This window comes from Dorea sp. AM13-35 (assembly GCF_003473885.1).
Taxonomy (GTDB): Bacteria; Bacillota; Clostridia; order Lachnospirales; family Lachnospiraceae; genus Dorea_D; species Dorea_D hominis.
Genome location: NZ_QUCZ01000012.1, coordinates 1 through 57,671 on the forward strand (window position 1 = coordinate 1; position 57,671 = coordinate 57,671).

Below are 57,671 nucleotides of genomic sequence, written 5' to 3' on the forward strand. Positions count from 1 at the left end.
CAGGTGGCTCTCAAAGTCCGGACAGGTGGCTCAGAGAGCCCCGGAATAATCATATTTAGCATAATACTAAAACTCAGTTATAATTCTCATATCTATATATATCCGATTTACTCACTGGTTAATGTACAGTATCCTTTTGTATGATATTTAAAAGAGGGATACTGATGAATAAAATAGATAAGACTGATTCGTTATGCTTTGCAATGTAAATCAACTTACTTATATAACTTCCATCACACAGGTTACACTCTAAGCATCAGTATTATCACTAATAATTTGTTCATTATTTATATAAAAAAATCACCCTACACTTTCTCAAGTGTAAGGCGATCTCATTTTTCACTATTTTGTTTTTACAGTCTTGGATTTACTCCATGCAGAATAATAATTCTTTCCGGATACTTTTTTATATGTACGAATTCTGACATAATATTTCTTCTTTCCTGCATGTTTTGTTATAGACTTTGATGTTAAAGTATTACTTGCTTCCCTCTGTTGTACAAGTTGGCTCTACAATTCGTACACCATTTCATTTTACTTTGTCTCCTTTTCTATCTTTGTTCCACAGGAGGTACAAAATGACTCATTCTCCAAAACTTTCTTTCCGCAATTAGGGCATACATTAGTGTCTATAATTACAGCCGTACCATTTGTAGATACCCCTATTATATTATTTGAAAAAGTAGTAATATCAAAATCAATTCCAATTATAGCATTTGCTCCCAACATCAATGCGTTAATAATCATTTTTTCTTGTGCGTCTTCTTTTGCCTTGGAAATCTTTTTTCCAAATTCCTCTGATGAAGTTCCAAATATATCAGCTATAGATGCTGATGCTTCACTAAACATTCCTGTGCCTAATACATTTTCTCCGTGAACTAAATTCAAGTATTTTTTTATAGTATATCCTTCAAAGTTGTATCCAGTTGTTACCATAAACTCATTTCTTTTTCTTATAGATTGTTCTTTACGTTGTTTTTCTAATTCTTTTTTCTTTTCTGCTTCATATTTTACACGTTTTATATTTTCTATTTCATTTTCAACAAGATTTCTCACCTCTTGCGATGCATTGTTTTCATCTAATCTACCCAACAATTCTTTTTCATATTTATCTATAATTTTTTTATCATCAAACTCTTTCAATTTGCGAAATATTTGTGCACAACTATAACATGCTATGTATTCCTCTGCTAGTTTGTATCTTTCTTCTCCAAATATTCCTAATTTTCGTCCACATATACAACAACATTTTGCCATTTTTTCAATACCTCACTCATATTTATTTAACTAGTCTTTTATGAAGCTCTGAACCTATTGAAAATACTGAATTATTTGATTTTGATAAATCACTATCTTTCTCAAAAAGATCAGTTAAATACACTCTTCAATACCAATAGAAATGTGAATAACTTCTTTTGATCGAGTAGCTTTTAATAACCATTCTTATTTCGTTCCTTACAAAGCCTATAACTTCGTTGAAAACATTAAAGTTATCCACATCAACTGTATTTTAATTTTCGCAATTACCTAGTACCGTTTAGATACTATTTTCTTCCATAATTTTGACAAGCTATTTCTTTTGAATATTCCTAGTAAATTCCATAATATAATTATCTTTCATCTTTTCATAAGTTAGCATTAAAAATTAAAACTACTAAGCTAATCTTCTTTCCATAAACTTCTCTTTAATCACCGTATTCTTCTTCATAATCATCTATATAATCATATATATTTTCATCATTTTCAAAACACCAATAGGCATCATCAGTTGCTCTATTAAGTTGTGCTGAAGCAATATCTCTTATAGATTTTGTTCCTTTAACAATTTTCCATCCTTTTTTTGTTTTTTTCATTTTGAATTTCACAGTTCTGGTTACGGTATCCATTCCGTGAGCCTTCACAGATTTTTTTATATACTTACGATATTTTTTCCCAGCTGTTTTCGTAGCTGGATATTTATCATGTATATCATAATAATCACTAAACCAGCAAAGATAATTATCCGTTCCTAATAGAAAGGCAACATAATAATCTGGTTGTGTCACTTTAACTTTTATAATACCCTTTTTGTTTTTTATTGCCACAGACTTTATTTTATATGTAAGATACTTTTTATTTTTCCCTCTAAATAATTTTACAAAATATTTTGCATATGCATATTTAGGCTTTTTAATAAAGTATTTTTTCATTTTATCTGGGTTATAAACTTTCGCATTATGCATATATGCTGTAACTACTTTTTTTGCCTTTTTTTCTTCCTTATTATTAGCTGCTGCTTCTACATCAAACGAACCTATATTAACAAAACTTATTCCTAATACAAGAATAAATACAAGTATTTTTGTAATATATCTTCTTTTCTTCATGCTTCTCCTTCTCTCTCTTTGTTTTGATAACGATAAAAATGCAAAAAGCTCTGACAACCAATATTATCAACTAGTCATCAGAGCTTTTAGTCATACTAAATTCAATTTAGAATTTCATATTTAATTTATCTCAAAAACAGTATCCTACTTTTGATTAATTGCTGCCTGTGCTGCTGCAAGACGAGCGATCGGTACACGGAATGGTGAGCAAGATACATAGTCAAGACCAATCTTGTTGCAGAATTCAACTGAAGATGGATCTCCACCGTGCTCTCCACAGATACCAACGTGAAGGTTCGGATTAACCGGCTTACCTAATTCGATAGCCATGTTCATCAGTTTACCAACACCTGTCTGGTCAAGCTTAGCAAATGGATCATTCTCGAAGATCTTAGCATCATAGTAAGCATCTAAGAACTTACCAGCGTCATCACGAGAGAATCCGTATGTCATCTGTGTTAAGTCGTTAGTACCGAAGCAGAAGAAGTCAGCTTCTTTAGCGATATCATCAGCTGTAAGAGCAGCTCTTGGGATCTCGATCATTGTACCAACTTCGTACTCAAGGTCGCTTCCTGCTGCTGCGATCTCAGCGTCTGCTGTCTCAACTACGAATTTCTTAACGTATTTCAGCTCTTTGATATCTCCAACAAGCGGGATCATGATCTCCGGTTTAACATTCCAATCCGGATGAGCTTTCTTAACATTGATTGCTGCACGGATAACAGCGCTTGTCTGCATCTTAGCAATCTCTGGATATGTAACTGCAAGACGGCATCCACGATGTCCCATCATTGGGTTGAACTCGTGAAGTCCATCGATGATAGCTTTGATCTGCTCAACAGTCTTGCCCTGAGCATCAGCTAATTTCTTAATGTCCTCTTCCTCTGTAGGAACGAACTCATGAAGCGGTGGATCAAGGAAACGGATAGTAACCGGGTTACCTTCCAGTGCCTCATATAATTTTTCGAAGTCTCCCTGCTGTTCCGGAAGGATCTTAGCAAGTGCTGCTTCTCTTTCTTCTACTGTCTCAGAACAGATCATCTCACGGAATGCATCGATTCTGTTGCCTTCGAAGAACATATGCTCTGTACGGCAAAGTCCGATACCTTCTGCACCAAGCTCACGAGCTTTCTTAGCATCAGCCGGTGTATCAGCATTAGTACGAACTTTCATAGTTCTGTACTTATCAGCCCATCCCATGATTCTTCCGAACTCACCTGCGATTGTAGCGTCTACAGTCGGGATGATTCCGTCATAAATGTTACCAGTAGAACCATCAAGAGAGATGCAATCTCCTTCATGATATTCTTTACCGGCAAGTGTAAATTTCTTGTTTGCTTCGTCCATTGTGATGTCTCCACAACCAGATACACAGCAAGTACCCATTCCACGAGCAACTACGGCTGCGTGAGATGTCATACCACCACGAACTGTCAGGATACCCTGAGCAGATTTCATACCTGTAATATCTTCCGGTGAAGTCTCAAGACGTACAAGAACAACTTTCTCTCCTCTTGCAGCCCATTCTACAGCATCATCAGCTGTGAATACGATCTTACCACAAGCAGCTCCCGGAGATGCTCCAAGTGCTTTAGCCATCGGTGTTGCAGCTTTCAGTGCAGCAGCATCGAACTGTGGGTGAAGCAGAGAGTCAAGGTTACGAGGATCGATCATTGCAACAGCCTCTTCCTCTGTTCTCATTCCTTCATCAACAAGATCACAAGCAATTTTCAGAGCAGCTTTCGCTGTTCTCTTACCATTACGTGTCTGCAGCATGTATAATTTACCGTGCTCTACAGTAAACTCCATGTCCTGCATATCTCTATAGTGTTTTTCCAGTGTCTCACATACCTGTTTGAACTGTACGAATGCCTCTGGGAATTTTTCTTCCATCTCAGAAATGTGCATTGGTGTACGAACTCCGGCAACAACGTCCTCGCCCTGAGCGTTTGTCAGGAACTCACCGAACAGACCATTCTCTCCTGTAGCAGGGTCACGAGTAAATGCAACACCTGTTCCACAGTCATCTCCCATGTTACCAAATGCCATCATCTGTACGTTAACAGCTGTTCCCCATGAATACGGGATATCATTGTCACGACGGTATACGTTAGCTCTTGGGTTATCCCATGAACGGAATACAGCTTTCACTGCTTCCATTAACTGTTCCTTCGGATCAGACGGGAAGTCTGCACCGATCTTCTCTTTGTATTCTGCTTTGAACTGGTTAGCAAGTTCTTTTAAATCTTCTGCTGTCAGTTCAACGTCCTGTTTAACACCTCTGTCAGCTTTCATCTTGTCGATCAGCTCTTCGAAGTATTTCTTACCAACTTCCATAACTACGTCAGAGAACATCTGAATGAATCTTCTGTAGCAGTCCCAAGCCCAACGTGGATTTCCAGAAGCTTTTGAAAGTGTCTCTACAACTTCTTCGTTCAATCCAAGGTTCAGGATTGTATCCATCATACCAGGCATAGAAGCTCTTGCTCCGGAACGAACAGATACAAGTAACGGATTCTCTTTGTCTCCGAATTTCTTACCTGTGATTCCTTCCATCTTGTCGATTGCTTCCATAATCTGGCCCATGATCTCATCGTTGATCTGTCTGCCATCTTCGTAGTACTGTGTACAAGCTTCTGTTGTTACTGTGAAGCCCTGTGGTACCGGAAGACCTAAGTTTGTCATTTCAGCAAGGTTCGCACCTTTTCCACCAAGAAGGTTTCTCATGGTTGCGTTACCTTCTGTAAACATATAAACCCATTTTGCCATTTTGTCATGACCTCCTAAAACTAATTTTTTCTAAGTCGCACATCTATTTTACTGGTTTTGCTATTATTCGTCAAGTGTCAGCATTAACTTTCACGACACAAAACTACATTTTTATAAGAAAGCTTTTATATCCTCTGTATGCTTCGTACACATCTGCCTTGCTTGTCACTTCCCATGGCGCATGCATACTGAGTACCGCAACACCACTGTCGATAACCTGCATTCCGTAGTTTGCCATAATGTATGCAATTGTTCCGCCGCCACCTTCATCTACTTTTCCAAGTTCAGCAAACTGGTATGCAACTTCTCCCGCATCCATTACCTGACGGATCTTTGCAAGATATTCTGCATTGGCATCATTGGATCCACTCTTTCCTCTTGCACCGGTAAATTTATTAAATACAAGCCCTTTTGCGAAAAATGCCGAACTTCTTTTTTCAAAGGCTTCTGCATACATCGGATCATATGCCGCACTTACATCAGAAGATAACATGCAGGAATTCTGCAGCGCTCTTCTCACTTTCAGATCGGATTCGCTACTTTCCAGTGTAACCAGCTCAGCAATTACATTTTCAAAAAATCTGGAATGCATACCTGTTGCACCCACACTTCCGATTTCTTCTTTATCTACCAGGATACAGCATGCCGTACGCTCTGTCTCTTCTACATCCAGCATTGCAAATAATGAAGTAAATGCACACACACGGTCATCCTGCCCATAAGAAAGGATCATACTTCTGTCAATTCCACAGTCTCTTGCTTTCCCAGCCGGTACGATTTCCAGCTCTGCGGATACAAAATCCTCTTCTTCTACGTCATAATATTCTTTTAAAAGCTGAAGTACATTTTCTTTTACTGCTTCTTTTTCTTCTGTGTCCAGATCCGGGGTTTCTTCTACCGGACAGCTTCCGAACAGCAAATCCAGTTTTTCACCTTCTACAACAGCGCTCGCTTTTTTCTCCATCTGTTTTCCCGCCAGATGGATCAGAAGATCTGTCACTACAAATACGGGATCGTCTTCCTTTTCACCAAGGCTGATTTCTACAACTGTTCCATCTTTTTTTGCTACAACACCGTGTAATGCCAGCGGAAGGGTTACCCACTGATATTTCTTAATTCCGCCATAATAATGGGTATCCAGATAAGCCAGCTCTTCATTTTCATACAGCGGATTCTGTTTTACATCAATACGCGGTGAATCTATATGTGCACCGAGAATGTTCATTCCGTTTTCCAGCGGCTCTTTTCCAATCTGGAATGCTGCAATACTTTTTCCCATACATACTGCATAAATCTTATCACCGGTTTTCAGTTTATTATTTGCTGTCTTATATGTTTCCAGCGACTGATAGCCTTTTTCTTCAAGCATTTTTACTGCAAGTTTCACACATTCGCGCTCTGTTTTTCCGGCATTCAGACATGCTTTATATTTTTCATTGATCGTGTTTAATTCTTGTTTTTGGCTATCTGTATAAGATTTCCATGCATTTTTTCGTATCATAATTTTAAGCTCCTTCCACAAGTTGTTATTCTTCCTCTTCGAATTTCTGCACACCCTCACGGAGTGTATAATAGACAGGGAATCCTTCCCTGTTCTGTTCAGGGCTCGCTCTAGAGTCCTGGTGCGAAATTCGAGTCTGTCTTGCAGACATTTTCCTCTTCGAATTTCTGCACACCTTCACGGAGTGTATAATAGACAGGGAATCCTTCCCTGTCTATTATACACAAAAACCGGGCAGAGCAAACGTTAATTTTGCTCTGCCCGGTCTGATATATCGGATTATACCATATTATTTGTTCAATCCCATCTCTTCTCTTACTTCTTTGAAGCATTTTACGATGAAATCAATATCTTCTTTTGTATGGCTTGCGCATACCTGTGTACGGATTCTTGCTTTTCCCTTCGGAACAACCGGATAAGAGAATGCAACAACATAAACACCTTTTTCCATCATATGCTGTGCAAATTCTGCTGCAGTCTTCTCGTCGTATAACATAACCGGTACACATGGATGAGTTCCCGGAATAATATCAAAGCCATTATCTACAAGTTCTTTTCTGTAGTAAGCTGTAACTTCTTCCAGGTGATCTCTAAGCTCTGTACTCTCATCTAACATATCAAAAAGTTCAATACTTGCGCCTGCGATAGCCGGTGCAAGAGAGTTGGAGAACAGGTACGGACGGCTTCTCTGACGAAGCAGGTCAATGATCTCTTTACGTCCTGATGTATATCCGCCGGATGCTCCACCAAGTGCTTTTCCAAGAGTACCTGTGATAATATCTACACGTCCTTCCACTCCACAATGTTCAGCAGTTCCACGTCCTGTCTTTCCTACAAATCCTACAGCATGGCTGTCATCTACCATAACAAGTGCATTGTACTTGTCAGCCAGATCACATACACCTTTCAGGTTACAGATAATTCCGTCCATTGAGAATACACCGTCTGTTGCGATCAGTTTGATTCTTGCTCCGGCTTCATCTGCCTCTTTTAACTTAGATTCCAGATCTTCCATGTTATTATTCTTATAGCGGAAACGTTTTGCTTTGCAAAGACGTACACCGTCAATGATAGATGCATGGTTCAGCTCATCACTGATAACTGCATCGTCTGCTGTCAGGATTGTCTCAAATAATCCACCATTTGCATCGAAACATGAAGAATATAAAATTGTATCATCTGTTCCTAAAAAATCAGAAATCTTCTTCTCCAGCTTTTTATGGATATCCTGTGTACCACAGATGAAACGAACAGATGCAACTCCGTATCCTTTCTCATCATAAGTACGCTTTGCAGCTTCGATCAGTCTTGGATTGTCTCCAAGTCCCAGATAGTTGTTCGCACACATACACAGAAGTTCTCTTCCATCTTCCATCGTCACACGTGCACCCTGCGGAGAAACAAACGGAGCTTCTCCTTTAAACAGTCCTGCCTCTTTGATGCCTTCTACTTCTTTTGTATAAATATTTAAAATATCATCTTTACGTGCCATCTTTCTTCTCTACCTCTCTTCTTAGTCATTCACATGTGCCCAGTCAAGAACTACTTTACCAGACTGTCCTGAAATCATTGCCTCAAAACCTTTTTCGTAGTCTTTGATATCAAAACGATGTGTGATAATTTCGGAAATGTCCAGACCTGCCTGTAACATCGTAGACATCTTATACCATGTATCCCATACTTTTCTTCCGTAGATTCCACGAATATTCAGTCCGTTGAAGATTACTGTCTCAAGGTCTACTGTTGCATCTGTTCTCTGTAATCCAAGCAGTGCTATGTTACCACCGTGCTTCATATTATGGATCATGTCATGAAGACCTGCCTGTGATCCGGACATCTCAAGTCCCACATCAAATCCTTCTGTCATGCCGATTTCTTTTAAAACATCGGATAATTTTTCTTCTTTTAAGTTTACTGTTCTGGTAGCACCCAGTTTCTTAGCCAGATCCAGACGATACTGGTTCATATCTGTTACAACAACATGTCTTGCACCTGCAAATTTGGCAATTGCTGCTGCCATGATACCAATTGGTCCTGCACCTGCAACCAGTACATCTTCACCAAGCATATCATAAGACAGCGCTGTATGTGTTGCATTACCAAACGGATCAAAAATTGCATACATCTCTTCCGGTATATTCGGATTGCACGGCCATACATTAGATGCAGGGATTACGAGATATTCTGCAAATGCTCCGTTTCTGTTCACGCCGACACCTTTGGCATCCTTGCAGTTCTCTTTGTGTCCTTCCAGACAGTTACGACATTTACCACATGTAATATGTCCTTCTCCGGATACCAGGTCACCGATCTTGAATCCTTTCACACCCGGTCCTACTTCTACAACTTCACCTACATATTCATGACCTGCAGTAAGTCCGACCGGAATTGTATGCTGTGCCCAGTCATTCCACTGATAAATATGTACGTCTGTTCCACAGATTGCTGTCTTGTGGATCTTAATCTTCACATCATTCGGTCCCACTTCCGGAATCGGAACTCTCTTCATCCATAATCCAACTTCTGGTTTTTCTTTTACAAGTGCCCACATCATTCCATCATTTTGTACGCTCACAGTATTAAACCTCCCGTTTTCTATTGTCCCCCCGACAATTTTTATTTTGCTGTCTCATTATAACACCTCTTCTCTCTATATACAACTTTTTTCTTGCTTTTTTTGTGCACATTGACATTTTTTTCACATTTTATGTGTTTTTTTTGTCTTTTTCAACAGTTTTTTCTGTGAAATCTATTTACAAACCATAGTCTATTCTTTATAATAAAACCCGTTACAGCAGGTTGAGCATGGAAAAGCACTACGGAAGAACCGCCTACTTCTCCATGCTCGATGTATCTATCGGGGAACATATTACAAAAGAAAGAGAGGATGCAGGTTTTTACCTGCAAAAGGAAGGGATCTATGAAAAACTTAATTCAGAAATGGAACAGCATAAGCCTTGTATTAAGAATCCTGTGCGGTCTGATCGTTGGTATCATTCTTGGGCTTTGCATTCCAAAAGTAACTGTTATTGCAATTCTTGGAGATTTATTTGTCGGAGCTTTAAAAGCGATTGCTCCGCTTCTTGTCTTCTTTCTTGTTATGAGCGCACTTGCTCACATGGGCGAGGGGCAGAAGACAAACATGGGCTTTATCGTAGCTCTTTATATGCTTGGTAACCTTTTCTCAGCACTTGTTGCAGTTATAGCCTGCCGTCTTTTCCCAGTTACTTTAACTCTTGGAAAAGCAGCCACAGAAGATGTTACTCCTCCGAGCGGAGTAGGCGAAGTATTAAAGAATCTTTTGCTCAATGTTGTGTCCAATCCGATTGCTTCTATCGTAAATGCGAATTATATCGGTATTCTTGCATGGGCATGTATCTTTGGTATCGCACTCAAAGCTGCATCTCCTGCAACAAAGAATCTGTTAGATGATTTTTCCAATGCTCTGTCAACCGCAGTAAAATGGGTAATCAGCTGTGCTCCGTTCGGAATCATGGGACTGATTTTCAATGTTATTTCCGAATCCGGACTCAAGGCATTATTATCTTACGGAAGACTGATTCTTGTACTTGTTGGAAGTATGGCATTTGTAGCACTGATTATGAATCCACTGATCGTATTCTTCTGCTCACGCAAGAATCCATATCCGCTTGTATTCAAATGTCTGGTAAGAAGCTTTATCACTGCATTCTTCACCAGAAGTTCTGCAGCCAATATTCCAGTTAACATGGAGCTTTGTGAAGAGATGGAACTGGATGAGAATACATACTCCGTATCCATTCCTCTTGGTGCAACAATCAACATGGCTGGAGCTGCTATTACAATCTCTGTTATGGCATTATCCGCAGCCAATACAGTTGGTGTATCTGTAGACTTTGGAACTGCACTGATCATGTGTGTTCTTGCCGCACTCAGCGCTGCCGGAGCTTCCGGAGTTGCCGGTGGTTCTCTGCTTCTGATTCCTATGGCATGCAGCCTGTTTGGTATCTCTTCTGATATTGCAATGCAGGTTGTTGGTGTCGGCTTCATTGTTGGTGTAATCCAGGATTCTTGTGAGACAGGTCTGAACTCCTCTACAGACGTTCTGTTTACAGCCGCTGCTGAGCTCCGTGACAGAAGACTTCATCCAGAACGTTATAGTAAAGAAGCAAACATCTAAAACAATTACTTAGGTTTGATTATCAGTCGGGAAGGACTTGCACAGGCAAGTGCCTTCCCTTTATCATTAACAGTGCCAGAAAGGCTGTGGCATCTTATCAGATGCCGCAGCCTTTCTATTAACGATTTTCTATGAAACCACGCATTCTCTTATTAAATCTTACCACTCAAACTTCTCTGCGAAATAAGCTTCCAGATCTTCGATCTTAATTCTCTCCTGTTCCATCGTATCACGATCACGAACAGTAACTGCTCCGTCTTCCTCAGAATCAAAATCGTAAGTTACACAGAATGGTGTTCCAATCTCATCCTGACGACGGTAGCGTTTACCGATATTTCCACGGTCATCATATTCGCAGTTATATTTCTTTCTTAAAATCTCATATACTTTCTCTGCGCCTTCATTCAGTTTCTTGGACAACGGAAGGATACCAATCTTAATCGGTGCAAGTGCCGGATGGAAATGAAGTACTGTACGGACATCCGGCTTCTCTTCTGTTCCGATATTCTCCTCATCATAAGCACTGCAAAGGAATGCAAGTACCATACGGTCTGCTCCAAGTGACGGTTCGATAACATATGGAATATATTTGATTTTTTTCTCATCATCAAAATAAGTCATATCCTGTTTAGATACATTCTGATGCTGTGTCAGGTCGAAATCTGTACGGTCTGCGATACCCCATAACTCTCCCCATCCGAACGGGAACAGGAATTCAATATCTGTTGTCGCTTTACTGTAATGGCTCAGCTCTTCCGGATCGTGATCACGATAACGGACTTCTTCTTCTTTTAAGCCAAGCTGCTCTAACCAGTCAAGACAGAACTTCTTCCAATATGCATGCCATTCAAGGTCTGTATCCGGCTCACAGAAGAATTCCATCTCCATCTGCTCAAACTCCCTTGTACGGAAAGTAAAGTTACCAGGTGTAATTTCATTACGGAATGACTTACCAATCTGGCAGATACCAAATGGAAGTTTCTTTCTGGATGTACGCTGTACATTCTTAAAGTTTACAAAAATTCCCTGTGCTGTCTCAGGTCTTAAATAAACAACATTTTTTGCATCTTCTGTTACGCCCTGGAATGTCTTAAACATCAGGTTGAACTCACGGATCTCTGTAAAATTATGCTTTCCACAGGTCGGACATGGAATGTTATGGTCTGCAATGTAGCCTTCCATCTGCTCATGACTCCATCCGTCAATGCTGTCCGGAATATCCAGCCCGTTCTTATGTGCATAGTCCTCAATAATCTTATCTGCACGGAAACGCTCATGACACTCTTTACAATCCATAAGAGGATCACTGAATCCTCCAAGATGTCCACTTGCTACCCATGTCTGTGGGTTCATCAGAATTGCACAGTCCACACCAACATTGTATGGAGACTCCTGTACAAACTTCTGCCACCATGCTTTCTTTACATTGTTCTTAAGTTCTACTCCAAGATTACCATAGTCCCATGTATTCGCAAGCCCGCCGTAAATCTCTGATCCCGGATATACAAATCCTCTTGATTTTGCCAGTGCTACGATTTTGTCCATAGTTTTCTCTACCATATCCCTTATCCTCGCCTTCTATAATATAGTAATTGTACCTTATTATACATTTTTACTATTTGCTTTTCAAGTATTTTCCCGGAAACGGTCGTTCTGCATTTCTTCTCGGACACCGTTCTGCACATTTTCCACATGCAAAACATTCGCCGGACAGCAGAACATGCTGAAAACAGTTGCCGGTTTCTGTAACCTTTGCGACCTTTTTCGCCTTGCCTTTTCCCCCGAAAGATGCAGGCGCCTGTTTCGTTGTCGATTTTGTTCCATACAACGCATTTTTCACTGCACCGATAATTCCTTTGGAACTGTAGGTTGCTCCTGATACTGCATCTACATCAGTACTCTGCTGCCGGAGCATCAGATCTGTCAGCGTTTTTGCACGATTGAAGAAAGAAGTCGTTTCTCCCGGCGAGCTGTCAATGTGTATCTTCACAATCTTTTTATTCTTGATCGTTACGGTCACCGTGATCTTTCCACCATATCCATTTGCAGAGCCTGTGTATTTTCCATCTTTTAGATCAAAACCTTTACCTTTTTCCCGGCTTTCACTGTCTGGGACTCTGTCGTTTGCTTTCCTGCTGCCAGAATCTTATGCACCCAACTTCCTCCATCGGAATCTGTTCCTGCATCCGGTCTGTATCCGGTGACAGCCACTATAACGAAAATTCCAAGTAACATTGCCGGAAGTACCGGTTTTATCATCTGTAATTTTTTCAGAATTTTCATACTCTACCCTATCCTTTTCTTTATTTGTGAATAACTTTGAATCCACTGTCACCGGAAAACACATCTGCAATTCCTTCCGTCACCCAGATTGTTCCGTCATCTTCCACCATAACAGTATCAAATGCCTGTGTATGTTTCTTCCAGTAAGTTGTTGCTTTCTTTCTGCCCATAATAAAGAGCGAGGTTGACAGTCCATCTGCAAGCGTTCCATCTTTTGAAACGATCGTAACCGAAGACAATCCATTTTCTGACGGATATCCGGTCTTCGGATCAATGATATGATGATATTTCTTTCCATTCTTTTCAAAATAACGTTCATAGCCACCCGATGTAATCGCCGCCTGATTTCGAAGAGACAATACTCCAATATAACTGGATTTGTCTTGTGGATCTTCCACGGCAATCTGCCATGCGGAACCATCCGGCTTGCTGTTCAGCGTCTGTACATTGCCGCCAAGGCTGATTACGGCATTTTTCACGCCATATTTTTTCATGATCTCCATAACGCGGCCGGAAGTATATCCTTTGGCAATTCCTCCAAGATCAATCTTCATTCCTTTTTGATCCAGTTTTACAGTACCTTTCTTCTCATCACAGATAATTTTATCTGCATCCATATTGGCAAGAAGTTTCTGAAGTTCTGTTTTGCCCGGTATCCGGTATTTTTCTGTCGTAAATCCCCATGCTTCCATCACCGGATACACAGTGATATCAAATGCGCCGTCTGTATCTTCATATAACTCTCTTGATCTTAAGATCAATTTCATCGTATCTTCAGAAACTTTTCCTGAACCATTCTGATTGATCCTGGCAATCTCACTCGTCTTCTTCCCGGTAGATACCAGATTTTCAATCCGTTCAATCTCTTTCACAGAAGCATCCAGCGCTTTTCCGGCATTTTTGCCATATGCTTTGAGTGTCATATAAGTGTCCATCGCAAATACTTCTCTTGTCTGTTCTTTTAAAAGAGATGCCTGACTGCCTTTTGATTTGCCATTTGTACTACAGCCGGTCGCAAGTCCCGTCACCATACATCCGATTACGAATACCGCCGCTGCCCGTTTCACATATTTTTGCATACATCTGTATATATATTCCTGTTTTTTCATATTTATATAATCCTCTTTATTTTTATCATTCAACGAATTCCTTCTGTTATCCGCGGTCTTATCTGTTCAACTCTCTTATTGTATATTTTTTTTTCCTATCTGCCAAGGCTAAGTTGTATTTTGATAACATCTCTCATTTTCTCTGTATTTTATTGCGACTTTTCTCAATAGCTGTTATTCTTTTTGTTAGCGTAAGCTAACTACTATTTTTTCAAGAAGGATTTAAGTGCTTATGATAATCTGAAAGCCAATGTAACAGAGAACACAAACGGTCTGAAAACAGCTGCTTACAATGCTTCTACCGATTCTTTTACCTTTAGTGCACGCCAGACTGGAACAGATTCCGGAATCGCAGATACTGCACAGTTGACAGCATCTGATATCGAAACGACTGTAAAACCGGCAGATGGTGCTTACAGTGAATTCTTAAGAGTTGACTTTAACGGAAATGGTTATGGAGCTCTTGGTTCCAGAATAAATATTTCCCCTGTCGCCAAAATCGCCCGGATCCTTTTCAGATCCAGGCGATTTTCAATTTACATAATCAACGTCTCCAGAATCTCCAGTGACTTAAATGATTTTCCAAGATACTCTGCCATATACGCTGTCACAACGTCTCCCAGCTCTTTCAGCACATCTTCCTTCACAAGAAACGTATAAAGCTTCTCCACAGGTGAGGCTATGATATACTGCATTGCATACAGCGTAGAAGCACTCAGTTTTCTTCCGTCCGTCACATGAGCGGCACACTGTCGGCATAAAAGACCACCACGGCGGATACTGAATACTTTCTCCTGTTCTCTGTCCCCGCAACCGATACATTCAAACACCTGCGGCCCTTCTCCATTAATACTGATGACCTTTAATTCATAAATATAACGGATCAGCTGATTCGGGATTCTGGTATTCACAAGTGCACGAAATGTCTGATATAAAAGCTTCAGTAACAAAGTCTCATCACTGGCTTCTCTCGCATAATAATTTGCTAAATCCATAAAATAAAAGCCATAATAAGCGCCCTCTACATCCGTGCGCAGTTCTTCAAAATAATTGGAAATGGACGCCGACACCAGCGTATACGATGTACGCCCTTCATATACAGTAAACTGTCCAAAAGAGAAAGGGCTTGTCACACCGACCAGTGCGCTGTTTGGTCTTCTCGCGCCTCTGGCAAATGCTGCGATCTTGCCCCTTTCTTTACTCAGAATTACTACACGTCTGTCATATTCTCCTATCGACGTCTGAGCAAGCACCATGCCTGTCACCGTAATCTGATTCATATTCTTTCTCACCTTTCCGGTTCTGTTCTTTCTCTGCACATGCACAGATTTGCATGCCCCGGTAATATAAATAATCGGTTATCTTCCCCGTCTTCCGGAAACGGTCCCAGTACATTTCTTCCATCTTCTCACCTCATCTGGTATTTACAGATTAGGTTCTCCAGAAGATACCCTTTCCTATTCTTCTTCCCGGTATCCAAAATTTTTCATCAAAAACTCACTGTCTCTCCAGTCCTTCTTTACTTTTACCCAAAGCTTGAGATTTACCTGGCAATCCAGCATTTTTTCAATCTCATAACGGGCAGTACTTCCGATTTTTTTCAACATATTTCCTTGTTTTCCAATAATTATCCCCTTGTGCGAATCTCTCTCACAGATAATCGTTGCGTCAATATGCATAACTTTTCCGCGTTTTTTCATCTGATCAATCGCAACTGCGATTCCATGTGGAATCTCTTCATTCAGACTGTGCAGTGCTTTCTCACGGATCAGTTCAGCTACGATCTGACGCTCCGGCTGGTCTGTAATCGTATCTTCATCATAGAACTGTGGTCCGTAAGGAAGATATTTCATCACTACTTTCAACAACTCTTCCGTGTTATCTCCGCTCCTTGCTGACACCGGCACGATGTCAGCGAAATCATACACATCTTTATATGCTGCAATTGCAGGTAAGATATCTTCTTTCTTTACACTGTCTGTTTTATTGATAACAAGTACAACCGGCGTCTTTACCTTCTTAAGCTGGCTGGCAATATGCTGCTCTCCTGCTCCGATAAATGTTGTCGGTTCTACAAGCCATAGAACAACGTCTACTTCATTTAACGTCCGTTCTGCAACATTTACCATATATTCTCCAAGTTTATTTTTTGCTTTGTGGATTCCTGGTGTATCGACGAAAATAATCTGTCCATCTTCTCTTGTAAGTACAGTCTGAATCCGGTTTCTTGTCGTCTGCGGTTTCTTGGATGTGATCGCGATCTTCTGGCCGATCAGATAATTCATTAGTGTGGACTTTCCAACATTCGGACGTCCGATCAGAGTTACAAATCCTGATTTATATTTATTATTCATCTTCCTTTTCCCCTTCATTCTGGAAACTTGTCACTGTCTGGAACAGGTCTTTTGCTTCTTCAATCTTTTCTTCACTTCCAATAACACAGATCTGCTCTGCCGAAAGGATTGCTTCCAGTACCGGTGCCAGCCTGCGGATATCCTCCTGCGTTGCATCCAGTACTTCTTCTCTTGTTTTCCGAACCATGTCTTCGTTTACTTTATTCATATAAAGATTCATGGAACGTTCACCTTTTGCAGAAGGCGTCATCGGCTGATCCAGATTGCTCATCGTTCCGATAATGTATTTCGTCATATCACGGTCAGAAACTGTAAAATTCTTCACATAATCTACAACACCTTCATACACATCCAGTGTCCGCTTCAGATTCGGATCACGGTAAGAGACAAAATAACCTTCACCGATACGGTTAAAGTTGCTCATACAGCCATATGCACCACCTTTTACACGGATATTCTGCCACAGATATTCATAACTTAAGATTACTTTTAATATCTGTAATGCTCCTGTATATTCTTCTCCCCGTTCAATAAAATTACCGGTTTTTGCCACATACTGTACTTTGGAAGCAGTACGGAATCCTTCGTTCTTCTTCTCACAGTGAATAATGCACGGTGTCTCTTCCACCGGCTCTGTATACAATCTGTCTTTCAGAGACTGTACCATTTTTTCAAAGCCCTTCAAACCTTCGCCTGCGGCTGTGTAACTAAGCATCATACGATCTGCCCGGAACAGCTTCACTGACAGTTCTTTTAATTTTTCCGATAAATGTTCTTTCTCTTCTTCAAAATGTGTATCCAGCCAGTCTACCTTGCGGAAGAAATCTACGCCATTTGTCATATCTTTAAGTTTCGCTGACGGAGATGCATAAGACAATGCACGAAGTGCTGCCGTTGTATGCCCGGAAGACTGGAACTTCATCAGAAGTCTGGATTTTAACATGGCAAGGATTTCTTTCATACGCTTTGTATCATCCAGGCAGGACTCTGTCAGGATCTCACTCATCATATCAAATGCAAACGGGAGCTTGTCATATAAGGCTTTCGTTTTGATCTCAAATGTAGCTTTAAATTCCTTTTCCTTTACTTTTGTAACATCATTGTATAATTCCAATGATGTTGCAATACCACCAGTATGCATGTTAATCTCATTAAAAAGTTCTCCATATCCATGTTTCTTCGTATCGATCACGCCAAGCGCTGACTGTAAAATACCAACATACGGAAGGTCTTCCTCCTGCACATCCGACATATCAAAGAGAATATCTGCATATCCAATTCCGTTCGTTTCAATTTCATGGAAAATAACCGGCACATCCGCAAGCCTCATCTCTTCATTAATAATCGGCTGGATTTTTCTGGAAATATCTTCTCTTTTTAAAACCGGTATCTTCTCCAGATCTTCCGGCGAATCTTCTTCTGACTGGTAAGTTTCCAGTGCCTTCGTATTTACAACCAGCTGTTCCTGCTCCTCTTCACTTAAACTCTGCTTATATGATTCCAGTTTATCTTCTAATTCTTTCTCCAGTTTTGCTGTGCGTCCCTTCTCCGGTTTTACAACTACGACCGCACCATGCGTATTATCAAGGATGTATTTTTGGATCAGTTCTTCATAATACCTGGTCCCGATCTGTTCTTTCAGAAATTCAAATGTATCCAGTGCTTCAATATGCATGAACGGTTCATTGTCATCATACAGCCAGCTGTCCATCATCTGTAAGCCATACATAAGTCCTTTCGGATAATTTCCAAAATCCGCTTCACGATAACGAAATTCCTGATAATTAATCCCCGCCTCCAACGCTTTCTTATCAATTCCATTCTTAACAAGATCTGTAAACACATCTTCAATCTTCGCAACAAATGCTTCCTTCTGGTCTGCATTTGCATTTTTAGAAATTACAGAAAAGATCGGCTGATAAATACCATTGTCATAAGATCCCATAATATCTTTTCCGATTCCTGCGTCCGTCAATGCCTGTTTCAGCGGTGCACCCGGCGCTGATAACAATGCATAATCCAGAATCTCAAAAGCAAGATATAGCTTCGGATCAAGACTTGTTCCAATAACTTTATTATAAGACAGGAAGGTATTCTCTTCTTCCGACTCCTCACTGCCGATAGAGTACGTTAGCTCCTTTTCAGCCATCTCTGCAAACGGCTTCTGCAGGCGGATTGCTGAATCGATCTCTTTCGCTTCAAATTTGCTCAGATACATCTCATCCAGCCAGTTCAGCTTCTCTGCCATATCCATATTTCCATACAGATAAATATAGCTGTTGGATGGATGATAATAAGTTCTGTGGAAATCAAGGAACTGTTCATAAGTCAGTTCCGGAATCACGTCCGGATCTCCACCGGATTCATTTGCATAGGATGTATCCGGAAACAATGTATTCAGTACTACTCGATCCAGCACACCTTCCGGAGAGGAAAATGCACCTTTCATCTCATTGTATACGACACCATTATACGTCAGCGGCTCATCTTTTGAAGGCATCCGGTAGCTCCAGCCTTCCTGGCAGAATATCTCCTCATGCTTATAAATATTCGGATAAAGCACAGCATCCATATAAATATGCATCAGGTTCTGAAAGTCTTTGTCGTTGCAACTTGCGACTGGATATACGGTCTTGTCCGGATATGTCATCGCATTCAGAAATGTATTCAATGATCCTTTTACCAGTTCTACAAATGGATCTTTTGCCGGGAAATTCTTTGATCCACACAATACAGAATGTTCCATAATATGTGGTACACCGGTGCTGTCCGACGGTGGTGTACGAAATCCGATCTGAAACACTTTGTTGTCATCATCATTCTCTATTAAAAGGACTCTCGCCCCACTTTTTTTATGTCTGAGTAAATATCCCACAGAATGGATTCCTTTTAATTCCTTTGTCTGCAGTAATTCATAAGCCTTCACATCATTTTTATTCATATAAGCTCTCTTCGACTCCTTTCATTGCACACTCTATCTGATTATTATACCATCTTTTTTCTTTCTATACAAAGAAATAACAAAAGTGAGGCGATATCACCTCACTTTTCTATATCCCTTATCTGGTTTTCGTTTAATATTTGCTCAGATCACCATAATCCGGCTCTCGTGTAACCTGGCGAATCACCAGCAGTGTGCCGATCATCAGCACGATAGAAACCGGCAGACAGATAAATGGATTTCTCACAAATCCGGCGATTACATAAGATACGCATGAAACAATCGCTGCTGTAATCGCATACGGAAGCTGTGTCGTTACATGATTGACATGATTACACTGGCCACCCGCCGACGCCATGATCGTCGTATCGGAAATCGGTGAGCAGTGGTCTCCGCATACAGCTCCAGCCATACATGCTGAAATAGAGATGATCATCATCTGCTCATTCGTTCCCGAAAATACAGCTACAACAATCGGAATCAGGATTCCGAAAGTTCCCCATGAAGTTCCGGTTGCAAATGCAAGGAAACATCCTACCAGGAAGATAATTGCAGGCAGTAGACTTACCAGTCCTCCGGCTGCTTTTTGCATTCCATTTGCAACAAATTCAGCTGCCCCAAGGCTGTCTGTCATTGCCTTTAAAGTCCATGCAAATGTCAGGATCAGGATAGCCGGAACCATCGCCTTAAATCCTTCCGGTACACAGGACATGGAATCGCTGAAAGATAATACTCTTCGCACTGCATAAAAGATAACTGTAATAATAAATGCGAAGAAACTTCCAAGCATCAGTCCAACCGATGCATCACTTCCCGAAAATGCTTTCACAAACCCGGTTCCACTGAAAAAACCACCGGTATAGATCATTCCGATAATACAACATACGATCAATACAAGAATCGGAAGAACAAGGTCGATTACGTTTCCCTTTCCTTCTTCCATCTCATTTTCTGCTGTTGCATATGGTCTGTCTTCTGTCGTATACAGATCGCCTTTTACTGCATTTTTCTCATGCAGTTTCATCGGGCCGTAATCAAACTTCAGGACTACGATTGCTACCATCATTACAACTGTCAGGATCGCATAGAAATTATAAGGAATTGCACGGATAAAGATTGAAAATCCGTCTTCTCCTTTTACAAATCCGGTTACTGCCGCTGCCCATGAAGAAATCGGTGCAATGATACAAACCGGCGCTGCAGTTGCATCGATCAGATAAGACAGCTTTGCTCTGGATACATTATGCTGATCCGTTACCGGTCTCATAACACTTCCGACTGTCAGACAGTTAAAATAATCATCAATGAAGATCAGTACTCCAAGTAAAATTGTTGTAAGCTGTGCACCTACTCTTGTTTTAATGTGTTTACTTGCCCAACGTCCAAACGCTGCTGATCCTCCGGCTTTGTTCATCATACATACCATAATTCCAAGTACAACTAAAAATACTAAAATACCAACGTTATAGCTGTCAGACAGCACTCCTACGATACCATCCTGGAATACATGGGTGATTGTCTTCTCAAACCGGAACCCTGACCAAAAAACACCTCCGATTAAAATACCAACAAACAGGGAACTGTACACTTCCTTTGTAATTAATGCAAGCACGATTGCCACCACCGGTGGAATTAACGAATATATCGACGCATACATATCCGGTACATATTTTGCTTTTCCATCTGAAGCAAATACTGTCAGTGAACTTCCTAAAACAGATAAAGTCAACAGCATGGTTGTCATCCAGACTTTTTTTCTTGCTCTCATCTTTTTTCCTCTCTTTTCTTCCTTTTATTTGCCAAAAAAATACCATGAACAACACATCTTTTCTGCGCGTTCATGGCATAATCGTCAATTCTCAAATATAAATTCTCTTCTTCGACTCTCATACTGTGATAGCGCTCCACATTCCTGTGACAGTACGCAACATCTTCTGTCTGCGTCCCAGAAATCAGATCCGGAATATCTGACTCCTTCGGCAAATCCCCCTTTCTGAAAGAACAGTCTTCCAAACTATCGTTCTTCCTTACTGATGAAATCCGCACCTCTATCAAGTTCTGTTATTCACATTCTCTATTTTTACATTTTTCTTCGCTGATGTCAACAACTATTATTTTTTTATCAGTGATCGTCAAAATCTGCCACGCAAGAATGGCAGATTTTCCTCGTCGCTATAACATGCAAAAATGTGGCAGCCATAAATGACTGCCACATTCTTATATGCTTTATGATTTTCTTGTCAAATCTTATTCTTCTCCGTACAGAGTGATCAGTTTCTTCAGATAATCATATCTTTCCATAGCCTCAGCCTCGTTCTTAGCGAACAGTCTTGCAGCCTTCTCCGGATTAGCTCTCTTCAGGGCATTGTAACGAACTTCTCCGTCAAGGAATGCCTGATAATCTTCTTCCTTAGGCTCTTTGCTGTCCAGAGTGAACTTATTGCCTTCTGCTGCAGGATTGAATCTGAAGTTGTTCCAGTATCCACATTCTACTGCCAACTGTTCCTCTGTCTGAGCTTTGCTCATACCTTTCTTGATACCATGGTTGATACATGGAGCGTATGCAATGATCAGTGATGGTCCCGGATAAGCCTCAGCCTCTGAAATTGCTTTAACAGTCTGGTTGAAGTCTCCACCCATAGCAATCTGTGCAACGTATACATATCCGTAGCTCATTGCCATGCTTGCAAGGTCTTTCTTCTTAGTTTCTTTTCCGCCTGCTGCGAACTGAGCTGTAGCACCAGTCTTAGTAGCTTTAGAAGACTGTCCACCTGTATTAGAGTAAACTTCTGTATCGAATACCATGACGTTGATGTCTTCACCACTTGCTAACACGTGGTCAACTCCACCGAATCCGATATCGTAAGCCCATCCGTCACCACCGAAGATCCACTGGGATTTCTTAGCAAGGAAGTCTTTGTTTTTAACAATATCTTTGCATGTATCACAGTCACATCCGTCTAATGCTGCAACTAATTTGTCTGTAGCATCTCCGTTTGTAACTCCGCAGTTAAATGTATCCAGGTATTCCTGGCAAGCAGCTTTTGCTGCCTCTGAAGCCTTGTCGCTTGCAGCTACAGCTTCTACTTCTTCTTTCAGTCTCTTTCTGATTGCTTTCTGAGCAAGCAACATACCATATCCAAACTCTGCGTTGTCTTCGAACAGTGAGTTAGACCAAGCCGGTCCCTGTCCTTTCTCGTTGATTGTATATGGTGTAGACGGTGAAGAGTTACCCCAGATAGAAGAACATCCTGTTGCGTTAGCGATGTACATTCTGTCACCGAATAACTGAGTGATCAATTTTGCATAAGGAGTTTCTCCACATCCTGCACAAGCTCCTGAGAACTCAAGCAGTGGCTGTTTGAACTGGCTTCCCTTAACAGTGTTAGCTTTGAATTTAGCTACAACTTCTGGTTTTACTTCGATCTCACGTCCGAAGTCAAATACATCCTGTTCTTTAGCATTCTCTTCCATGTTTGCCATAACAAGAGCTTTCTCACCCTTCTTACCTGGGCAAACGTTTACACAAGATCCACATCCTGTACAGTCATAAGCTGATACAGTCATTGTGAATTTCATTCCAGGCATACCAATCATATCAATTGCTTTTGTTCCTTCCGGAGCCTTTGCAAGTTCATCCTCTGTAAGAGCTACCGGACGGATAACTGCATGCGGACAAACGTATGCACAACGGTTACACTGGATACAGTTCTCTGACTGCCATACCGGGATATCTACTGCGATACCACGTTTCTCATATGCTGCACTACCTGACGGTGTAGAACCATCTGCATAATCTGTAAATGTAGATACCGGCAGGTTATTACCCTCCTGTGCATTTACTTTAGACTGAACATTCTTAACAAATGCTACAACGTCATCTTTTCCACCTTTAACTTCCGGTGTGAATAATCCTTCGTCTTCACAAGATTTCCAAGATTCCGGAACTTCAATCTCAACAACCTGTTTTGCACCGGCATCGATTGCATCGTAATTCATCTGTACAATCTTGTCACCTTTTCTTCCGTACGTAGCTTTTGCTGCTTTCTTCATCAGATCGATTGCTTCTTCTTCCGGAATGATAGATGCCAGTTTGAAGAATGCTGACTGAAGGACTGTATTGATACGTCCGCCAAGTCCGATCTCTTTACCAATCTTGATACCATCAATTGTGTAGAATTTGATATTATGGTCAGCAATGAATGCTTTTACCTGTCCCGGTAAATGTTTCTCAAGACCTTCCATATCCCATGAACAGTTCAGAAGGAATGTTCCTCCGTCAACTAATTCCTGAACCATATTGTATTTATTAACATAAGATGGGTTGTGACATGCTACAAAGTTTGCCTTGTGGATCAGGTAAGTAGATTTGATTGGCTTCTTACCGAAACGCAAGTGAGACATTGTAACACCGCCAGACTTTTTAGAGTCATAATCGAAGTAAGCCTGTGCATACATATCTGTATTGTCACCGATAATCTTAATAGAGTTCTTGTTAGCTCCTACGGTACCGTCAGCTCCAAGTCCCCAGAACTTACAGTTGATTGTTCCTTCCGGTGTTGTAACCAGTGGTGCACCAACTTCAAGAGAAAGATTTGTAACATCATCGTTGATACCGATTGTAAATCTGTCTTTGTCTGCGTTCTCAAATACTGCAACGATCTGTGCAGGTGTTGTATCTTTAGATCCTAATCCGTAACGTCCTCCGTTAACCGGAATTGCATCGAATTTAGATCCTTTTAATGCAGAAACAACATCGAGGTATAATGGCTCTCCCTGTGCTCCTGGCTCTTTTGTTCTGTCAAGTACATTGATGTATTTAACAGTATCCGGAATTGCATCGATGAGTGCCTGTGCGCAGAATGGTCTGTACAGACGTACTTTAACAACTCCGACTTTCTCGCCTGCTGCTGTTAAGTAATCGATTGTCTCTTCAATTGTATCACATACAGAACCCATAGCGATGATAACTTTCTCAGCATCAGCAGCTCCGTAGTAGTTAAACAGTTTGTAATCTGTTCCGATCTTAGCATTAACTTTATCCATGTACTCCTGAACGATTGCCGGCATAGCATCATAATATGGGTTACATGCTTCTCTTGCCTGGAAGAAAATATCCGGGTTCTGAGCAGAACCTCTCTGGCATGGATGATTTGGATTCAGTGCATGATTTCTGAACTCATCGATTGCATCCATATCTACCAGATCTTTCAGATCTTCGTAATCCCATGTCTCAATTTTCTGGATCTCGTGAGAAGTACGGAATCCATCAAAGAAGTTGATGAATGGAAGTTTTCCTTTTAATGCTGCACAGTGTGCAACTGGTGTTAAGTCCATTACTTCCTGTACACTGGATTCGCAAAGCATTGCAGCACCAGTCTGACGACAGGCGTAAACATCTGAGTGATCTCCGAAAATGTTCAGTGCATGACTAGCAAGTGCACGAGCAGATACGTTAAATACACCCGGAAGCTGTTCTCCAGCTACTTTATATAAGTTAGGAATCATCAACAATAATCCCTGAGATGCTGTAAATGTTGTTGTTAAAGCTCCAGCGGAAAGAGATCCGTGTACAGCTCCTGCAGCACCTGCCTCTGACTGCATCTCTGTTACCTGAACAGTCTGTCCAAATATGTTCTTTCTTCCTTCTGTTGCCCATTCATCTACATGTTCTGGCATAACAGATGATGGTGTGATAGGGTAAATTGCAGCAACTTCTGTATATGCATATGATGCATGAGCTGCAGCCTGGTTACCATCCATGGTCTTCATTTTTCTTGCCATTTTTGTTGTTCCTCCTTAAATTTTGTACATATCACTGTATTTTGACGTGTATATTTATTATAGTCCGATTATATTTAAAAGTCTAGTAATTCTCTCTGTTATTTTGTTCCTTTTCCTGTACAACCTGTTCATTTTCCATTCTTTTTTGCCGGATATGCCAGAATATAATCAGTGATGCCGAAACAATTACAAGCGCTCCTGCAAGTACCTGCGATACCGGAATCGATGTGCCCGGAAACAGTAACTGATCTGTTCTGAGTCCCTCGATCCATACGCGTCCCAGCCCATATCCGAACAGATAGACTAAGAATACCTCTCCATTAAACTTTTTGTGTCTGCGGTATAACAGCATGATGAACAGCACCATCAGACACCAGAGTGATTCATACAGAAATGTCGGGTGCACCTGAATGTATGACGTTCCATTTTTGTACTGCATATGTCTGCGCATTAAATCAGTAATATCCGACGGGCGTACTGCATCCGTCGGAAGTTTCATTGCGAATAAGCCATTCGTATATTCTCCGAATGCTTCCCGGTTGAAGAAATTACCCCAGCGTCCGATCATCTGTCCTGCCACCAGTCCCAGGCTGGCAGTATCGAACAGCACCGCCGCCGATAATTTCTTAACTTTTGCAAATACAACAACTGTAATCACAGCTGCAATCACACCACCGTAAATCGCCAGACCGCCTTCCCGGATATTCAGGATGCTTTTCAGATCATTTTTGTACATATTCCAGGAAAATACCACATAATATGCGCGCGCACCAATAATCGCAAATACGACTGCATAAAGTGTCAGATCAAAATAGGTCTCCGAATTCTGTTTCGTCCGTTTCGCTTCGGCTGCTGCGATCAGGATTCCTGCCAGAATCCCCAGACCAATAATTATTCCATAAAAAGCAATATCAAAACCGCCTATAGAAATGTGATTGCCCACATTTTTCAAGTGGATACCAAGATTGGGAAAATCAATGGTTTTATGCATGTTCTGTTTTCTTCCCTTCTTAACTTTTCCTTTTATTATTTCTCTTAAACATTAAATCTGAACAGCATGATGTCTCCATCCTGGACAACGTAATCTTTTCCTTCCAGGCGGATCAGTCCTTTTTCTTTTGCTGCTGTATGGCTTCCGCATTCCATCAGATCATCGTAAGATACAACCTCTGCACGGATAAATCCTCGTTCAAAGTCTGTGTGGATTTTACCTGCTGCCTGCGGTGCTTTTGTTCCTTTTGTAATCGTCCATGCACGGACTTCCGGCTCGCCGGCTGTCAGATAGCTGATCAGTCTGAGCAGTTTGTAGCTGGCTTTGATCAGTTTTTCCAGTCCGGATTCTGTTAATCCGAGATCTTCTAAGAACATCTTCTTCTCATCATCATCCAGCTCTGCAATCTCCTGTTCAATCTGTGCACATACAACAAATACTTCACTTTGCTCTTTTGCTGCGTATTCTCTTACTTCCTGCACGCCCTTGTTATTTGCTCCGTCATCTGCCAGATCATCTTCTGCAACATTTGCTGCATAAATAACCGGTTTGTATGTCAGAAGATTGTAGCTCTTTAACCACTCTTCCTCTTCTTCATCTTCTGCTCCGTCAAATGTCTTCGCAAGACGGTTATCTTCCAGATGTGCTTTGATCTTCTCTAACAGCGCAAGTTCTTTTGCTGCTGTCTTGTCATTTCTTGCAACTTTTGTAGTCTTTGCAATTCTACGCTCCAGGATCTCCAGATCAGAAAAAATCAGTTCCAAATTGATCGTCTCGATATCCCGCAGTGGATCTACACTTCCGTCTACATGTACAATATTGCTATCCTCAAAACATCTGACAACATGTACGATTGCATCTACTTCACGGATATTTGCAAGGAACTGGTTGCCAAGTCCCTCTCCTTTGGATGCTCCCTTAACAAGACCCGCAATATCAACAAATTCGATTGCCGCCGGAATGATCTTCTTTGTATGATACATCTCTCCCAGAACGTTCAGTCTCTCATCCGGCACGGTAACGACGCCGACGTTCGGATCAATCGTGCAGAACGGATAGTTTGCGGACTCTGCTCCTGCTTTTGTTAATGAGTTAAATAATGTACTTTTTCCTACATTTGGAAGTCCTACGATTCCCAGTTTCATAATTTTATATTCTCCTTTTTTATCCTTTGGTTTCAGGATTTTTATTAATCTTTTTCTGCTATCTCATGTTCTTTCAAAATAAAAAGAAACCCTGATATAGCAATTTATAGATTATCACACCAGGGTTTCAAATTCAATGTAAATCCGCTATTTTCCCAGTAATTGTTAATGAAATCACGCATAAAATTTTATTTCCTTTCTCCCTTTAGCAGCCTTTTTCTTACTGCGAATATCTCTGGGCATACTCTTTATTTGTTCCATAACCTTTCTGGCTTCATCGTCCAACTGGGTAGCAGACATTTTCGATATCTCTTTTTGCAATTTTAGCATTTAAGGGATATCATGCTTTGTATCCTGGTATCCCTTCTCTGACACTTTTCTATATTTAGGATACGATTGTATATCCCTTTTCCACAATTTATTATTTAAGGGATATCATACTCTGCGTTCTGATATCCCTACTCGGTAATTCCTGCCATAATAGATACAGCACCCAAGATTTACTTAACATCTTAATCTTGTCCTTTATCCTTGGTCTCCATCAAGATCACGATTCCGTTCATAAAGCTGATCTTCACTTCATCTTCGAGCCACTGGTTGCTCACACACAGACTGTCATATGGACTCAGTGTATGATCGGTGAGCGGATACTTAGCGCCCTCGATATTGAAATGATATACTTCCGCGCCAAGTGGAAATACTGAAAAGAACGGACCATACGCCTCATCTTTTTTAATCACAGTATCTCCGTCGATCAGCCGGATACGATTCTGCGGATCTAGGATCTGCGCCTCCACACCTGCCTGAAATGGAATTGCAAGCGACTGTATATTTGCCCAGAGATGATCGATCCTGCCGCCAGTTGCACCAAGAATAATCATCTCTTTGCACCCCAGTGTCATTGCGAGACGAATTGCGATTTCTGTATCTGAAGCATCCTTCACCGGATTAAATTCACGGATTGGAACATCTGTCTCGTCACGGTAATATGTGGCAATCGTCTGATCCACACTGTCAAAATCCCCTACGATATAGCTCGGCATGATCTGATGATGGTATAAAAATTCCATTCCCCGATCCACACCGATCACACATCCTGCTTCCTCCCTCAAAACAGAAAGTGTAAACTCCTCGTTCAGCTCTCCCCCGCTGACGATAACGATTTTCTTATTCATAATCCTTTAAAATCTCCATAAATTTCTTTGTATTTTCACCCGGATCTCCGCCAAATACAGCTGAACCCGCTACGATAATATTTGCTCCGGCATCCAGCACTTCACGGACATTTGTAAGATAAATACCGCCATCTACCTGAATATCCACCTGAAGTCCCTGTTCATTGATCATGGCACGGATCTTGCGGATCTTATCCAGCGATTCCGGAATGAACTTCTGACCTCCGAATCCCGGATGCACGCTCATTACCAGTAACATATCCACTTTCGGAAGAAGATGTTCGATTGCTTCTGCCGGTGTTTCCGGGCAGATGGATAAGCCGACTTTCATGTTGCAGTCACGAATCTTCTGAATCGTTGCTTCCACATCCTCACATGCTTCCAGATGAATCGTTACGATATCTGCTCCTGATTTTTCAAATTCTTCGATATAGCGGATTGGTTCTTTCACCATCAAATGCGCATCCATCACCTGTCCTGTCACATCATGAATGGATTTTAAAACCGGCATTCCAAAAGAGATACTTGGCACAAACATTCCATCCATTACATCAAAATGAATATATTTTGCCCCATTGTCTTCTGTCAGTTTCATCTGTTCCCCCAGGTTCTTAAAATCTGCCGCCAAAATGGACGGTGCTAAAATGTACTCCATGTCTAATACCTCCTCTTATTCTTCAGTTCCTCATACATTTCTTTATAATCTTCATAACGGACTTCGTGGATCTTCCCGGATTCTACCGCTTCTTTTATTGCACAGCCCGGTTCGTGTATATGATCGCATCCATTATATTTGCATCCACCTTCATAAGGTTCAAATTCCGGAAAATAATATTTCAGTTCTTCTTTTTCAAAATCATTCACATACAGAGAACTAAATCCGGGGGTATCCATAATATAGGATTCCTCATCTATCGGGAACAACTCAGAATGTCTTGTTGTATGTTTTCCACGTTCGATCTTTCGGCTGATGCCTCCGGTCTCCATATTCGCTTCCGGCTGTAAAATATTAATGATCGAAGATTTACCGACTCCTGATGGTCCGGCAATCACTGTTGTCTTTCCCTGTAGTAGTTTACGGATCTCTTCGATATTCTTCTCCTCTTTTGCACTTGCAAAAACACACGGATAACCGCAGTCACGATAAATGCTTTCAATCTCGGCAATCTGTTCTTCGCAGGCAATATCTTCTTTGTTAAAGCACAGAACAACCGGTACACCTTTGCTTTCCATCATTACGAGAAAACGGTCCAGCAGATTATAGTGCGGACTCGGTTTACACACTGCAAATACGACCAGTGCCTGGTCGATATTGGCAACTGCCGGACGTATCAGTTCATTCTGACGTGGCAGGATCCGAATGATATTTCCTAGTTTTTCTTCTTTATCCAGAACTTCCAGTTCAACATTATCACCAACCAGCGGTTTAATCTTGTCTTTTCTGAAAATTCCTTTCGCTTTACATTCATAAACACCGGATTCTACTACGTGAACGTAGTAGAATCCGGCAATTCCTTTTACAATCTTTCCATTCATATTTTCTGCAATCTGTCCTTATCTGCTAGTTATCGCCCTGTTTTCCGTCATTGTTTCCACTGTTGCTTTCCGGTTTTGGTCCAAGGCTTAAGACATAGCGGATGGTTGATCCTTTGGATACTTTTCCGTAAGAAGGAGTCATGGAAATAATCGTTCCTTCTTCATAATTACTACTGTACTCGCTCCGCTGTTTGCTTGCATTCAGTCCATTCTCAGAAGCCCAGCTTAACAGTTCTTCTTCATCACTGCCACTGAAATTCTGGACAGTGATCTTATCCTCCGGTTTCTTTCCTTTGCTGACAACAATATTTACTGTTGATCCGGCATTTACTTTGTTACCGCTGTACGGAGACTGAGACACAACATAGCCTTTTTCCGTCTCATCACTGTACTGGTAAGTAACCGTCCCAACTTTCAGTCCTGCTGACTTGATCGCAGACTGTGCTTCTGAATCCGTCTTGCCTACAAGACTTGGCACAGAAATCTTCTCAGAGCCTTTGCTGACTTTCATTACCACTTCCTGATCTGCGGTTACACTTGTTCCTGCTGCCGGATCCGTTCCGATAACTTCGCCTTCATCATACTGGCTGCTATATACAAACTGGGAAGATCCAACTGTAAGGCCTTTTTCTTCCAGTGTGCGCTGCGCTTCGGATTCATCCATACCGGATACATTCGGTATCTGGATCGTATCTTCTATCTTCTTTGAAGATACAACAATATTAATTCTTGTATTCTTCGCTACTTTTGTTCCGGCTTCTGTCTTCTGCTCGCAGACTTTACCTTTTTCATATTTATCAGATTCTTCATATGTGACATGACATCCAAGTCCTTTTTTGTTCAGCGCTGCTTTTGCATCTTCTTCTGTCATTCCAACAACATTCGGAACTTTTACTTTGCTGTCTGTCTCTTCTGCTGTAACTCCGGAATTAAATCCTTTGAAGATACCGGTAGCTTTGCCGATTGCAAAGACAACAACGAACAGAATAATGATCACGACAACAACCATAAGAATCTTCATAAGCTTACGCATACCTGGATTTACATCTTCGCCGCCTTTTTTCTTGCGGGACTTTTTCCGGTCATATACATCATCGTCATAATCATCGTCTCCGTAACCTTTGCTGCCATAGCCTTTGTCGTCATAATCATCATCGTAGTCTTCATCATCATAATCATCGCCATAGCCTTTGTTGTCATCGTAATTGTCATCGTAATCCTCGTCGTCATAATCATCATCATAACCACTACGGATATCGTCCAGTTCTTCATCCGTGATGATCACGGTATCGGCATTGCCAAGCGGCGGGATCACTACGAAATCTCCATCCGGATCTACCAGTGAACGTTTCAGATCCTGAATCAGCTGTGTTGTATTCGGATAACGGCGTTCTCCGTTTTTCTGTGTACATTTTAAAATAATCTGTTCCAGACTGTACGGAATATCCGGAACCAGTTCTGACGGCGGTGTGATTTCCTGCTGCAGGTGTTTCATTGCAACAGATACGGTCGAATCTCCGTCAAACGGTACCTGACCGGTTGCCATCTCATACAGCGTAATACCAATCGAATAAATATCACTCTTCGCATCACTGAATCCGCCTCTTGCCTGCTCCGGTGATGTATAATGTACTGAGCCCATTGCGTTCGTACTGATCGTATTCGATGTAGTAGCTTTTGCAATTCCGAAATCTGTTACTTTAACTTTGCCGTCTCTGGAAATAATTACATTCTGCGGTTTGATATCGCGGTGAATGATATTTGCCGCATGTGCTGCACCGATACCGGTGCACATCTGTATTGCGATGCTGATAATCTCTTTGTGAGATAATCTGCCCTTTCTTTCAATATACTCTTTCAGCGTGATTCCTTCGACCAGTTCCATAACCATATAATACAGTCCCCGGTCCTCGCCTACATCATAGACATTTACAACGTTCGGGTTCAGAAGTCCCGCTGCGGACTGCGCTTCTGTCCGGAATTTACGGACGAAATTCTCATCTTCCCGATATTCTTTCTTCAATACTTTGATCGCAACATAGCGATTCAGCATCGTATCTTTTCCCTTATATACATCCGCCATTCCACCGGCGCCAATCTTGCTCAGCACCTCATAACGGTTACCCAGAAATATTCCGTCTTTTACCATACGCTCACCTCATCTGCAAGTGGCTCTGCCATAACCACCCCTATATTATCTCTCCCGCCATTACTGTTCGCTTTCTCTATCAGCATATGAACTGCCTCAACAATATCTCTGGCTCCCTTAACGATGTCAAACATGTCCTCATCTTCTACCATGTTGCTGAGTCCGTCTGTACACATCAGAATGATGTCTCCCTTTCTCAGACGATATTCATAAATATCTGCTTCTACATCTTCTTTCACACCGATCGCCCTTGTGATAATATTCTTATCCGGGTGATTCTTGGCTTCTTCTGCTTTGATTCCTCCAAGTCTTACCATCTCTTCTACAAGAGAGTGGTCTTTGGAAATCTGTTTGATCTTATCATTGATCAGATAAAGACGACTGTCTCCTACATTTGAAAAATATAATGTATTACCGATAACAGTAGCAACAACCAGTGTTGTACCCATTCCTTCCAATTTCACATCCGACTGCGCTGCTTTAATAAGCTCATGATTGGCAGTTATTACTATCTCCTTAAGGATCTCTTCCGGCTTCTTAAGCACTGTCTTCTCCAGTTCTTCATGGAGTACTTTTACTGTATATTTAGACGCAAAATCACCGGCTTTATGGCCTCCCATTCCATCTGCGACTACCAGAAGATTCGGGAACGGTCCCACCGGTTTATCTGTTACATATACAAAGTCCTGATTGACTTCTCTTTTTCTACCCACATCGGTCATTGCATATATTTTCATCTAGTTCTCCTTTTTCGCGGTTTTATAACGTCGTCTTAACTGTCCGCAGGCTCCGTCAATATCTGAGCCTCTTTCTCTTCTAATAGTAACATTTATTCCGTTTTTTTCAAGTTTATTTTTGAAATCACGGGCATTTTTGCCATCCGGTTTCTTAAAATCACGTTCCCGGATTGGATTAACCGGAATCAAATTCAGATGACAGTTCCGGTTTTTTAACATCGCTGCCAGCTCCTTCACATCCTCGTCCTGATCGTTGACATCCTTTACAAGACTGTATTCAAATGTAACTCTTCGTCCTGTTTTTTCAAAATAAACGTCACAGGCTTTCAGCACGTCCGTCAGTTCATATTTATTCGCAACCGGCATCAGTTTCTTACGCTTCTCCTGATTAGAACCATGCAGAGAAAGTGCAAGTGTGATCTGCAGTCCTTCTTCGGCAAGCCGCAACATATTCGGGATGATTCCGCAGGTTGATGCCGTAATATTTCTCTGACTGATATGAAGCCCGTGTTCATCACTGATCATATGTACAAACCGTACAAAATTATCATAGTTATCTAACGGTTCGCCACTTCCCATGACTACGATATTCGATACCCGCTCCCCGGTGATCTTCTGTATCGCATAAATCTGTCGTAACATCTCTGATGCTGTAAGATTCCGTTCCAGTCCATCTATTGTCGATGCACAGAAACGACAGCCCATACGGCAGCCTGCCTGCGATGAAATACAGACTGAATTGCCATAGTTGTATTTCATCAGAACACTTTCGATCATATTTCCGTCATCCAGTTCAAACAGAAATTTCTCTGTCGGATCCATTTTGGAAATTTGTCTTTTTACAACCGAAACCTGACGGATCTCATATTCTTCATCCAACTTTTCTCTGAGATTCTTTGGAAGATTGGTCATCTCTTCAAAAGAATCCACCAGTTTTTCGTGCAGCCAGGAATAAATCTGTTTCCCGCGGAAAGACTTTGTACCGATCCGGTTCATTTCCTCTGTTAATTCTTCATAATTATAAGATGCTATATCTTTTTTACTCATGGTTCTCCCTCTGGAACATAGCTATATAAAAGCCGTCTCCAATGTCAATTCCCGGAAGTATCTGCTTCTCTTTTTGCAAATGAAATTCCGGATGTTCTTTTTGAAACCAGGCTGTATTATCTTCATTTTCAGCTTTATGAATGGTACACGTACTGTAAAGAAGCTTTCCACCCGGTTTCACATATTCACATACTACTTTTAAAATCTCTCTTTGTAATTTAACCAGCTCTTCCTGCATCATTGGTGTCATCTTATAACGAAGATCCGGTTTACGGCCAAGAATACCAAGTCCGGAGCAAGGAAGATCCGCAATTACAATATCCGCATTTCCCACGGATTCCGGATCCTTTACCGTCGCATCCTGCACTCTGGCGCAAATGTTCGTAAGACCGCTCCGCTCTATATTTTCCTGCAACAGTTCTACTTTGTATTCCGTCAGATCTCTTGCTTCCACCATGCCCGTTCCATCCAGTTTTTCTGCAAGATGAATGGATTTGCCACCGGGCGCGGCACACACGTCGATGATCACGTCTCCGGCTTTTGGATCTGCCCATTCTGCTACCTGCATGGAGCTTATATCCTGCACATAGAATTCGCCATTCCGGAAAGTCTGTAATTTCTCCAGGTAATCATATCCGGAAATATAAAACACATCCTTCATCTGTGTTTCCGGTTCTACGATAACGCCTTCTGTCTCCAGACGCTTCACAAACTCTGTTGTGTCACCAGCTTTCGGGCTCTTGCGGATAGTTGTCTTTTTATTTTCCAGAAATGCCTTTCCCATCGTCTCTACTGTATCTGCATCGTATACTGCAAGCCACTGTTTTACAAGCCACTCCGGCAGCGAATATACAATCGACAGATAAGCTACCATATCTGTCTTATCCGGTAGCTGTATGTCTTCCCTGTTCCGGCTTATCGTCCTTAAGACGCCATTGACGAAACCTTTCAGATTCACAAATCCTCTTTTCGCTGCAACTTTCACTGCTTCATTGCATACTGCACGATCCGGTACACTATCCATATATCGCATCTGGTAAACACTACTTCGTAGGATCGTACGGATCACCGGTTTCATTTTATTTACTTTTACTTTGGAAAACCGGTTCAGTATTGCATCAATCTCAACCATATGCTCCAGTGTTCCGTTGACGACTCTTGTAATAAAAGCCCTTTCTTTTTTATCCAGATACTGGTACTGATCCAGTACATTTTTTAAGGCAATGTGACTGTACTGCCCGTCTCTTGTGATCATAAGCAGTGTCTCAAGTATGAGTTCACGGCTGCTTACTGATGATGCCATACCTGTCCTCCTACATATCTTGTCCTATACCGATCAGTCTCTTCTAGAATTGGAGATCATGATCAGTCTTAATAACTGTAAAATTGCGGAAGCTGCTCCTGCGACATAAGTCAGGGCTGCTGCCGTCAATACTTTTCTTGTTTCTCTTACTTCATCCGGATATAACATTCCGGTATTGCCAAGAATCTTAAGTGCTCTTCTTGACGCATTAAACTCTACCGGCAGTGTTACAATCTGAAACAATACTGCCATTGAAAATGCAATCACACCAAGATTCAGAAACAGCTGGGATGTCTGGCTGTTCATGATCAGTCCGATGATGATAAGCGGCCAGGCGATCGAACTTCCAAAATTAGCAACCGGTACAAGCGCACTACGGATAGACAGCGGTGCATATCCTCTTGCATGCTGGATCGCATGACCACATTCATGAGCTGCAACTCCGATTGCTGCAACCGATGTCTGCTGGTAAGTTGCATCGGATAAACGAAGTACTTTTGATCTCGGATCATAATGATCCGTCAGATTACCTGCGACATATTCCACTCTTACATCATAAATACCTTCTCTGTGAAGAAGCGCTTCTGCCGCTTCTTTTCCTGTCATTCCCGAGTGACTACGCACGCGGGAATATTTTGAAAAAGTCGAATTCATCTTTGCCGAAGCAAGAAGACAAATAACAACTCCGATCATTACAAGGATATATGTTGGATCATAAAACATTGGATAATACATAGTAATTCCTCCTTAAAATTAAAGAACCGTTCCTGTTTCCATCTGATATCCCCTCAGAAATGCTGCCGCATCCATTCTCTTTTTCCCCGGGATCTGCAGTGCAGTGATTTTCAGAAGTCCGTCTCCTGTCTGTACAAAGAATCCGTCTTTTGCGACTTCTACTACTGTACCGGCAGCCTTACCTGTCTGCCCTTCTGCTACTTCTGCTTCCCAGATCTTCATTCCTTTATCATTCTCATTCCATCTCGTATACGCACTCGGCCATGGATTCAGTCCACGGATCAGTCTCTCAATTTCTTTTGCAGACATCTTCCAGTCAATCTTCCCCATGTGCTTATCGAGCATTTTCGCATAAGCGGTCGGGCTATCACCCTGTTTTTCAGGCGTTACCGTTCCGGCTTTTAATGCATCTAATGTCTCTACGCATAACCGTGCTCCGGCTTCTGCCAGTTTATCATGCAGGCTTCCGCCCGTCTCTTTCTCATCCAGCGGAATCTCTACTTTCAATAACATATCTCCGGTATCCAGCCCTTCATTCATCTGCATGGTCGTTACACCGGATACTTTCTCTCCATTGATCACTGCCCACTGGATTGGTGCAGCACCGCGATAACTCGGAAGCAGCGAAGCGTGCACATTCACGCATCCGTACGGTGTCATTTCCAGTATCTCTTTTGGTAAAATCTGACCAAATGCAATAACCACCATAATATCTGCATTGTATTTTCTTAATTCTTCTATACATTCCGGCTCGCGGATTCTCTTCGGCTGATAGACCGGAATATTGTGGGCAACTGCCACTTCTTTCACCGGTGTATACTGCATCTTGCCGCCGCGTCCCTTTGGTTTATCCGGCTGCGTTACGACAAGTGCCACTTCGTGTCCCGCTTCAATGAGTGCCTCTAATGTTCCTACGGAAAAATCCGGAGTCCCCATAAAAATGACTTTCATTAAACTTCCTCCTCATATGGCTCCACATCGTGAAGTCCGCCTTCCACAAGGTCAACATACATCTTACCATCCAGATGATCGATCTCATGGCAGAAAGCTCTGGCAAGAAGTTCTTCTCCTTCCAGTACGATCTCTTCCATGTCTTCGTTCAGTGCTTTTACTTTGACATAATTCGGTCTTGTCACAAGTCCTGCTTTTCCCGGAACACTTAAGCATCCTTCTTCTCCGGTCTGCTCACCGGAAGTCTCCAGAATCTCCGGATTAATAAGGACGATCGGTCCTTCACCGATATCAATTGTTACGATTCTCTTTAAAATACCGACCTGCGGTGCTGCAAGACCAACTCCCATCGCCTCATACATCGTATCTAACATATCGTTGATCAGAATCTTTGTACGAAGTGTCATCTTCGTTACTTCTTTACATGGTTTTGTCAGGACCTCATCGCCTAACTCACGGATTTTTCTAATTGCCATCTCTCTTCTCTCCTGTTTACATTGTACTCATTGGGTTAAAATCAAATTGAATCCGAAGGCTTCGAAAGCCTGAATTCATCTCTATATACTGTTCCATAAGATCTTTTGCTTCGATCAGGAATTTGTATTCTTCACTTTTAATATAGATAAGCTGTCGGTATCTGTCATTTACTTTTTCAATAAACGGAGCAGTCGGTCCGATAATCGCCAGTTTCTTCTGCCGGTTGAGCCGCTCTGTAAATTCTTTTAAATATCCTGCCGCTTTCTTCAGATGCTCTTCTTCACTTCCACTCATCCAGACTGCAAGAAGCTGATGCACCGGTGGATACCCCATCAGACTCCTGTAGTTGATCTCTTCTTCATAAAAGCCATCATAATCCTGAGCTGCCGCTCTCTGGATACTGTAATGCTCCGGGCTATACGTCTGTATGACAACTTCGCCCCCGGCGGATCCCCTGCCTGCTCTGCCGGCTGCCTGCGTCAACAGCTGGAACGTACGTTCTGCCGACTGATAGTCATTTGAATACAGTGACAGATCCGCTGCCAGCACACCTACCAGCGTCACCTCCGGGAAATCATGTCCTTTGACGATCATCTGTGTACCGATCAGAATATCTGCTTCATGGTTTGCAAATGCAGCCAGGATCTTCTCATGTCCGTCCTTTGATTTTGTTGTGTCCAGATCCATCCGAAGCACGCCAGCCTGCGGAAACATCCTTTTTATCAGTTCCTCGATCTGCTGTGTGCCTGCTTTGAAGCCTCCGATATAACCGGAACCACATTCGGGACACCGGTTCATCTGCTTCGTCTCATAGCCACAGTAATGACAGACCAATTTCCCTCCGCGGTGTGCCGACAGCGACACATCGCAATGAGGACATTTTACTACATATCCGCAGGACCTGCAAGAAACGAATCCCGCATAACCGCGCCGGTTCAAAAACAACATGATCTGCTGATGCTTCTGTAAACGGTCTTCAATCAGTTCTTTTAAACGGTCGCTGATAATGGAACGGTTTCCTTTTTTTAATTCTTCCCGCATATCCACGGTATATACGCTTGCCAGATTCTGTCCCTTCGCTCTTCTGGTAAGTTCCAGCAATGTGTATTCTCCCTGCTTCGCCTTAAAATAAGCATCCACGGAAGGAGTTGCTGAACCGAGCACGACACTCGCTCCTTCCATCGTCGCTCTTGCAACTGCTGTCTCTCTGGCATGATACCTTGGCACCTGCTCACTTTTGTAAGCCGATTCCTGTTCTTCATCAATCACGATCAGTCCCAGATCAGAAAATGGTGTAAACAGTGCCGACCTTGGTCCGATCATCACATCGACTTTTCCACGTCTGATCCTCTCTAACTGATCAAAACGTTCTCCCGGTGACAATCTGGAATTGAGAATAGATACCCTGTCGCCAAATCTTCCATAAAATCGCATTACCGTCTGATAAGTAAGTGCAATCTCCGGAATCAGCACAATCGCCTGTTTTCCCATTTTTACGATCTGTTCGATCATTTCCATATAGACTTCTGTCTTACCACTTCCGGTAATTCCATAAAGGAGATATGTCTTTCGTTTTCCTGCCTGATAATCCTGCACGAAAGTACGGATCGCTCTCTCCTGCTCTTCGGTGTAAACGATCTGCTTTCCAGTCTTTTTCTGATAATCGACCGGATTACGCAGCATATCTTCATATTCAACAGTAAGAATCTTCTGTTCTTCCAGCGTGCGGATCACGGTACCTGTCACATTCAGTTTCTTCGTCAGCAGTTCGTATTCCTGTACCGGCTGATCCAGAAGTCCTGCCAGCAGTCTGGCTCTTGCTTTCTGGTTCTTATGCAGATAAATATCCAGCTGGCGCTTTCCGGCTTCTTCATCTAAAAGCAGGTGCACCGTGCGCTTCTGTCGGATCTTCTCTTTCTTCTTTACAGGAAGAACAGTCTTCAGCGCCTGGATCATAGTTCCGCCGTAATGCTCCTTCATCCATGCCGCCAATGCAACCAGTTTCCCCTCAATTGCCATACTTTCTTCCGCTTTTCCTGTAATCTCCTTGATCTTTGCCGGATCATAATCTGTCTTTTCCGAAAATGCGATAACATAGCCGTGTGTTTCTTTGTTGCCTCTTCCAAACGGAACAACAACTTCTGTTCCAACCTCAAGCATCCCTTCTAACCGGGAAGGGATGCTATATTGAAATACTTTATCTAATTTTTCATGCGTGATGTCTATGATAATATCAGCGTACATCTTGCTCCTTTATTTTTGTTCTTCTAATACTTCACGGATCAGCACACGATCATCCATATCATATTTTACGCCTTTGATCTCCTGATACGTCTCATGTCCCTTTCCGGCAATGATGATGACATCTCCCGGCTGACCATGTTCGATTGCATAACGGATTGCTTCTTTTCTGTCACAGATTGCTATATATTTGCCGTCTGTTTTCTTCATACCTGTAATAATGTCATCGATAATATCCTGTGGCTCTTCAAAACGTGGATTATCCGATGTAATGATTGTGAAATCAGATAATTTACCGGAAACTTCTCCCATCTCGTAGCGTCTTGTCTTGGAACGGTTTCCACCGCAGCCAAATACGGTTACAAGACGTCCCGGATTGTAATCGCGCATCGTATTTAACAAACTTTCCAGACTCATTGCATTGTGCGCATAGTCGATCATCAGTGTAAAATCATCCGCAACTTTGATCATTTCCACACGTCCTTTGACTTTTGCAGCCTTTAATGCCTTCTTAATATCTTCCTCCGGTACTCTGAAATGTCTGCATACTGCAATTGCCGTAAGAGAATTGTATACGCTGAATTCTCCCGGAATGTCTACTTCCACATCCATGTCCAGAAGTCCGGTTACATGATAATGCATGCCAAGGTATCCTGGTCTTGAAACGTGTTTCACATCTACTGCTCTTAAATCTGCTTCCTCTGAAAATCCGAACGTCTCCACGCGGCATGTTGCATTTTTAAATACATCCTTGTACCACTTGTCATCTACATTTGCAATTCCAAGATTACACTGGGTAAATAAAATACCTTTGCAGCGTTTGTAATCTTCAAAATCTTTGTGCTCATTCGGTCCGATGTGGTCTTCTCCAAGGTTAGTGAATATACCAATCTCAAACTGGATTCCTGCGGTACGGTGAAGCATCAATCCCTGTGAAGAAACTTCCATTACAACACTGTCACAACCTGCCTCTACCATCTCTGCAAAATATTTGTGGATTGTAAAGGACTCCGGTGTTGTATTATTCGCCGGAATTGTCTTGTCTCCAATAACTGCCTCAATCGTTCCGATCAGTCCGACATTATGTCCGGCTGCTTCAAGAATAGACTTCACCATATATGTTGTCGTTGTCTTTCCTTTTGTACCGGTAATTCCGATCACATGCAGTTTTTCTGCCGGATATCCAAAATAAGCCGCTGACATCAGTGCCAGCGCATATCTGGTATCATCTACATGGATAACAGTCACTCCTTCCGGTGCTTCTACCGGCTTTTCTACAATCACTGCTTTTGCGCCTTTACCGGCGACTTCTTCTACATAAGTATGTCCATCCGATACAGCTCCGCTAATACATACAAATACACTGCCTTCCGTCACTTTGCGCGAATCGTTGACAAGTTCTGTCACTTCGATCTCATCACTTCCCTGACGGACTTCATATTCCAAACGTTCCAATAAACTGGTTAATTTCATGCGTTGTGCCTCCTGCATCATTTCATTCATTTTTTTCGTAATCCTTATTATAAAACATTTTCCACTACAGTACAAGAACTGCTCCGGGATAATTTTCCTGTCCATCTTCCTGCAAATGTGTTATAATCTTTTGCAGAAACTATATACAAGAAAAGGGGAATCAACTTATGAAAGCTTATGAAAGACTATTAAAGTACGTTGTTGTCCGTACACCTAGTGATGAGAACAGTGACACTGTTCCGTCTTCCACATGTCAGTTTGACCTTGCAAGAATCCTGGAGACAGAGATGAAAGAACTTGGTCTTGTAGATGTTTATCTGGACGACCAATGTTATCTGTATGGAAAACTTCCGGCAACAGCTGGATATGAAGACAAACCGAAGATCGGTTTCATCGCTCATATGGATACCGTATCTGATTTCTGTGACCACGATATCACACCAGTTATCACAGAGAACTATAACGGACAGGATCTTAAACTTGGGGATAGCGGTCTTGTCTTAAGTGTGCAGAACTTTCCACATCTTACAAGCCTGAAAGGACGTACACTGATTACAACAGATGGTACAACCGTTCTCGGTGCCGACGATAAAGCCGGAATCGCCGAGATTCTTACAATGATCGAACATCTGAATGAAGAGAATATTCCTCACGGACCGATCCGTGTTGCATTTACTCCGGATGAAGAGATTGGAACCGGCGCTTCTCATTTCGATGTAGAACGTTTTGATGCAGACTACGGTTACACACTGGACGGAGACACAGAAGGTGAAATCCAGTATGAAAACTTTAACGCATGCAAAGCTGATTTCGTAATCAAAGGATTCAACGTACATCCGGGATCTTCCAAAGATACAATGATCAATGCGAGTCTTGTAGCTATGGAGATCAACAATGCACTTCCTTCTATGGAGACACCAAGAGGAACTGAAGACTACGAAGGCTTCTATCACCTCGTAAGTATGAAAGGTGAAGTCGGAGAAGCAGAGCTTCATTATATTGTCAGAGATCATGACAAATTACTTTTTGAAGCTAAGAAGAAAACACTCCGCCTGATTGAAAAAGATCTGAATGAAAAATGGGGCGAAGGCACTGTTACTCTCACGATCACAGAGCAGTACCGCAACATGGCTGAGATTATTGAGACATGCATGCACCTGATCGACAATGCAAAACAGGCATGTGAGAATGCAGATGTGACACCACTTGTAATGCCAATTCGTGGTGGTACAGACGGATGCCAGTTAAGCTTCAAAGGACTTCCTTGCCCGAACCTTGGTACCGGTGGACATGCATACCATGGACCGTACGAGCACATCACAGTCGAAGGTATGGATCAGACAGTTGACGTAGCTGTTGAAGTTGTAAAATTATACGCGAAATAAATCTATCTGTATTTATATTAAGGGCTATTGCACTAACGTGCGATGGTCCTTTTCTCTTATTCATTGTAATTGCTTTGTCGCCATAAATCGAGCAGATTAACTTCTGCTCGACTTCGTATAAACAAAAAGAACCATCTGTTACGACAGTTCCTTTTTTTAATTTATATAATATTTTCTACAGATCAATATCCGGCAATTCTTCCTTGAAGCCTTCTCCTACAACTTCATTGGATTCCATAATAATGGTAAATGCTTTCGGATCTAATTCATGTACAAGTTTCTTAATTGAATACATCTGCTTGTTGTTGCATGCACACATAACAACATCTTTATTTGCTTTGGAATAACTTCCCATACCTTTTAAGATTGTGGAACCTCTTCCTGAATATGCATCAATCTCTTTTGCAAGCTCTTCTCCACGTTCTGTTACAATCAGTGTCATCTTTCCTTCATCAATACCATACATAATGCGGTCCATTACAGTTGCCATCAGATAAGTAACAATCACACCATAGATCAGTCCGTCTACGTCTTTGAATACGATAACTGTTCCGAGGATGATTGTTGTAATATCAAGTGCAAATGTGATCACGCCCAGTGTCATGTGCGGTTTTACCTGTTTAATAGAAACGCTGATGAAATCCTGTCCGCCTGTGGAAGAACCGCGCATGAAGATCATCGCATAACCGATTCCACAAAGCACACCCATACATAATGCTGCCAGCAGTCTGTTGCCGTTATATACCGGAAGCAGCGGTGCTACATAGTCCATTAAAAGGGACGAAATGATCGTTGTTTTTACTGAAACAAAGAAAAACTTCTTTCCAAGGAATTTATAACATAAAATTGAAACCGGGATATTTAACAAAATTGTACCGGCTCCAACCGGGATACCAAACAGGTGATATAAGATAATCGCAATACCAGAAAATCCTGCTACCGGAAAATTCGCATTTAAAGCAAAATTGTAAATACCGATTGCAATGATCATACCCGCTACAATATCCACCAAAACATCAATCATCAATTCTTTCCAGTTCATTTTTTTCATTTTGATAACCTCCCATCTGAATTTATATCTTTCTTCCATACGTCAAAACGACAAAAAAACAGCTGCAAACTATAAAAATATAATTCGCAACTGCTCTTATGTTTCACATTATATCCCTGGATTTTAACTTTGTCAACACCCTGTTTTGAATATTTTCATTTCAGAGTTTCCTCTTCCATCCTCTGCAATCTTCGTGCCAGACAGGCATTTACTGATTGATCCGGTCTGTAACTTTAATATCTGCGAAAGATGTCATCTCCCAGTCATTTCCATTTTTCTCAAGCACATAAGTACACTCCTGTGTCATAAGCTGCAGCGGTTTACCTGCCACCTGCACATAATAAGTCTCTCTTGTAGAAATCTTGCACTTATTCTTACCGCTGTATTTTACATCTGTCAGTTCATAAGAATCCAATTGTTCAGAAATTTTACGCTGAACATATTTCTCCTGTTCTTTGTAAATCGGGCTTCCATTCTTCAGATATCCGGAAATCTTTGAAAAATCATTTGTATTCATTGCTTCTGCAAAATTCTTCAGATAACCTTCCACAACCGCCTCCGGTCCATCCTTATAAATATCTGCACTCTTGGCGCTTAACAATACATTCGGTGTATAGCTGTATTTGCAGGAGCCGCCATATTCCACACTCTTATATCCTGCTTCGATATCTGCTTTACTTTCCAGCTTCATGTCAGATTTGTCTTCAAACTCAACCATGTAAAGTTGTTTTTCCATTTCATAAACCTGATCGTAAATACTCTTCATGCCATTTACATCTGTAACACTATAATAAGCTCCACCAGTCTGTTCCGCAATATATCTTGCATCATTGTAATCATAACCTCCGATTCCGATAATAAAAATCGGTACATGATAACGGTTTGCTGTCCGGATCACGGTATCCGGGCTGCAATTACTGTGATTATCCTGTCCGTCAGTAAATGCGATCACGCATCTGGCTCCATTCTGCGCCGCAACACGTTCTACGGAAGTATATAAAGCATCGTACAGACTGGTCTCTTCTTCTGTCTGCAACTGGTTAATACAGTTCACAAGATCGCTGGCATCATCGGTAAATTTCCGTTCCAGGCGGACTCCTGTAGAGAATGATGTAAGTTCCACTTTGTCTCCGGCGTCAAACTGCACACTGTTTACAAAATCTGACATGATCTGTTTTGCTTCATCCAGCGGTCCACCATCCATACTTCCGCTGACATCTGCAACCATATCTACCTTCAGCGCTTCTTTTTCATTTAACTGTCCGGCAGAAGTAATTATCTGCTTCACATATTTTGCATTTGCATCTTTTTTCTTAATATAGAAAAGCGAATTACTGAGCTTCTTCGGTACTTCTCCGGTATTGCCATCTTTCACACTCAGATACAGACGGATCTTCGGAAATGCAGACGCATCCACCTGCTGAACTGTAACATCCAGCGGATTCTTCGGATCGATATACAGATAGATTGCCTGATCCATCTTTGCAAATGTTTTCTGGATAGATTTGTAATTTCTCGTCTTTTCTTTTGTCAGGCTCTGAATCTCTTTTAAAATCGTCTTATAACTGCTTACTTCTTTGGACGATGCCTCGGAAAGATCTACATTTTCATACATAGATACCTGATCAGAAATATATTGGTCATCTGCGCTTTTTAATGCTTCCAATGCTTTCACAGCATTCTTATAAGTTGTCTGTGTCTTTTTGCCTTCTTTTTTCTTAATTGCACTGCGACATTCTTTTAATGCACTTTCATATGCGCTGTAACTTTCAGAATCCAGATCATACTGTTTTTTCTCTTTCTCCATCTCTGACAGTTCTGACGCACAGTCCTGAAATGCATCCACACCTTTTTTAAGTTCTTTCAGTTCTTTAACAACAGCTCTTTTACCGCCAAAATCCAGTACACCAAGATTCTCCCATTCTGCTGCCAGCCTTGCTTCTTCCGACTGATAATCTTTAAGACCGGCTTTCTCAATCTTTGACACTGCACTGTTCTTCTGCCATGCAAGACCAACCGTCCCATATAATAAGCCGCCACCGATAATCAATACAACTGCTGCGATAACCGCTGCAATAATAACTGTCTGATTCTTCTTCGGTGATGCCGGTGTCTGTCCGGATGTTGTTCTTCCACCTGCTGGTGGTATCTGTCCGGATGCCTGTGTATTTCCCGGATTCTGTACGGTTTTCTCCGGCTGTACCGGTTCTACCGGTGCACCACATTCCGGACAGAATCTGGCACCCTTTTCCAGCTCAGAGCCACAATTTGCACAAAACATTGTTATTCCTCCTCCAATCTCATTCCTTCTGCGATTCCTTTCGCATCTGCTTCTGCCCATTCCTTTGCCAGCGTTCCATCTGCTGCCAGCTTACGCATCTTCGGTACGGTATGGAAACCATGCTCCACGATCATTCCCGGTACCGCAACATTCGATGCGCCCCTTAATACGCCGTAATAATCACCATTATTTCCACGACGGGCACAGACCGTTCCTTCTTTATCCACACTGTCATTATAGGCATCTGTCCAGTTCAGTATATCATCTTTTCCACTTACTGTGTGAAACTTTTCCTGTGTGCTGATTCCTAATTTTGCATTGGAAACTGCCAGACTGGTTCCGATTGCATTTGCCACCCTAAGTGCCTGTTTACTTTCCATTGCAACAGTATTAACAATCACAATTGGCTTTGTAATGCCAATTGGCTGTCTGTTCGTATCCACACCGTTGGCATGTTCCAGATTAGCATTCGTATGGAGTGAAATAAAGAGATCCATGCCTTTTGCCGCCTCACCGCGCAGGCTGATCTTTCCGGAATCCAGTGCCAGATTCTCGTATCCGTTGATACAGATATTGCCGCTGGTACGTGTCAAATGTACAATCACCCCATATCGTTCTTCCAGTATCTTTTTCAGTTCTTTTGCCACCTGCAATGTAAAATTGCCTTCACAGTAAACAACTTTTCCGTTTTCATAGACTTCATTCTTTTTTGAATAATGCCCCGGATCAATACAGATCTGTATCTTTTTCTGTCTTTTTATTATTTTCTGCTGTTCTTTTGCTTTCTGTTTTTTTTCTTCTTCCTGCTTTTTTCGTTGCTCCATTGCTTCTTTTCTTTCCTGTGCCACTTCTTTTTGCTTTTCTATTTTCTGTACTTCTTCATTCTCTCTTATTTTCATCTGTCTCATATAGCTTTTTGCTCCACATAGTCCGATCACAAGCAATAACATTCCCACTGCTGCAAAAATCTTTTTTTTCATCATTTTTCTTTTTCCCGCTTTTCTTCCATATTACTGCCGCGGATCACGGCTTCTTCTCCATATCTTCCACGTATTTCCTTTAAAGCCTGCTCCAGCTTTGCTTTCTTTTCACTGGCTTTCTTCCTTTTCTCCATCTCCGGCTGTACTTCAAATATGGTAAGCTGTTCTGGTGCAGACGCATCCGTCAACTTGGAACTTCGGATTCCCAGCAGACGAATGGGTTGTTTTTTCCACATTTCCCGGAATAATTCTGCTGCTGTCTCGTAAATTCTGGCATCCTCATTGGTTGCTCTCTCCAGCTGTGTCTGGTGGGAACTATTTTCAAAATTATAATACTTAATCTCCACACTGATCATTCCGGCTTTCTGCCCAGCTTTCCTGAGTCTCCTTCCTACGCTTCCTGCCAGTTTTCCCAGCACTTCACACGCCTCTTCTTCTGTCTTTGCATCCTGCGGCAGTGTAATAGAGTTGCCAATTCCTTTTGCCTCCTGACGTACCGGTTCTACCGGCGAATTGTCCATACCATTGGCAAATTCCCATAGTTTGCGCCCGTGGCTTTTCAGATGTATCTCCAGTAGTTCCGGATTCATCTGTGCCAGATCTCCGATCGTGCGGATCTCCAGCTTCTGTAAATATTCCACACTCGACCTGCCCGCCATAAAAAGTTCTCCGATTGGAAGCGGCCACATTTTCTCCTTAATCTCATCCGGAAATAACGTATGTACTTTATCCGGTTTTTCAAAATCCGATGCCATCTTTGCCAGCAGTTTATTTTCCGATATTCCAACATTCACAGTAAATCCAAACTGTCTGCGGACTTCATTTTTAATCTCTAAAGCGCCTTCCATCGGTGAGAAAAAACGCGGCGCGCTCTCTGTAAAATCCATATAACACTCATCTACGCTGACCTGTTCGATCTGATCCGTATAACCGCGCAGAAATGTCATCAATTTTCTGCTGTAATCCGAATAGAGTCTGTGATCCGGCGGTGCGATCACAAGATTCGGACACTTACGAATGGCATCCACAACGGGTTCCCCTGTGCGGATGCCATACTTCTTAGCGGAAATGGATTTGGCAAGCACGACTCCATGTCTGGAAGCTCTGTCGCCTCCGATGATAGCCGGTATCTTACGCAGATCCGTCTCCGCTCCATTCTTCAATTGTTCCACTGCACTCCAGCTTAAATACGCAGAGTTCACATCTATATGGAAGATTATCCGTGGCATCTTATCGCTCCTTATAAGTCAGACTCTGGTACCACCTGCATATATTCCTGAATATGCGCAGCAAGTTTTTCATTCTCAACATCAATCACAATAGTCTCACCTGCCCGGATCTCACCTTCCAGCATCAGTTTTGCTGCCAGTGTCTCAACATGCTTCTGCAAATATCTCTTCAGCGGACGTGCTCCGTAAGTCGGATCGTAACCACCTTCCACTACATAATTCTTTGCAGCTTCTGTCAGGGAAAGGGAAATCTCTTTGTCTGCCAGACGTCTGTTTACATCTTTTACAAGTAAGTCAATTATATGATAAATGTTATCTTTGTTCAATGGTTTGAATAAAATCGTCTCGTCCAGACGGTTCAAAAATTCCGGTCTGAAATGTGCACGCAGGTCATTCATAACCATTTCCTGTGCTTCTGGTTTGATCGTTCCATCTTCATTAATTCCATCCAGCAGATACTGGGAACCAATATTGGATGTCATGATCAGGATTGTATTCTTAAAATCTACAGTACGTCCCTGGGAATCCGTAATACGTCCATCATCCAACACCTGCAATAATACATTAAATACATCCGGGTGTGCTTTTTCAATCTCATCAAACAGTACAACTGAGTAAGGTTTTCTTCTGACAGCTTCGGTAAGCTGGCCACCTTCATCATATCCGACATATCCCGGAGGCGCTCCGATCAGTCTGGATACGGAATATTTCTCCATATACTCACTCATGTCGATACGCACCATGTTATTCTCATCATCAAACAGGCTCTCTGCAAGTGTCTTTGCAAGTTCTGTCTTACCGACTCCGGTAGGTCCAAGGAACAGGAACGAACCAATCGGTCTGGTTGGATCTTTAATTCCGGCTTTGGATCGGATGATTGCTTCGGTTACAAGTTCCACACCTTCATCCTGACCGATGACACGTTTATGCAGCTCATCTGCCAGATGCAGTGTCTTGCTTCTCTCGCTCTCATTTAATTTGGCAACCGGAATACCTGTCCACCGGGATACGATCTTCGCAATCTCATCATCGGTAACACTTTCATGTACCAGATCGCGGTCTTCATCTTTTACTTTAGCTTCTTCATCTTCCAACTGTTTCTTCAGTTGTGGCAGCTTACCATACTGCAGTTCTGCAGCCTTCTCCAAGTCATAAGAATGCTGTGCTTTCTCAATCTCTTTGTTGATCTGCTCAATCTCCTCACGGATCTTCTGCACACGTTCAACGCCGACTTTCTCATTGTCCCACTGTGCTTTACGACTTGCAAATTCTTCTCTGCGCTCTGCCAGTTCTTCCTGCAGATGTACAAGTCTGTCCTGGCTCAACCGATCGTCTTCCTTCTTAAGAGCTGCTTCTTCTATCTCAAACTGCATGATCTTACGCTGTAATTCGTCCAGTTCTGCAGGCATGGAATCTAGTTCTGTCTTGATCATGGCACATGCTTCATCTACAAGGTCGATCGCTTTGTCCGGCAGAAAACGGTCGGAAATATAACGATCTGAGAGTGTTGCTGCTGCAACAAGTGCTCCATCTGTGATCTTCACTCCATGGAATACTTCATATCGTTCTTTCAGTCCTCGCAGAATGGAAATTGCATCTTCCACTGTCGGCTCTTCTACCATAACCGGCTGGAAACGACGTTCCAGTGCCGCATCTTTTTCAATATACTGACGATACTCATCCAGTGTTGTTGCACCGATACAATGCAGTTCACCTCTGGCAAGCATTGGTTTTAACATATTTCCTGCATCCATTGCACCGTCCGTCTTACCAGCGCCGACAATCGTATGCAACTCATCAATAAACAGGATAATTCGTCCATCGCTGTTTTTCACTTCTTCCAGAACTGCTTTCAGACGTTCCTCAAATTCTCCACGATATTTAGCACCTGCTACAAGTGCTCCCATATCTAGTGAGAAAATTGTCTTGTCTTTCAGTCCTTCCGGTACATCACCACGGACAATTCTCTGTGCAAGTCCTTCTACAACTGCTGTCTTACCAACACCTGGTTCACCGATTAGGACCGGATTGTTCTTCGTCTTACGTGAAAGGATACGGACTACATTACGGATCTCAGAGTCACGTCCGATCACCGGATCCAGTTTCTGCTCTCTTGCCCGCTCTACCAGATCAGAACCATATTTATTCAACGTATCATAAGTATCTTCCGGGTTATCACTTGTTACCCTCTGATTGCCTCTCACAGTAGATAATGCTTGCAGGAATCCTTCCCGGCTGATACCCATCTCACGAAGCAGTGCCTTCATATCTTTACTTGCATATTTTATAATAGCGAGGAAGAGATGCTCAACAGAAACATATTCGTCTCCCATCGGTTTTGCCTCATCCTCTGCGTGGATCAGAACATTATTCAGATCCTGTCCTACATACTGTCTTCCACCCTGTACTTTCGGGCGTTTTGTAATCGCCTCTTCCACGCGATTAATAATAAGGTTCTTATCGAGCCCCATCTTTTCCATCAATTTCGCGATCAGGCTGTCATCCTGTGTTAATAATGCATAAAGCAAATGCTCCTGTGCAATCTCCTGGTTGCCATAGTCAGATGCAATGCGTTCACAGTCTTGCACAGCCTGCAATGATTTCTGTGTAAATTTATTTATATTCATAAAGACAACCTCCTTTTTGCTCTTGTTCTACTTGCAATATAACAATACAACACTTTATCAGCACTGTCAAGAGTCGAGTGCTAATTGTTTTAAAAAGTATTCTTAAACCTTTTCATAAGTAACTTTTACCATTGCTACATTGATGTCAAAATAATTGTGCTTGATTTCTGTCTGCAAATATTCTTCTGCATGTGCAATGCGCAAACTTTTGCAATTATTTTATTCCATACTAATTTTATTATCTACAGCATATTTATATAATTTAGTACATTTATTTTTTTCAATGACGATCGTACCCGCAAAATCTCCAAATGCCCAATCATCTATATTTTTCACATCCCCTGCAAAATATACTTTTTCAAGATTTACAATCGATCCAAATACTGCCATCTTCATACTTGTTACTGTCTTCGGTACTTTAATACATTTCAATTCTTCGTGATAAGCAAAGGAAGCTTCTCCTAGCGAAGTCACTTTTAATCCATCTATTTTTTCCGGAATATGTAAACTATCCACATTTTTCTTTAGGTAACCAATTATTTCAACTGTATTTTCTCCTTCATTGATTCTATAACTATATTTTTTATCCTTTGATATTTCCAATTCTTTTATCGTTTTTCTGACATTTAAAATTTCTCCATTATTTAAGTGGACCCCAACTTTTCTTGCTGCTGTTTCAAAATACATAATATCTGAATGCTTAATTCGAACATCCGCTTCACTTGTTTTAATAACAATATATGAATCCTGCATTTCTCCAAGCCTTGCATAGGCTGCTTTCAAATCTAGAAACAGTTCTTTTTCTATCCTGCTTTTTCTAATATATCTGAATGGACTATATTCTATGGATTCAAATACATACTGCTCATGTGCGGATACAAAGATCAATATTATATCTGAATTTTCTTCACGCAGCTTTTTGGCAATCTCCAGTCCCGAAATACCAGGCATGTCTATATCCAAGAACAATATATCAATTTCACTGCTGCTTTGTCTAATTCTTTTTTAGTATATCTAATGATTCCTGCTCATCATCGCATAATGCAATGTTAATTATCATTGTAACTTTCCCTCATTTTTCTTTATATATTCTCCTTTACATTAAAAATAATTGCAAGACAGATTACTGCATAAGATATAAACGTACGGAAATATTCTCCGATTGCAACGCTTGAGAACAGTGTCTGCCCAGCAAGTGGCGATACAATAAACAGAAAATGGAACAAAAATAATCCTAAAAACACATTGCGGATATTCGCATTTTTAATTCCGGCTCCACCAGCCAGAATTGCCGCACTTGAGAAAATCTCACGATTGCTTTGCGCGGTATACACGCTCAACATTCCAACATTCTGTAAATACATGATCTGTCCGTAAGCCGCAAGCACCGTAGAAATAATAATTGCGATGATTCTCATTTTATTCACATCGATGCCAAGGCTCTGCGACTTATCCATACTTTCACCGACAGCTTTCATATTAATACCGAGCTTGCTTCGAAGCAAGTAAAATATGAACAGACTGACTACTGTGATGATCACAAGATTCAACACCGAACATTTAATCCCCCATATTTCAAATTTCAAACAATCATCGATAATGCCACCCAGACTTTCCAGGTTTACAACATGCTGAATTCCCAGTCCGGATTTTAAAAGCAATTTTTCGTTTGTAGCAGGAATGATCGTTCCAAATCCGACCATAAAGATTAACTGATAGATACTGATTCCGATATATCCGATAATGATGGAAGTAATCATCTCTCGCCCTTTTACACGGTTTAAGATTGCTCCGATCACATAACCAAATGCGACAGCAAGGATTGTAGAAAGAAGTACAACCGCTAAAAGTGCCGGATATCCTTCCAGTCCATAATTTAATACAAAAAGAATGGCTGTCTGTGCTGCCAGTGCACCAATGCTGATGGCAAAGTTAAGTCCCAAACCGGCTATGATCGGAACGATCAGTGACAATACCATCACGCTGTTTCGCAAAATTCTTGTTACTACTTCAGACATAACAAAATTAAGCGACATTCCTGACACAATATATCCTATGACAGACAGGATAATGAATAACAATGGAATTCGATTTGATTTAAGCTTTTTCAACATTCTTCTCCTTTTTTGTTTCTTTAAACATTGCAAATAAGATAATGACATTTGTCAAAATAGATCTTGTGATCTCGGTAAGCTCTGTCGCAACCAGCTCATTTGCAAGAGGCACACTAAACACTAAAATCCCGTGAAAAATCAATGTACCTACAATCACGTTTAAAATATTTCCATTATGTTCCGTACAGCCTCCGATAAGAAGCGCAGATGCTGCAGAAAAGGCGATCGCTTTCGGTGCATTATAAAGTTCCAGATATCCATAGCTTTGTGAATAGAAACAGATACCTACACCTGCAATGATCGTTGATAAAACGATTGCCGTCATCTTAATCTTATTCGATTGCAGCCCCATAATCTCGCAATAGGCTTCATTTTCACCGAGGGCAAGCATATTTTGACCGATATTACTTTTAAAAATAATATAGATGATCACGCACACGATAAAAAAGCAAAGGAGATATCCTACCGGAATCATCATTCCACCTATTTTTATCTGGAAAATTTTTTCAATGATTTTGTCAAAATATCCTTCCAGCCCAATCTTTGGACGCATTCCTTTTCCTGCGATTGGAAATACCATGACCGGATTGTCAAATGGAATAGTCACCCATAAAATACAGGACAGCGGAATGATTGATAAACCTAAAAAGTTTCCTGTGATCTCCTCTGTTCCACTTGCCTTTATTAAAATGCGTCCATAAATTCTTCCGAACACAAAACTAATAAGAATTGTAAGGAGAAGCACGCATAAAAATCCTTTCACACCAGTGATTTCAAAGTTCATAACCGTGCTGATACTAATAAGACCGGCTATGATCCCGACTGGCATTCCGAAGTTAAATCCCATTCCGGCATTCAGCATCGGAAGAAGTGATAATACAAACACACCGTTCATAGGAAGTCGGATCAGCATATCCGTAAGCAGCGGGCGGATTGGAATTCCCATGTAACAGGAAACAGCGATCATGACAAGCAAAAAGATCAGCAATACATTTTTTTGTAATTTAAACTTTTTCATAGCTGTCCTCCTCTCTCATTTTTGAAAAAGCTCTCGCAAACTGTTCTGCATCTGCATCGTGTTTTAAAACATCTACAAGTTCCCCCTCATAAAATACGCAGATGCGATCACATATTTTTTTCATCTCTTCAATATCTCCGGATGCGAGAATGATCGTAGTCCCTGCTCTTTTATTCAAATCTGCGAGCAATTTTAAAATATTGTCTTTTGATTTGATATCAATCCCTCTCGTCGGTTCATTAATAAATAATACGTCCGGATCCATTAAAATCGCACGTGCCAACGCTACTTTTTGCTGGTTTCCACCGCTCAATTCACAGATTGGCTGTCGAATTGACTCACATACTACGTCATATTTCGTTACTACTGTTTCTGCCTGATTTTTCTCTTTATTTTTATCATAAAATTTAATTTTATTTCCGATAGACAGACGATTTAACTTATCAGAGAAATTCTTCAAATAGAAATTGATATTCTCTGCTACTGATTTGTCCAAAAGAAGTCCATTTCTTCTTCTTTCTTCTGTGACAAACACAATACCTGATTCAATCGCTTCCGCTGTTTTATTAATTTTTATTTCCTTCTCATCTTTGTAAAATGTGAAATCTCCGGCAATTTTATCTGCTCTTAACGTGCCATATGCCAGTGCATTTTTCCCATGTCCGTTCATTCCGGTAAGACCGATGATCTCTGACTGATATATGTCAAAGTTCAGATTTTTTATCGGTTCGTTTTTTCGTGCAACATAAAAATCTTTATACGTCAGCACTACTTTTTCCTGCTTTGCTTCATTTTCCTTAAAACGCTCTGCAAATGCGTAATTATATCCGATAATCTCTTCCGCTATTTTTTCGCGGCTGAATTCTTCTTTTTTGTCACTTAGATAAACCGGATCTCCGTCCCTTAATACGAGGATTGTATCCGAAACTGCGATGATCTCTTCAATTCGGTGTGACACTAAAATAATAGTTAAGCCTTCATCTGCCAGTTTTTTCAACTGTTCCAGAAGCTTGTTAGAGTCTTTTTCATTCAATGTAGCTGTCGGCTCATCCAGCATTAATAATTTTGTATCTTCATTGGCGATCGAGCGGGCGATTTCTACAAACTGCTTATTATTGATTGGAAGTTCACAGATTTTCATCTCCACATCCAGATCAAGCCCTAATCTTGCCAGGATCTCTTTTGCTTTTCTTTTATTCTCTTCTGTATAGAAATTCTTCATGCTTCCTTTTATCTCGCGATAGGAATTCATTACATAATTAGGCAATGCTATATTTTCCCATATACTTAAATCTTCTAACAGACTGAATTCCTGGTGCACCATACAAATCCCGTAGCTCTGGCTTTCTACCGTTGATGTGATCTTTACTTTTTGTCCATCTATGAAAATATCACCTTCGTAACCACCTGTCTCGTCAATAATATGGTCACCGGAAATAATATTAAGCATTGTACTTTTCCCGGATCCATTAACTCCCATAAGTCCTAAGATCTGCCCTTTTTTCAACTCTATATTCACATTTCGCAAAACGGAGTTACCACTAAATTTCTTTCCCAAATTGTTTAATTTTAAAACTGTATTTTCCATCGTCATTCCCACTTATAAAAGATAGCTGTGGCACGACTGTGTCACAGCTAGTCTTTTTCATTATATTTTAGTAATAAATTGAACCCATAATGTAAAGGAGATAGTTGTCATATTTACCATCAAGTTTTTCCATTTCGACTGATACACCTGTTACGTCTTTTGCGATTTTTCTTAATGCATCAATATCTGTTAATTTGATGTCGCCTTTCAAGGCCTGGATTGCTACTTCTGTCGCAAATTCCGGCTGGAATGCTTCCATAGAAATTGGCCATGTAGACAGTCTTCCTGTAACACCATTCTTCTTTGCAACATCGCTGATCATCTTGTTGATTGCATCGTAATCACCTGCAATATCTTTTGTAATTTTAAGGTTCATACCTGCCGGATATCCCTGTGTAGGTGTCGGGCAACACTGCTCAGCTACGATATATTTGTATTTTAATTCCAGCCCGATTACGAAATCCTGTGTCGGACAGTATGTACTGAAGATACAAGTATCTTTTCCATATTTTTTGATCTCTTTTGGAATATCTTCTTTGATGAACTGATTTGTTGCACTGTCAGATGTTACGTATGGGTCTGGCATTGTTATATCGATGAAGTCCATACCAAGCTTCTTCGCTGTCTTTTTCATCGTCTCTCTTCTCTGTGCAATTTCTTCCATCTTAAGATGTGTCGGGAAAGAATAGTGGATAATTCTCTCAGCACCCATCTTTTTCGCTTTTTTTGCAATTACCTGCCCACGTTTGTTCCAGTTTGCATCGATACATAAATCAATGACATCCGCCATCTCATATGGATCATCCCATACAGGTGCAGTGATCACTTTCAAGTCCGGATTTTCTTTTTTTGCCATTTTGATTGCCGGTAAAATACCAGAATCACCATAGCAGATAACAAGTGCTTTGAAAGATGGATCCTTTGCAACATTCATGATCTGAGTGATTCCCGTCTCCTGCTCTGCTGCAAAGTCATCTGGCAATGTCAGATGCTCAACAACGCCCGGATACTTCTCTGCCATCTTCTCACCGGATCTGTACTGATCTTCACTCCAGGAAAGTGTCGGTGTCAACACACATACTTTTCCATCAATTTTCTTGTCTTCCTTTTTTGCTGTTCCTTGTTTGCCACATGCTGCTACTGAAAACATCATCACGCAAATCATCAGAACTGCAACCAGTCTTTTCATCTTTTTCATTTTCGTCTTTTTCCTCTTTTCCCCAATTTTTTGCGCGTTAAATCTGTTTTTGCGCAAAATAAACTCATTAATATATCTCCCAAATATTAATGACTTTATCCTACTATCATAGTAGCACCAATATGCTTTTTTTTCTAATTGAAATTCCATATAACTGCGTTCACTTATATTTTTTTTCTATTTGCTTTTTCAAAGAAAACTTCCAGCTCTTCAAAGGCTGCATCTTCTCCTATCGCGATCACGTGAAGGTCATCTTTCAATGCTCTTGCCTCCATACTTTCTACATTTTCCAGTTCCTGCATCAAGGCATTGCACTTTATTAAAACTTCATCGGAAATTCCTTCCCATTTTTCATGGAACCTGCGGTATCTGTAGTAAATTTCCTTTTCTTTCATGTATTGTCTCAGTACATTCGCCGCGCGCTCTGGACATCCATGTATATCCATATATGCGATTATATTTTTAAGATCCACAGCATCTTCTAGTGCATCATGGCTGACAGATGGTTTCAAACCACATAGCAGCTTCAGGTTTGCGATTCCTATACTTCGCATTTTCAGCTTTTTCGAATAGATTTCTTCAATATCCATCATCAGTGGAAGCATCATATTCACTGCCTTCCTCGTATGTTTCGAAACATCTGTGCGATAGTATTTTAAATCTTGCGCGATGACCATTTGATCCGGTCCCCACACAAAAATCTTCTTTACATTCCACTCGCGTAATTTTTTTGCAATTTCCCTCATCACCTGCTCATAAGAAGGGGCTCGAAGCAGCATCTCTTCTGTAATATTGGTCAGTTCCCGGAATTTATCATGAAGCGGTTCATCATTAAATATGTAAGAATGAAACCGTTCTACTTCTTCAAAATTTTTCTGGCAGATTACAAGACCAACTGACACTAACTTTGACGGTGGACCACCCTTTTGCTGTGAAGTTACAAACTCGGAATCAAGAAATGCAACTCTGCCTTC

Annotated in this window: 41 protein-coding genes, 2 pseudogenes and 1 riboswitch (1 of these 44 running past the window's edge); of the genes and pseudogenes, 3 read left to right on the top strand and 40 right to left on the bottom strand. The window is 41.4% G+C overall.

Annotation, left to right across the window (positions count from 1 at the left end):
- Window positions 1–534: 534 nt before the first annotated feature.
- The 6 genes from DW152_RS12150 to tdh all read right to left on the bottom strand — a co-directional run bounded on the left by DW152_RS12150 (window position 535) and on the right by tdh (window position 9,190).
- The gene (locus DW152_RS12150) at window positions 535–1,257 is read right to left on the bottom strand and encodes a heavy metal-binding domain-containing protein (RefSeq protein WP_118288763.1); all 723 of its coding nucleotides are present in this window, start codon (window positions 1,255–1,257) and stop codon (window positions 535–537) included.
- A gap of 428 nt (window positions 1,258–1,685) precedes the next feature.
- Window positions 1,686–2,366 (bottom strand): hypothetical protein, encoded by a 681-nt coding sequence (locus DW152_RS12155; protein WP_118288739.1) that lies wholly within the window; start codon window positions 2,364–2,366, stop codon window positions 1,686–1,688.
- Between the two features lie 144 nt (window positions 2,367–2,510).
- Window positions 2,511–5,135 (bottom strand): pyruvate, phosphate dikinase, encoded by a 2,625-nt coding sequence (gene ppdK, locus DW152_RS12160; RefSeq protein ID WP_118288740.1) that lies wholly within the window; start codon window positions 5,133–5,135, stop codon window positions 2,511–2,513.
- Between the two features lie 103 nt (window positions 5,136–5,238).
- Window positions 5,239–6,636 carry an aminopeptidase gene (locus DW152_RS12165; RefSeq protein ID WP_117538246.1) on the bottom strand — a complete coding sequence of 466 codons (1,398 nt, stop codon included), beginning with the start codon at window positions 6,634–6,636 and terminating at the stop codon, window positions 5,239–5,241.
- A 289-nt stretch (window positions 6,637–6,925) separates the two neighbouring features.
- Window positions 6,926–8,128, bottom strand: coding sequence for a glycine C-acetyltransferase (locus DW152_RS12170; RefSeq protein WP_021859923.1), 1,203 nt, complete (start codon window positions 8,126–8,128; stop codon window positions 6,926–6,928).
- Between the two features lie 21 nt (window positions 8,129–8,149).
- A complete protein-coding gene (gene tdh, locus DW152_RS12175) occupies window positions 8,150–9,190 on the bottom strand; it encodes an L-threonine 3-dehydrogenase (protein WP_117538279.1) in 1,041 nt (346 codons plus the stop codon).
- 366 nt (window positions 9,191–9,556) lie between these two features.
- Here tdh and sstT point away from each other — a divergent pair, with 366 nt between their 5' ends.
- The gene (gene sstT / locus DW152_RS12180; protein ID WP_117538244.1) at window positions 9,557–10,795 is read left to right on the top strand and encodes a serine/threonine transporter SstT; all 1,239 of its coding nucleotides are present in this window, start codon (window positions 9,557–9,559) and stop codon (window positions 10,793–10,795) included.
- 159 nt (window positions 10,796–10,954) lie between these two features.
- Here the strand turns inward: sstT and DW152_RS12185 are convergent, their stop codons facing one another.
- The 4 genes and pseudogenes from DW152_RS12185 to DW152_RS12200 all read right to left on the bottom strand — a co-directional run bounded on the left by DW152_RS12185 (window position 10,955) and on the right by DW152_RS12200 (window position 14,187).
- Window positions 10,955–12,355, bottom strand: coding sequence for a glycine--tRNA ligase (locus tag DW152_RS12185; protein ID WP_021859921.1), 1,401 nt, complete (start codon window positions 12,353–12,355; stop codon window positions 10,955–10,957).
- 55 nt (window positions 12,356–12,410) lie between these two features.
- Window positions 12,411–12,824: pseudogene (locus tag DW152_RS12190) on the bottom strand (FMN-binding protein); the annotation flags it as partial.
- 41 nt (window positions 12,825–12,865) lie between these two features.
- Window positions 12,866–13,078 carry a hypothetical protein gene (locus tag DW152_RS12195; protein WP_021859919.1) on the bottom strand — a complete coding sequence of 71 codons (213 nt, stop codon included), beginning with the start codon at window positions 13,076–13,078 and terminating at the stop codon, window positions 12,866–12,868.
- Between the two features lie 20 nt (window positions 13,079–13,098).
- A complete protein-coding gene (locus tag DW152_RS12200) occupies window positions 13,099–14,187 on the bottom strand; it encodes an FAD:protein FMN transferase (protein WP_243059941.1) in 1,089 nt (362 codons plus the stop codon).
- Between the two features lie 240 nt (window positions 14,188–14,427).
- On the opposite strand from DW152_RS12200, the pseudogene DW152_RS13835 reads away from it, so the two are divergent.
- A pseudogene (locus DW152_RS13835) lies at window positions 14,428–14,655 on the top strand (penicillin-binding Tp47 domain C-containing protein); the annotation flags it as partial.
- Window positions 14,656–14,723: 68 nt separating this feature from the next.
- Here DW152_RS13835 and recO read toward each other — a convergent pair.
- The 19 genes from recO to DW152_RS12310 form a co-directional block, all read right to left on the bottom strand.
- Window positions 14,724–15,467 (bottom strand): DNA repair protein RecO, encoded by a 744-nt coding sequence (recO, locus tag DW152_RS12210; RefSeq protein WP_021859917.1) that lies wholly within the window; start codon window positions 15,465–15,467, stop codon window positions 14,724–14,726.
- Window positions 15,468–15,644: 177 nt separating this feature from the next.
- Window positions 15,645–16,541, bottom strand: coding sequence for a GTPase Era (era, locus tag DW152_RS12220; RefSeq protein WP_118288743.1), 897 nt, complete (start codon window positions 16,539–16,541; stop codon window positions 15,645–15,647).
- Window positions 16,534–19,482: an insulinase family protein gene (locus DW152_RS12225; protein ID WP_118288744.1), complete on the bottom strand. Its 2,949-nt coding sequence runs from the start codon at window positions 19,480–19,482 to the stop codon at window positions 16,534–16,536. The genes era and DW152_RS12225 overlap by 8 nt, the downstream gene beginning before the upstream one ends.
- A gap of 133 nt (window positions 19,483–19,615) precedes the next feature.
- Entirely contained in the window at window positions 19,616–21,250 is a 1,635-nt protein-coding gene (locus DW152_RS12230; protein WP_117538238.1) for a Na+/H+ antiporter NhaC family protein, read from the bottom strand.
- 121 nt (window positions 21,251–21,371) lie between these two features.
- A riboswitch (Lysine riboswitch) is annotated at window positions 21,372–21,541 on the bottom strand.
- Window positions 21,542–21,729: 188 nt separating this feature from the next.
- Window positions 21,730–25,266 carry a pyruvate:ferredoxin (flavodoxin) oxidoreductase gene (nifJ, locus tag DW152_RS12240; RefSeq protein ID WP_021859912.1) on the bottom strand — a complete coding sequence of 1,179 codons (3,537 nt, stop codon included), beginning with the start codon at window positions 25,264–25,266 and terminating at the stop codon, window positions 21,730–21,732.
- Window positions 25,267–25,348: 82 nt separating this feature from the next.
- Entirely contained in the window at window positions 25,349–26,257 is a 909-nt protein-coding gene (gene lgt, locus DW152_RS12245) for a prolipoprotein diacylglyceryl transferase (protein WP_021859911.1), read from the bottom strand.
- A gap of 44 nt (window positions 26,258–26,301) precedes the next feature.
- Window positions 26,302–27,402: a redox-regulated ATPase YchF gene (gene ychF / locus DW152_RS12250; RefSeq protein ID WP_118288745.1), complete on the bottom strand. Its 1,101-nt coding sequence runs from the start codon at window positions 27,400–27,402 to the stop codon at window positions 26,302–26,304.
- A 512-nt stretch (window positions 27,403–27,914) separates the two neighbouring features.
- Window positions 27,915–28,577, bottom strand: coding sequence for a thiamine diphosphokinase (locus DW152_RS12255; protein WP_021859623.1), 663 nt, complete (start codon window positions 28,575–28,577; stop codon window positions 27,915–27,917).
- Window positions 28,570–29,232, bottom strand: a complete 663-nt coding sequence (gene rpe / locus DW152_RS12260; protein WP_021859622.1) for a ribulose-phosphate 3-epimerase — start codon at window positions 29,230–29,232, stop codon at window positions 28,570–28,572. The genes DW152_RS12255 and rpe overlap by 8 nt, the downstream gene beginning before the upstream one ends.
- A 2-nt stretch (window positions 29,233–29,234) precedes the next feature.
- Window positions 29,235–30,113, bottom strand: coding sequence for a ribosome small subunit-dependent GTPase A (rsgA, locus tag DW152_RS12265; protein WP_021859621.1), 879 nt, complete (start codon window positions 30,111–30,113; stop codon window positions 29,235–29,237).
- 25 nt (window positions 30,114–30,138) lie between these two features.
- The gene (pknB, locus tag DW152_RS12270) at window positions 30,139–32,262 is read right to left on the bottom strand and encodes a Stk1 family PASTA domain-containing Ser/Thr kinase (RefSeq protein ID WP_117538225.1); all 2,124 of its coding nucleotides are present in this window, start codon (window positions 32,260–32,262) and stop codon (window positions 30,139–30,141) included.
- Window positions 32,256–32,999 carry a Stp1/IreP family PP2C-type Ser/Thr phosphatase gene (locus DW152_RS12275; protein ID WP_021859619.1) on the bottom strand — a complete coding sequence of 248 codons (744 nt, stop codon included), beginning with the start codon at window positions 32,997–32,999 and terminating at the stop codon, window positions 32,256–32,258. The genes pknB and DW152_RS12275 overlap by 7 nt, the downstream gene beginning before the upstream one ends.
- Entirely contained in the window at window positions 33,000–34,046 is a 1,047-nt protein-coding gene (gene rlmN / locus DW152_RS12280; RefSeq protein WP_021859618.1) for a 23S rRNA (adenine(2503)-C(2))-methyltransferase RlmN, read from the bottom strand.
- Complete coding sequence (rsmB, locus tag DW152_RS12285) at window positions 34,039–35,349, bottom strand: 16S rRNA (cytosine(967)-C(5))-methyltransferase RsmB (RefSeq protein WP_117538224.1); 1,311 nt, start codon at window positions 35,347–35,349, stop codon at window positions 34,039–34,041. The genes rlmN and rsmB overlap by 8 nt, the downstream gene beginning before the upstream one ends.
- Before the next feature lie 33 nt (window positions 35,350–35,382).
- Window positions 35,383–36,084, bottom strand: coding sequence for a zinc metallopeptidase (locus DW152_RS12290; protein WP_117538223.1), 702 nt, complete (start codon window positions 36,082–36,084; stop codon window positions 35,383–35,385).
- 18 nt (window positions 36,085–36,102) lie between these two features.
- The gene (fmt, locus tag DW152_RS12295; protein WP_117538222.1) at window positions 36,103–37,035 is read right to left on the bottom strand and encodes a methionyl-tRNA formyltransferase; all 933 of its coding nucleotides are present in this window, start codon (window positions 37,033–37,035) and stop codon (window positions 36,103–36,105) included.
- A complete protein-coding gene (gene def / locus DW152_RS12300; protein ID WP_021859614.1) occupies window positions 37,035–37,511 on the bottom strand; it encodes a peptide deformylase in 477 nt (158 codons plus the stop codon). The genes fmt and def overlap by 1 nt, the downstream gene beginning before the upstream one ends.
- Window positions 37,512–37,527: 16 nt before the next feature.
- On the bottom strand, window positions 37,528–39,756 hold the full coding sequence (priA, locus tag DW152_RS12305) for a replication restart helicase PriA (RefSeq protein WP_117538221.1): 2,229 nt from the start codon (window positions 39,754–39,756) through the stop codon (window positions 37,528–37,530).
- 9 nt (window positions 39,757–39,765) lie between these two features.
- Window positions 39,766–41,226: a UDP-N-acetylmuramoyl-L-alanyl-D-glutamate--2,6-diaminopimelate ligase gene (locus DW152_RS12310; RefSeq protein ID WP_021859612.1), complete on the bottom strand. Its 1,461-nt coding sequence runs from the start codon at window positions 41,224–41,226 to the stop codon at window positions 39,766–39,768.
- Between the two features lie 167 nt (window positions 41,227–41,393).
- On the opposite strand from DW152_RS12310, the gene pepT reads away from it, so the two are divergent.
- Entirely contained in the window at window positions 41,394–42,611 is a 1,218-nt protein-coding gene (pepT, locus tag DW152_RS12315; protein WP_117538220.1) for a peptidase T, read from the top strand.
- Window positions 42,612–42,786: 175 nt separating this feature from the next.
- Here pepT and DW152_RS12320 read toward each other — a convergent pair whose 3' ends face one another.
- The 11 genes from DW152_RS12320 to DW152_RS12370 all read right to left on the bottom strand — a co-directional run.
- Entirely contained in the window at window positions 42,787–43,662 is an 876-nt protein-coding gene (locus DW152_RS12320; RefSeq protein ID WP_117538219.1) for a YitT family protein, read from the bottom strand.
- Between the two features lie 208 nt (window positions 43,663–43,870).
- Complete coding sequence (locus tag DW152_RS12325) at window positions 43,871–45,943, bottom strand: VWA domain-containing protein (RefSeq protein ID WP_021859646.1); 2,073 nt, start codon at window positions 45,941–45,943, stop codon at window positions 43,871–43,873.
- A gap of 2 nt (window positions 45,944–45,945) precedes the next feature.
- Entirely contained in the window at window positions 45,946–46,926 is a 981-nt protein-coding gene (locus DW152_RS12330) for an N-acetylmuramoyl-L-alanine amidase family protein (RefSeq protein WP_118288746.1), read from the bottom strand.
- Window positions 46,923–48,152, bottom strand: a complete 1,230-nt coding sequence (locus tag DW152_RS12335; RefSeq protein WP_117538216.1) for a DNA polymerase Y family protein — start codon at window positions 48,150–48,152, stop codon at window positions 46,923–46,925. The genes DW152_RS12330 and DW152_RS12335 overlap by 4 nt, the downstream gene beginning before the upstream one ends.
- Before the next feature lie 11 nt (window positions 48,153–48,163).
- A complete protein-coding gene (gene clpB / locus DW152_RS12340) occupies window positions 48,164–50,779 on the bottom strand; it encodes an ATP-dependent chaperone ClpB (RefSeq protein ID WP_118288747.1) in 2,616 nt (871 codons plus the stop codon).
- A 219-nt stretch (window positions 50,780–50,998) separates the two neighbouring features.
- Window positions 50,999–51,778, bottom strand: coding sequence for a response regulator (locus tag DW152_RS13535; protein ID WP_330416790.1), 780 nt, complete (start codon window positions 51,776–51,778; stop codon window positions 50,999–51,001).
- 83 nt (window positions 51,779–51,861) lie between these two features.
- Window positions 51,862–52,893: an ABC transporter permease subunit gene (locus DW152_RS12350; protein WP_158549922.1), complete on the bottom strand. Its 1,032-nt coding sequence runs from the start codon at window positions 52,891–52,893 to the stop codon at window positions 51,862–51,864.
- On the bottom strand, window positions 52,877–53,911 hold the full coding sequence (locus tag DW152_RS12355; RefSeq protein WP_021859639.1) for an ABC transporter permease subunit: 1,035 nt from the start codon (window positions 53,909–53,911) through the stop codon (window positions 52,877–52,879). The genes DW152_RS12350 and DW152_RS12355 overlap by 17 nt, the downstream gene beginning before the upstream one ends.
- A complete protein-coding gene (locus tag DW152_RS12360) occupies window positions 53,898–55,499 on the bottom strand; it encodes a sugar ABC transporter ATP-binding protein (protein ID WP_158549921.1) in 1,602 nt (533 codons plus the stop codon). Before DW152_RS12360 ends, DW152_RS12355 begins: the two co-directional genes overlap by 14 nt.
- A gap of 67 nt (window positions 55,500–55,566) precedes the next feature.
- Window positions 55,567–56,697 carry a DUF3798 domain-containing protein gene (locus DW152_RS12365; RefSeq protein WP_242992980.1) on the bottom strand — a complete coding sequence of 377 codons (1,131 nt, stop codon included), beginning with the start codon at window positions 56,695–56,697 and terminating at the stop codon, window positions 55,567–55,569.
- Window positions 56,698–56,861: 164 nt separating this feature from the next.
- On the bottom strand, window positions 56,862–57,671 hold the 3' portion of the coding sequence (locus tag DW152_RS12370; RefSeq protein ID WP_158570043.1) for an exonuclease domain-containing protein. The gene runs 72 nt beyond the window's last position; the window shows 810 of its 882 coding nt (coding positions 73–882); the start codon falls outside the window, past its right edge; it ends in the stop codon at window positions 56,862–56,864.

Coding starts and splice junctions, on each gene's coding strand:
- DW152_RS12150 (WP_118288763.1), bottom strand. CDS start 1,257: ATGGCAAAATGTTGTTGTATATGTGGACGAAAATTAGGAATATTTGGA.
- DW152_RS12155 (WP_118288739.1), bottom strand. CDS start 2,366: ATGAAGAAAAGAAGATATATTACAAAAATACTTGTATTTATTCTTGTA.
- ppdK (WP_118288740.1), bottom strand. CDS start 5,135: ATGGCAAAATGGGTTTATATGTTTACAGAAGGTAACGCAACCATGAGA.
- DW152_RS12165 (WP_117538246.1), bottom strand. CDS start 6,636: ATGATACGAAAAAATGCATGGAAATCTTATACAGATAGCCAAAAACAA.
- DW152_RS12170 (WP_021859923.1), bottom strand. CDS start 8,128: ATGGCACGTAAAGATGATATTTTAAATATTTATACAAAAGAAGTAGAA.
- tdh (WP_117538279.1), bottom strand. CDS start 9,190: ATGATGTGGGCACTTGTAAAAGAAAAACCAGAAGTTGGATTATGGATG.
- sstT (WP_117538244.1), top strand. CDS start 9,557: ATGAAAAACTTAATTCAGAAATGGAACAGCATAAGCCTTGTATTAAGA.
- DW152_RS12185 (WP_021859921.1), bottom strand. CDS start 12,355: ATGGTAGAGAAAACTATGGACAAAATCGTAGCACTGGCAAAATCAAGA.
- DW152_RS12195 (WP_021859919.1), bottom strand. CDS start 13,078: ATGAAAATTCTGAAAAAATTACAGATGATAAAACCGGTACTTCCGGCA.
- DW152_RS12200 (WP_243059941.1), bottom strand. CDS start 14,187: ATGAAAAAACAGGAATATATATACAGATGTATGCAAAAATATGTGAAA.
- recO (WP_021859917.1), bottom strand. CDS start 15,467: ATGAATCAGATTACGGTGACAGGCATGGTGCTTGCTCAGACGTCGATA.
- era (WP_118288743.1), bottom strand. CDS start 16,541: ATGAATAATAAATATAAATCAGGATTTGTAACTCTGATCGGACGTCCG.
- DW152_RS12225 (WP_118288744.1), bottom strand. CDS start 19,482: ATGAATAAAAATGATGTGAAGGCTTATGAATTACTGCAGACAAAGGAA.
- DW152_RS12230 (WP_117538238.1), bottom strand. CDS start 21,250: ATGAGAGCAAGAAAAAAAGTCTGGATGACAACCATGCTGTTGACTTTA.
- nifJ (WP_021859912.1), bottom strand. CDS start 25,266: ATGGCAAGAAAAATGAAGACCATGGATGGTAACCAGGCTGCAGCTCAT.
- lgt (WP_021859911.1), bottom strand. CDS start 26,257: ATGCATAAAACCATTGATTTTCCCAATCTTGGTATCCACTTGAAAAAT.
- ychF (WP_118288745.1), bottom strand. CDS start 27,402: ATGAAACTGGGAATCGTAGGACTTCCAAATGTAGGAAAAAGTACATTA.
- DW152_RS12255 (WP_021859623.1), bottom strand. CDS start 28,577: ATGAATAAGAAAATCGTTATCGTCAGCGGGGGAGAGCTGAACGAGGAG.
- rpe (WP_021859622.1), bottom strand. CDS start 29,232: ATGGAGTACATTTTAGCACCGTCCATTTTGGCGGCAGATTTTAAGAAC.
- rsgA (WP_021859621.1), bottom strand. CDS start 30,113: ATGAATGGAAAGATTGTAAAAGGAATTGCCGGATTCTACTACGTTCAC.
- pknB (WP_117538225.1), bottom strand. CDS start 32,262: ATGGTAAAAGACGGAATATTTCTGGGTAACCGTTATGAGGTGCTGAGC.
- DW152_RS12275 (WP_021859619.1), bottom strand. CDS start 32,999: ATGAAAATATATGCAATGACCGATGTGGGTAGAAAAAGAGAAGTCAAT.
- rlmN (WP_021859618.1), bottom strand. CDS start 34,046: ATGAGTAAAAAAGATATAGCATCTTATAATTATGAAGAATTAACAGAG.
- rsmB (WP_117538224.1), bottom strand. CDS start 35,349: ATGGCATCATCAGTAAGCAGCCGTGAACTCATACTTGAGACACTGCTT.
- DW152_RS12290 (WP_117538223.1), bottom strand. CDS start 36,084: ATGTATTATCCAATGTTTTATGATCCAACATATATCCTTGTAATGATC.
- fmt (WP_117538222.1), bottom strand. CDS start 37,035: ATGAAAGTCATTTTTATGGGGACTCCGGATTTTTCCGTAGGAACATTA.
- def (WP_021859614.1), bottom strand. CDS start 37,511: ATGGCAATTAGAAAAATCCGTGAGTTAGGCGATGAGGTCCTGACAAAA.
- priA (WP_117538221.1), bottom strand. CDS start 39,756: ATGTACGCTGATATTATCATAGACATCACGCATGAAAAATTAGATAAA.
- DW152_RS12310 (WP_021859612.1), bottom strand. CDS start 41,226: ATGAAATTAACCAGTTTATTGGAACGTTTGGAATATGAAGTCCGTCAG.
- pepT (WP_117538220.1), top strand. CDS start 41,394: ATGAAAGCTTATGAAAGACTATTAAAGTACGTTGTTGTCCGTACACCT.
- DW152_RS12320 (WP_117538219.1), bottom strand. CDS start 43,662: ATGAAAAAAATGAACTGGAAAGAATTGATGATTGATGTTTTGGTGGAT.
- DW152_RS12325 (WP_021859646.1), bottom strand. CDS start 45,943: ATGTTTTGTGCAAATTGTGGCTCTGAGCTGGAAAAGGGTGCCAGATTC.
- DW152_RS12330 (WP_118288746.1), bottom strand. CDS start 46,926: ATGATGAAAAAAAAGATTTTTGCAGCAGTGGGAATGTTATTGCTTGTG.
- DW152_RS12335 (WP_117538216.1), bottom strand. CDS start 48,152: ATGCCACGGATAATCTTCCATATAGATGTGAACTCTGCGTATTTAAGC.
- clpB (WP_118288747.1), bottom strand. CDS start 50,779: ATGAATATAAATAAATTTACACAGAAATCATTGCAGGCTGTGCAAGAC.
- DW152_RS12350 (WP_158549922.1), bottom strand. CDS start 52,893: ATGTTGAAAAAGCTTAAATCAAATCGAATTCCATTGTTATTCATTATC.
- DW152_RS12355 (WP_021859639.1), bottom strand. CDS start 53,911: ATGAAAAAGTTTAAATTACAAAAAAATGTATTGCTGATCTTTTTGCTT.
- DW152_RS12360 (WP_158549921.1), bottom strand. CDS start 55,499: ATGGAAAATACAGTTTTAAAATTAAACAATTTGGGAAAGAAATTTAGT.
- DW152_RS12365 (WP_242992980.1), bottom strand. CDS start 56,697: ATGAAAAAGATGAAAAGACTGGTTGCAGTTCTGATGATTTGCGTGATG.